Origin of the sequence: Okeania sp. SIO2C9 (assembly GCF_010672455.1) — a bacterium.
In the GTDB taxonomy this organism is placed as follows: domain Bacteria; phylum Cyanobacteriota; class Cyanobacteriia; order Cyanobacteriales; family Microcoleaceae; genus Okeania.
Window position 1 is genome coordinate 115,344 of sequence record NZ_JAAHGO010000015.1, and the last position, 57,671, is coordinate 173,014.

Genomic DNA, 57,671 nt, shown 5'->3' on the forward strand with positions numbered 1-57,671 from the left:
CATCGGGAATAGCGTTATCAATGATGATGGCTGTAGCTACTGGTGTCAACATTCCTAATAAGGTAGCTATGACTCCAGTGGTGGCAACTGTTAGCAAATCTTTAAATCGACCTTTAAAAGCTAATTTGAAGATGTCGAATGCTAAAATCTCTCTATGGGGAAAAGGGCGGTAAAAGGTGTAAGCTATTGATGCTAATTCTTGAGCTGTATCTTGGTTGAGTGGAATGCGGGTCAATTCTATGGGGTCAAAAATTTCATAGTTTGCTGTTTTTAGTAGGGCAACTGGTCGATTTTTGGCTTCGTTATATGCTAACAGAGGTCCACAGTCTTGTTGCCACCATTTGTTTGTGAGAGTGACGCGACGAGTACGAATGTGGGAAGCACTAGCGATCGCTTCTATGGGGTCTTCCCATCCTTCTTCTATTGCTTCGGTTTCTATTTTTGGTGTATAATTAACAGTTATGCCTAATGCTTTGGCGACTATACCGAAAGCAATTAATAGAGGTGTACCTGTTTGGGGTATTTGACTAAATTCTGGTTGCAGCACTGATGCTAATTCTATTAGTGCTTCTTGTGTCTTTTGTCGGTTTAGGTCTTGATTCATAGTATTGTAGGGAATAATAGTAGGGAATAGGGTAGACGAAGTCAAATTTTAGTCTTCCTATTTGATAATCTTGGATGAATGTTTCCATAGTCGTTATAATGTTTTTGAGCTTTTGCTTCCTTTTGCCGACGCCGATCTGCTGCTCTATAAAACTGATACAAAGCGTCACATGAAGTGACAACCTGATGTTTACTTCCTGCTTCCACTGAGGCCGTTGGCGGTTACTCATCCACAGGCATTCACGGTCGAACCGACCGCATCTCTCAAATTAATACTGGCGTTTAAATCTCTGTCTATTGACAAGCCACATTCAGGGCAGTCATAAGTCCTTACATTTAAGGGCATATCTTGAACATGACCACAGTTAGAACAAGTCTTTGATGATGGAAAAAATCTGTCAACTATAGCTAGTTCAGAGCCATACCACTGAGTTTTATATTCTAACTGCCTACGGAATTCATAAAACCACTATCTGCTAACTGATTTAGCTAGTTTATGGTTGGCTAACATACCAGACACATTGTCATACTTAAATCACAACAGTGCCGTGGTTTTTGGCGCTTATTGTTGTCAATTTATCAAGTGCGTCTTTACGGATGTTAGCTACTCGTCTATGTTGTTTGGCTACCTTGACTACAGCTTTGTACCAATTGTTTGAATGCTTAACTTTCTTGCTCAGTTTTCGTTGTAAATTAGCTAGTTTGTTTTGCGCTCTTTTGTAAGGCTTAACACTCTGGAATACTTCACCTGTACTTAGTGTTGCTAGCGTCTTAATTCCTAAGTCTACACCTACTACTTCTGTCGTTTTTTCAGTGGCAGTGGGAGTAAATTCAGAACTTAAGCTTATATACCAATCTCCTCCTTGCCTACTGATAGTTATTTTTTGAGTAGTTGCTTCACTCTTGTTCATAAGTTTTCACCATACCAAGAAAAGGTAATTTATGATTCCATCCGTTTAATTCTATTGGTTTTCCACTGGTTTTCTATTGTGAATGAATCAGACCTACCTTTTTTCTTAAATCTTGGATATTTACCCAACCCTTTAAAGAATCTTTTAAATGCTTCACCCAAGTTAATAAAAGCATATTGATAAACTTTAGATGATAAGTTTTTCATCCAAGGATAAAGTGGTTTAGTATGGTTAGTAAAAACTTCTCTGAGTTTACGAGTATTAGGCTTGTAACCGTCTTTGTAAGCAGCATTCCACAGACTTAAACCCCAGTTGTAGCACCACCGTGAATAGCCAGCGTGTTGAGCGCATAGCGTTTTCTGTTTATTATTAAGTTTCAGTTTTGTTCTAATGGATTTCATCATCTGGGTGAGTAGAGCCTGTGTAAAAGTATGCTCTTTGACGTATTATATCGTTATTCTCTGATTAAGTCAATGCTCTCCCAGCTTCGTGTTTAAATTCATCAGGAACGTTATTTTTAATGCGGGATGGGGTCATCAGGTAGTCTGACGAACTGACTAGGTCGCGTTATCTCTTGGCAACTCGGATGCCCCAACTCTCTATTATCAGTTTGTACTGCTGATGTTGCTCTGGAGTCATTATCTGTGTTATACTCGCTTTCTCCTTGATATTCAGTGGGAGCCTCGGCCTGTGGAGTTGATTTTTCTTCTTGAGGCTCCGATTCTTCTTCTTTCGATAGTTTCTCTAAATACTCCTGGACCGAAATTCCTTCTCGATCGGCTTTTTTCTTAAATGCCTCCCAGACTTCAAATGGTAATTTTACCTGTTTAGTTTTTTTGTGGGCATCTGGGTCTAGTACTGACTCAATAAAGTGTGCAGTCATTGGTTTTTTCTCTGTAGCTGCGATGTCTATACATTTTTGCCAATCCGCTATAATATTTCCATCAGATTCTCCCTTACAAGAGTTGGTAAGCAATGCTGAAGCTTGGGCTACGCAGTTAGGCAACTTCTCAAATCCTTCACAGAGTAAGTGCCAACCTGTCATAGCTGCTTTCATTAGCTGTTTGCACTGCCAAGCCTTTTTTCCCACCTCTTTCAAACAGTAATCTTGAAAACTTTTGTATCCTAAGTCACGATAAAGTTTATAAATTTGGAATGCTCTCAGAATCATGCCCTCTTGAATATAAGCATGACGTGCTAATTTAGCATCAAAATTCAATACTTCAACAGCCTCTTTGCCTTCCCTCCATACTTCGTTCCCAAACAACTGCCAAAAGGTCTTGAGGCAATCATTCGCCCATGGCGGTAAGGGCAATTCGTCTTGGTCGGGTGGGTATACAAAATTATGGTCAGTCATGATGCTAGGGTTGAAGCTTTTGTCCTTTGGGTAAACAAGTAATTCAAGGCGATCGCTAAAAGTTCAATCAACAATCGCCGTTCAAAATCAGATACGATCGCTTTTTACGGTATAACTCACAAGTCCTTTTTGAGGCCGTTTATAAGCTCTGCTCAAATGGAGAACTTTTGGTCATGCTTATGTCAGCCAACTTTGAATTAAGCGGGCAAATCAGCTTAATCCATGGTGGTTTTTGGAATTAATCACAGGTTTAGCCAGTAAACCTAATAATTTGACGCTTCAAACAATCCTGTTCCGTTAGGCACTGCCCTCTTGAATATTTATAGTAAATATCCTATAAGAATAATTTGCTTTTGTCAATATCCTTTGAGGATATTTGATAATTTAAACAGTAAAATCCTATAAGAATGTAGATATGAGTAAAGAAAAGGATGGGACACAAAGCAAATCACGCAGCTCACGGGGAAGTGAAGGCTACGGCAGGATTCAGTCTAACTCCAACGAGCATACAAGCGGTCAAGAAGCTAGCGAAGAACGAACAGATAAGTCAATCGGAGGTAGTGGAGAGACTGATTCGAGAGAACCTAGTATTGAGTCAATCAGGCAAACCTTCTTTGAATTCACTGGGAAAATCCTTAGAGGTCTTCTTGACAAATCTCAGAATGATAAGCGAGTCTGGGAAGATCGATTACAAGAGGCCAAAGACTGTATAGAGTGGTATCAAGATTTACTGGGAAAATGTGAAAAAGAGATATCTATAGCTGATGCTCAAATCTCAGAAGTTGAGGTGATGCTCACTCAGTTGGAACAAGAATAAACCAGTCAGGAATGCCGATCGCTACCTCAGCGGTCGGTATTTTATCGTCAACCCACACCAATATATATTTAGTATGTAGGGTCTGCTGAAAAAATTGGTTGGTGGGGGTAGGACACGGGGACGCAGGGACGGGGAGAAGGGGGTGAACAGGCAAGGGTTTCGGCCATTTTATCTGAAGAAATTTTCTGCTGAAATTCAAGAAAATTTCAGTAAATTGATGTAAATAAGAGCCAATAAGTAGAGATAAACTGAATATAAAAAGCTTCTAAGTCTTAGCGTTCCTGACTTTTAGCTTTATTCAGCAAGCCCTATGTAGAAGACTATGGACTCAACAGAAACCTTAGCCCAAATAACAATAGGCCAACTCAACTTGTGGCATCCCGGCATCATTGAGATACTAAAAATTTCCAATAGCTGGACTTGAGAGACTAATTTTTATGGGCTCATAAACATGAAACCTGATTTTTGGGCAGTCCACTCCGCTCTAGTTAATGGCCAATACCTTCCCCTACTTTAATTTTAGTAAACCATCAACCTTGGTAGCAGAAAAAATCTAGAATATGATGTTATTTACCTTAGCTTCTACAACCTCAATCATAGTTGGCAGTATTTTCTTATTGACTGGTATTGCCAAAATTATAGAACCTTGGAAATTTATCCAACATATTGCCAAACTAGATTTGATAAATCCTCAATTAATTATACCGACTTCCCTGGCATTTACTGCTATTGAATCAGCTTTAGGATTTGCTTTAATCTTAAGAGTTTTACCAACCGTAATTATGCCTGTAAGTATTTTATTATTACTTAGTTTATCAGTGCTTACTTACTGGAGTACATCAACTGGTAAAACTGAAGATTGTGGTTGTTATAACGGTTGGTTAGAAATTACTCCTACCCAAAGTTTAATTCTCAATGCTATTTATATTTTTCTGTTAATATTTGCTGAATTTTTTGGTCAATATCAACCTACTGTTTTGTGGCAATGGCTGATAGTATTAATGACTTTTATAATTAGCTATGCTTTAGCTGCTGGCTCCCTAGAATATATGCAAGAAAATGGTCGTCCGTATCTTGATTTTACTCCATTACAAGAAAACAGAAAATGGCAACTAGAATGGCTGGGAGAAGATTCAGAATCTCTAATGTCTGGGTCTGTAATTGTGGTATTTATGAGTCCTGAATGTTCTCAATGTAAACATTGGTTAGGTGTGTTGAAGTTAGTGCAATGGCAAGATGATTTACCAGCAATAGTTGGATTAATTGATACTGAAAATATTCAAGAAGGTCAAGATTTTGTAGATAGTTATTTTTTGAATTTTCCCGTTGTTGCAGTAGATAAAAGGTTTTATAAAAAATTGAAGATAGAGGTAGTACCGACAGCGGTTGTTTTGCAAGATGGAGTTATTCAAGAAAAATGGATCGGGTTAATGCCCATGTGGTTTATTAATAAAATTAATCAGGGGGGCTAGTAACTGTTGTCTATAATCTGGTATTATCTATAATAATCTCTGATTATCTATATTTCATTTTATGCTATTAGGATTCAAAACTGAGTTATGCCCAAATAATCAGCAAAAAACATTGCTGGCTAAACACGCTGGTGTAGCCCCTGACTGCTTATAATTGGGGACTATGGTTGACTAGGAACATCCTTAATTCCCTATTCCAATAATCCTTCAGGTAAACTTAAATTTCCTACTGCAATTGACCTGCATAAACTTTTAGTAGCAATGGTTAAACCTAATAATTATTGGTATTATGAAGTGTCAAAAACAGCACCTCAATATGCTTTGAGATATTTATCATCAGCCTGGAAACGCTGCTTTACCAAAATGTCTGGTCAACCTAAATTCAAGAAAAAAGGTAGGGATGATAGTTTTCCTGCGGAATGCTACGCAAACACTCTAGATGGTTCAATATCAGTAGGTTTTGATCGCATAAAACTACCGAGAATTGGATGGATTAAAACTTATGAAATCTTGCCAGATAATGTCACTCCTAAATCTGTAACTTAAGCCAGGAAAGCTGATAGATGGTTTGTCAGTTTCAAAGTAGAAAGAGAATATGAAATTACTGAGAAATCAGTAGATATAGTTGGTGTTGATTTAGGTATAAAATCCCTAGCTACGTTATCTACTGGTGAAGTTTTTGTTGGTGCTAAATCTTACAAAAAGTTAGAGTCTAAACTATCACGACTGCAATACCGCTCGCAGGCATAAGACTAAGTTTTCCAATAACTGGAAAAAAGCACAGCTAAAAATAGCGAGACTACACAGTAAAATAGCTAACATCAGGAAAGATACATTACATAAACTAACCACCTATTTGGCTAAAAACCACAGTCAAATAGTAATAGAAGACTTAAATGTATCAGGCATGATGTCAAATCACAAGTAGGGGCGATTCGCGAATCGCCCCTACAAAGGCTGTTGGGTCCATGGGTTTTTATGAGTTTCGTAGACAGTTAGAGTACAAGTGTGAGTTATACAGTTCTGAGTTAATCGTTGTTGATAGATGGTTTCCTAGCTCTAAGACTTGCAGTAGGTGTCGTGAGGTGAAACAGTCTCTGTCTTTATCGGAGCGTGTATTCAATTGTGAGCATTGCGGTTTCAGTTGCGATTGCTCCGCAACGCTAGCGCGTTTCGCGTCAGCGTTGCAAAGCAAACGACCGTGACAGCCTGTGGACTGGATAACGCCGACGTTGCCAGATAGAAACAGGAATAGAACAGACTATCTAGAGATAATCATAGATTTATATAGATAATTGTAGGTTTCTAAGAACCGAGAATAGTTATAATTGAGTTTAGTAATTTATAGCAGATTGAAGGTAAATGAGATACAAATATGAATGGTAAAGTGAATGCAAGTGCGGGCATCTTGCCCACGACTGGTGTACCTCACTAATATGGAATACGCTGTATAGCAGTCGAAGCAAAGGTTAGGACAGATAAAAAGCTTAAAACTCAGATAACGTAATACTTTTCCTTCTTCCTTCTTCCCTCTTCCTTCTTTCTTCTGCTATAAAAGCTATGATGAGTATCTATAGCGTTTTCAAATGATATATCAAGCAAAAGTTGGTTATTTACTAATATTAACAAAATCCGGCAAACCTTCTTACCAAAAAATGAGGGTATGTGCCTCCCCTTTTAAGGGGATGAAAAAAATATTTAGTTCAGTATTTCAAGCCTCCGACTTCAGTCGGAGGTTCACTGATAACTGATAACTGATAACTGATAACTGAAATGACCTATTGCCTGTTGCCTGTTGCCTCTTTTGGAGGAGATGTCTAATTCTCTTCCTTCCGTGCCTCCTGACTTCTGACTCCTGACTCCTGACTCCTTCTTAACTACAGTGTTGCAGATAAGTTTGAGCAACGTAATCGTGGGGATTGTTCTGTAAACACTGATAGAAAAGGGATTTGGCTGACTCAGTTACTCCTTGATAGTATTGGAAAATAGCTGCTTCAAAAATCGGCTTAGTTGCCAATTTGGCCTGCTTTTGGTCATGAGGCTCGGCCTCAAATACCTCAAATACCCCTACTTTCCTAGATTTCCCTCTAACTTGCACTTGAGCGATCGCTCGCAGGGCATACTTCATTGGTTCTTCCAGACAAGCTAAAGTATGATGAGAAATTAGAAGCGGAGTATTATATACTTTCGTTAACTGCTGGAGACGGGAAGCGAGATTAACCGTATCGCCAATGGCAGTAGTATCAATACGAAAGTTACCGCCTACCGTTCCTAACATCAACATCCCTGTATTGATTCCAATGCCAATTTCGATGGGTTTGCGGTTTGGACGTTGTCGGGTTAAGTTATATTCAGCGAGAATTTTTAACATGGTCACTGCTGTATCCACTGCATAATCGGCACTTCTTTCAAACAGTGCCATGATTTCATCACCAATATATTTATCAATAAAACCACCATTTTCAATAATTGCAGGTTCCATACGTCGGAGATAGCCATTAATAAACTTAAATGTATCTTTTGGAGTCATCTGCTCTGAAAGTGTTGTGAAAGCACGAATATCGGAAAACAACACTGACATTTGTTTCTGGACGCACTCCCCTAGTTGAATCTCACTGATACTTTTGCGAGCAAGAGATTGGAGAAATTGACGGGGAACAAACCTGGATAAGGCTTCATTGAGTTCAAACAATTCTCTAGTGTACTTTTCTCGTTCGTCTTCCGCTTGTTTACGATCGCTAATATCTTGGAAAGCAGCGATCGCCTGAGAAATCCGGCCTGTTTCATCCCGAATAGGTGTAGTCGAAATTTCGATCGGGATAATCCGATCTGGGTGATGAATTTCTATGTCCTCACAATGAAGCGTTTCTCCCGCCAGCGAACGTACAATTGGCAGTTGCTCTGAAGGATACAATTGTTTAGTTTCTACTTGATAAATTTTAAAAGTATCCGAAAGCTTTTCAATTTGAGCATCGGGTAAAACGTCTAACTTGAGTAATTCCTTAGCTTTCTGATTAGCATAGGTAAGTTTTCCGGTCACATCGTGAACCGAGACACCAATTGGCATCGCCTCCAAAAACTGAGTCAGGCGACGTTCATTTTCCCGCAGTTGAGCATTTTGTCGTTCGAGTTGTTTCACCCGCAAGTACTTACTGAGTGCTTCCTTAATTGTCAGATTGAGATCCGTTGTATCCCAGGGTTTAGTAATATAACGGTAGAGATTAGCTGAATTCACAGCATTTCCCACTGCATCTACTCCAGCTTGACCCGTCAGCATAACCTTCAAGATATCTGGATATTGAAGATGAATCTGACTCAGAAGTTCATCTCCTTTGATACCAGGCATTAATTGATCGGAAATCACTACAGCAACTTCTATTCCTTCAGCCTGCAATTCCCCTAAAATTTCGAGCGCCTCTTCACCACTTTCAGCAGCTTCAATATCATAATTTTGACCAAAGTTTCGTTGTAACTCTTCAGAAAGACTTTCCAAAACCATCGGTTCATCATCTACTAAAAGAATTGCTAGTTCGTTCATACTGACTCAAGGGCTGTCGTGATAATTTTAATCAACTCTGCTTCCCGCCACGGTTTATAGATACAGGAGTAAAGATTAGCTTCTTCCTTGGCTCGTTGAATCGCCGACTCATCAGCTTGTCCAGTTAACATAATTGTTTTAATATCACCAAATCGCTGATGGACTTGAACTAAAAACTCATCCCCTCGCATTCCAGGCATTAGCCAGTCAGAGACAATCACCACAATTTTGACTCCTTCCTCATCTAGCTCTTCGAGAATTTCTAGGGCTTCCTCAGCACTTTCGGCTGCCTCGTACACAAATTCCTCGCCAAAGTAACGGCTAATTTGTTCTTGAAGGGTTTCCAGAATAACAGTTTCATCATCAACACACAGAATAGCTGCTTCAGTCATAACATTCTAGGAGTAAATGGCCAATTTTTAGGAGGTTAAATATTTTACATCTTTAATTTATAAATTATATAAGTAATAGGACTATAGAGAAGATTTTTACCTCAATTATTTGGTAAGTTCTGTTACTCTAAGCTTGATTGTATATGCCGTTGTCTGTTAACTCAATGGGAATAGTCACAGTAAAAGTAGTTTTACCAACAACAGATGTAAAATCAATCTTTCCTTGATGTTTGTCAATAATCTTTTTGACAATTTCCAACCCTAAACCACTACCTTCTCCAGCAGCTTTTGTCGTAAAGAAAGGTTGAAAGATTTTATCCTGAATGTCTAGGGGTATACCAGCTCCAGAATCTGTCACTTCCACTACAATATCTTGATTTTCTACCTGCACTTGGATTTCTATTTTTCCCTTTCCATCCATCGCTTGAATTGCATTATGAATCAAGTTTGTCCATACTTGCACTAATTCATCAGCATAGCAAAGAATCTCTGGAATATTTTGATAGTTGCGAACCACATCCACACCCTTTTTTAAATAGTTGTGATACAACTCCAACACAGTTTCAATACCGTCAGTAATCTGAACTAACTGTTTTTCTCCACTGTGGTCGTAACGGGCGTAACTCTTGAGAGCAAAGACAATTTTAGAAGCTCTTTCCACAGCGTTGTTAATATTTTTGCTGTTGGTGTGGAGGCGGGCAATATCGTAGGCTATTTGCACTATTTGGTGAACTTGCGGAGTTTGCAGTAAAGATATTTGAGATGCCAAACTATGATGTAATCCGGCTTCGGTTAGTAGGTGAGCTAGTTGTTTGGCATTGGTAATGTTGTTAGATTGAAGTTGTTGAGTGAGTGTGCGTTTAATTTGACGTTTCTCCCTGGTACTGAGACTGGTTTGGTTACTAACAGCAAGTTGTAGGAAACTGAAAAAGTCGGTTTGTTGTTGTGGGTTAAGCTGGGGCAATAGTTGAGGTAGTTGAGATAAGGATGCTTCTAGGGCTTTGTCAGTGTTACCAATGGCGGCACGAATGGCTCCCAGGGGTGTGTTAATTTCATGGGCAATTCCGGCGACCAGTTGTCCGAGGGCTGCCATTTTTTCTGATTGAATTAATTCATTTTGGGTGGTTTTGAGTTTGTTGAGGGTATTTTTTAATTCCTGGGTGCGCGAGGCCACTTGATTTTCTAACGTTTGGTTGTAGTCTTCCAGAATCTTCTGAGCTTGCTTGCGATCGCTAATATCTTGGAAAGCTGCAATAGCATAGGAAATCTTACCTGTCTCATCAAAAATTGGTGTGCTGGAAACTTCTAAGGGAATTATCTTATCTGATTGGTGAAGTTCTAAATCATCTGCTTTGGCAGTTTCACCAACCAGGGAACGCGATATCGGCAGTCGCTCGGTGGGGTATAAATCCTGGGAGTCGGCACGATAAACTTGATATGCTTCTGCAATTTGTTCGGTTGTAGCTTTGGGTGAAATGTTGATGCCTAATAACTTTTGTCCTGTCTGGTTGACATAGTGGAGTTGTCCAGTGGTCGTGTGGACAGCTACACCCACAGGCATGGCCTCTAGGTATTGAGTCAGCCGTCGTTCGCTTTCTTTAACCTCCGCATAGAGTTTGGCATTAGTAATCGCGATCGCAGCTTGTCCGGATAGTAGTTGCAGGACTTCAAATCTATCTGGTGTAAAAGCTCCTGTGGTAAGATTATTTTCCAGATAGACAATACCACTGAGTTGACCCTGATTAATTAATGGCGCACACAAAATAGATTTGGTTTGATTCGCTTTGATATAAGAGTCGTGAGTAAATTGGCCTTGGTTGACGGCATCGTTTTTAACAACGGTTTCTCGAGTACGGGTGACATAGTTAATAATTGATATGGGTAAATGTCGATCGATGGGAACTGACTGCAACAGTGCAATTTTATCAACATCCGCTTCGCCAGACGCTTCAATTTGCCATTGTTTTTGTCCTGTTCCATTCTCTGAAGGAGTCTGAGACGGTAGTACCAAAAATCCTCGTTGTGCCCCGGCGTTTTCAATCATAATTTTCATTAGATTGGCGAGTAATTTATCTAGGACAATTTCATGACTAATGGCTTGGGAAGCTTTGAGAACCGTGTTTAAATCCAGAGTATCAGTAGATTTTGTTGAGGCAATACTAATGGTTTTTAGATTCCGTTGAATATCTGTTTTTGGGAACAACAACTGAGGATATTGAGTCGTAAGCTGGTTGACTTTATCAGTTGCGCCCCATTGGAGATAGGTATACTGAGCTTCTTCTAAGTAAATATTGGCAATTTTTTCCTTACCTTTTGCCAAATAAAATCGGGCGGCCAGCTCATTAGCGAGTGCTTGGTTTTGGGTATAGCCATTCTCTCGAGCTGAGGCGATCGCTTCATCATAGAAATCAATTGCTTCATAGCCTTTTTCAGTAATTCGAGCGAGTTCTGCTTGAATCAATTTAAACTTATGGAGATAATTTTCCGGGCAATGTTCTGCCCATTTATCGAACTTATTCCGATTCGCTTGCAACACTTTCAGGTACTTTTCTTGCGTTTGAGTATCTGCCAACTCATAAGCACTTGCCAAAGCAATGCTTTGATGAAAATAGAAGACTGGATTTGTAAAGATACCCTCAGAACCTTCAATATACTTCTCTCCTTCTAGAGCATACTCGGCGGCTTTCGCGAATTTGCCATACCAGTTAGCTAAGGCTAATTTATAAAGATAGACGACAAATACTGTTAATAAATCATTAGACTTTAAGCCAAATTCCAGAACTTCCTTGTCAGAAATCCATTCACCAACAAACTGCTCTGGTTCCTCCGCTCCTTCTGTGAGATTAACAATTGCTTCTCTTGCAATAAGTTGATAATTGAGCATATTTTTGTCAACATTAGTCAAGGAAGGAATAAAGTCTTCGATAATTTGTGCAGTTCGCTCTAAGGATTCATCGCCAAAGAAGCATTGAAACATGAAATTAACTGCACAGTAACCAGACCATTGATAGGAACCCGTATCAATACCGCTATTAAACCCTTTTAATAAATGAGGTTTACACTTACTTATATGCTCTTTATAAAGTAGGATTAATCCTCCCCACATATTTAAAATATTTGCTTCCAATTCCTTGGTATGGAACAGCTCATGCAGCTTCAAAGACAACTGTCCCATTGCACAGCCTGATTCAACTTCCCCATAGCCAAACACTAAATTAAAGGCATACAGCATATAACCAAAAACGGAAATGGGAGAGTTCCCATACTGAATTGAAAGCTGGGTAATTTTCATCGTACAGACGTGCAATTCTTTAGAACCCAGGAAGTAGGCAATTGGCCAAATTTCCTTCAAAATTCGCTGTGTCATCAATTTTTCTGGGTCTTGCATTTGAGGCAAATTTACCAAGCTTTCTAGGGAAAATGCGGTCTGATTGTCTGGAGAAATTTTGGAATTAAGTACCTGGTTAATCATTGCTTTGGTACGATTCAGTTCATTTAAGAGATAGTCTTGATCTGAATAGGGAGGAAAGTCGATTTCTAACATTTTCAAGGTTTCTAAACCAACTTTATAAGCTGAGTCTAATTTATTTTCCATGCGATAACACATGATTTTATACTCATTGAGACGGCAGCGATCTAAAATATTTTTTACGTGAGAATCAGTTTGTTTTAAAATATCTAAACCAGCTTCATTATTTCCGTTTAGATATTCTGCTTCTCCTGTTTCTAAATAGAGATTTAGTGTTAATTCATAATGGTCTTGCCAACTAGTTTTAGGCAGAAATTTAATTACAGTTTTGAGTAGCTTTAATGCCGTTTCAAATGCGGAAGATAATTTAGCTTTCTGGGATGCTTGTAGATTTAATTGAGCCAGTCGATAGCGTTCATTAGAGTCAGTGATTAAAGATTCACCTCGATTAAGGTGATTAACTACATCAAATAAATTTTCTTCCAATTCATCTGCGTTTAAGTTTTTGAGGAGCAGTTGCCCGACTTGCAAGTGAACCTGTTGTCTATTTTTTTCTGCAATTAGAGAATAAGCTGCTTGCTGGATGCGATCATGTAGGAACCTGTAATCTTGAATTAAAAGCTCTGTATCTAACTCTGATGTAGGCAAAATCAATCCAGACTGAATTGCCGTTACTAAATCAGGAAAAACTGCCTCTTTGGATTTTTCACAAATAATAGAAATGGTAGTTAAATCAAAAGAAGCACCAATACAAGCTGCTAAGCGTAAAGCCTGCTGGGTGGATTCTGGTAGTTTCTTGAACTTGCCAATCATCAATTCTACTACGTTATCCGTAATATCTTGGCCTTCAATATTGGCAATATCCCACAGGAAGACATGACGCTGAAAATCAAACGTGATTAAATTTTCCGAGTGCAAGGTTTTGAGAAATTGATTAGCAAAGAAGGGATTGCCACCTGTTTTTTGTTTCACCAATAGTGCCAAAGGTTTAACTTCATCAGTGTCGCTATGTAATGTGTCAGCAATTAGCTGGCTAATAGACTCTAATGCTAATGGTGCTAAGGTAATCGAATTGACAATTGTACCCTGTTTTTTTAATCTATCCAGTGTCATCATCAAGGGATGAGTGGGGCTGACTTCGTTATCCCGATAGGCTCCAATTAGGAACAAATATTGTGTTTCCTTATCGGTCATCATCAGTTTGATTAACTTGAGGGTGGCGGAGTCTGCCCACTGTAAATCGTCCAGAAAGATAACCAAAGGATGTTCTTTTGTGCAAAATGCTCGGATGAACTGACCAAATACACGATTAAAGCGATTTTGCGATTCAGTTGGCCCCAACTCAGGAACGGGTGGCTGTTTGCCAACAATCAGTTCTACTTCCGGAATAACATCAATAATTACTTGCCCATTACTACCAACTGCAGCTAACAGTTTTTCTCGCCATTGAGTTAGTTGTGAAAAGCTTTCCGTTAACAGTTGTCGCATTAATCCCTTAAAAGCACTGACAATAGCTGAGTAGGGAATATTTCGCTGAAACTGGTCAAATTTTCCCTCTATGAAATAGCCACGCAGTCGAGTATTCGGTTTATGAATTTCGGCAACTAATGCTGATTTACCAATACCGGAATAACCCGCTACTAGCATCATCTCTATTTTGGATTGAGGATTATCTGCGACTCTCTCAAATGCTGCTAATAATGTTTCAACTTCCGCCTCACGTCCATAGAGTTTTTGGGGAATTTGAAATTTATCAGAAATATCTTTAGTCCCCAAAGAAAACTCGAAAATTTCTCCTTTTGTTTGTAATTGAAATAGACATTCCTGCAAATCTGCTACAATTCCCCAAGCACTTTGATAGCGTTCCTCCGCTGTTTTGGCCATCAGTTTGATCACAATATCTGATAAAGCTTGAGGAATTTCTTCCTTTGTGCCTCCTGTTTTGTGCTTTCTGAGTTCTTTGGGTGGTATGGGTTGTTTGGCAATATGACAATGGACTAATTCTAATGCATCTGTTGTTTCAAAAGGCAGTTTTCCGGTTAGCAATTCATAGAAAGTCACACCCAGGGAGTAAAAATCCGTGCGATAATCCAAAGCTCGATTCATCCGTCCTGTTTGTTCAGGGGACATATAAGCTAATGTGCCTTCTAAAACATTGGGATTTTTCAGCGTCGGATTTTCCCGGTTTAATTGGGTAGAAATGCCAAAATCAATAATTTTGACTTGTCCTGTTTCTGGGTTGAAGACGATATTGGCAGGGTTAATATCTTTGTGGATAATATTACTGCTGTGAACCTGTCCCAAAATATCAGTCGTTTTGATGGCAATTTTGAGAATTTCCGGCAGAGAAAAGTTAGTACTTGACTCTAGTAACCCTTGTTTTAATGATAATGCCCCAAAATCCTCAAGGATCATCACTAATGTTCTTTGATATGGTTCTAATCCATAAGCATTAACTACGCCATCTAGATCTAAGTTGCTAGTGATTTCATATTCCTGTTTGTATCGAGTCAGTTCGGCAGGTGTAGGATAGTCTTGTTTGAGTACCTTGAGGATAACTGCTTGATTATCCTGTTTTCGGATAGCTCGATAGACTACAGAATTAGCACTTTCGTAAGTTTGTGTCAGAATCTTGTATCCGGGAAATTTCATCATAAGTTGCTGTTATATTAAAAATACGAGTTTCGAGATAGGTTTGGTTTGTTTGTTATAGCAGGAAACAGGCAACAGTGGGAAAAATATTTCTCTGTCTAAGGTTCATCATTAATCTATGTCCTAACCAACTCGTTCCTTGCTATAGATAATCATTAAACATCATTATTAGCACAATAATCAGGTTAGTTCGCAGAAAAAGTTATATCATGTGCCTCCCCCGGAGGAGCTACCCTAGCTCTTTCCAGGGGAGTTGCGCTAACGGATGATTAGTTATTAAAAAAACCATACCTCTAGCTTCAAAGGCAAATATGCCGATTTTTCCTACTCCCTACTCCCTACTCCCTGCTTACTTAATCCTGACTTAATATTATAGCATTGGCAGAATTACCGTAAAAGTAGTGTGACCAACAACAGATGTAAAATCAATCTTTGGTAGTCCTGTATATGTAGTGATAATTACGGTGAAGCGATCGCTTCATTATAATGATGAATAAAATACGCGCGTAGCACCCAAATGATTTTCTAAAAAATTAGAAAAAGATCAAGTTTTTCTAACTAACCGAGAAATTCGTTGACGTAAAGTATTATTTAATCTTTCTATATAACCCATATTCCGCACTTCAAAATGTAGTACAAAAATAGCGTAACAGAGCGATATAGATGTCTCTAGGCTCCGCCAACGCGATTAATTGAGTATTAATACTGGGAGCAAAGAAAAATTGCCGTGAAAGCGATCGCGATTAGTTAAGTATTAATAGTGGGAGTCAAGAAAAATTGCCGTGACTAGGACACATGAGAGAAAAACCAGTTTGCAGATGGCCAATTAAAATCCCTCGAAGCCAAAATTTGACTGAAAAATCGGCTCTGAGAAGAAAAAACCTATCTATTAAAAATTTTAACTAGCGAGAAAACATTTAGGTTTTCTATTATTTTTGATTAAACTAGAATTTACGCAAAATCAGAGCGTTATACGCACTTCTGTGGTATAATACGCGTTGCCAAAAACCCTGCAGGTATGTCTATCCGTAAGTCCTGATGATATCATATCTCTAATTACCCTTCAGAACTAATCAACCCCCCATATACTCCCTCTTCCTGCAACATTTCCTCATGGGTGCCGCGTTGCACGACCTCGCCATTTTCCAAGACAATAATCTCATCGCAATCACGAATAGTACTCAAGCGATGCGCTACAATAATACAACTACACCCCCGACTCTGCAAATTATCAACAATTATTTTCTCTGTTTCCGCATCCAATGCACTCGTTGCCTCGTCCATTACTAATATTGTGGGATTATTTACCAAAGCACGAGCAATTTCTAACCTTTGTCTTTGACCCCCACTTAAGTTTCCACCCCCCTCCAATAACTCACCATCGTATCCACCAGGAAGTGCCATAACTGCTTCATGGATAACGGCATCTTGACAAGCTTTCATCAGTTGAGTTGTTGATATTGTCGGGTTCCACAAAGTTAAATTATCCCGCACCGTGCCTCCAAATAAAAATATTTCTTGTTCCACCATCGACAGAGAATTAGTTAATACTGTGGGCGAAATATCTTCTCTGGGAACACCATCAAACAAAATTTCTCCCTCCCACGGTTGATACAAACCACAAATTAATTTGGCGATCGTCGATTTTCCCGAACCACTACCACCAACTAATGCTATCTTTTGCCCTGGTTGCAACGACAAATTCAAATCTATGACTAAAGGTGGATCTACCTGCGAATAGCCAAATGTAATATTCCTTAACTCTACATACCCTTTGAGTTTTGATTCTTCAAATACTTGCTCTTTTTCCCCTTCAGCTTTTTCCCCTTCAGCTTCTTCCTGGGTCTCATTACTCAATACATCATCAAGTCGATTCAAATCTCCCTCTAATTCCTGGAGAGTGCTGCCAAAACCAACCAAAGTATTTACAGGTTGCTGAAAACTTAACATCAAGCTCTGAAATGCTACCAACATTCCAATACTGAGTTCCCCTTCCATAACTCGCAAACCACCTACGACTAATACCAATACTGATGTGAGGGATGATAAAAATGTTGGTAAAATCTCTAAAACTTGGTTTGTCACTTCCAACTGTTGTTGAGTATTCACGGTTTTCGCATAATATCCAGACCACCGAGAAAAAAAGTCAGACTCCAGCGCCGATGCTTTTAGGGTTTCCATACTTTGCAACCCCGCAATACTTGCCCCTGCTAGTTTACCTTCGTCTTGTACTAACCGCATATTGGCATCTACCCGTTGCCGAGATACCAACTGTAAAGCTAAGATATTCACCGCAGCAAAGCTAATTGCGATTAAAGTTAGTACGCGGTCGTAGGCAAACATCACCAACCCATAAAATACTATCATTACTGTATCAATAACTGTAGTCGCTAACTGTCCGGAAAGCACCTGGGCAACTTCATTATTTATACTGACGCGATCGCTAATTTCTCCAGCATATCTTTGGGCATAAAATCCTACTGGTAGTCGCAGAATATGCCACATAAACTGACTAGACATCCCTACAGATAATTTAATCATTAATTTTCTTAGGTAGCGTAGTCGTAATAAAGTCAGTAAAGTTTGTAATATCGTGGCGATCGTCATTCCCAATACTAGGGGTCGCAACCAGTTGGTACGATTTTCTACAAGAATATTATCAACAAATATTTGGCTAAATACTGGTACTGTCAAACCTGGAATTACTAGCAGAAAACCGGCGATGATACAATAAATTATTGCGCCTAAAGATGGTCGGAGTCTTTGATATAATAATGGGATGATGCTTGGTTTACGACCACTTTTTTCAAAGTCTTCTCCGGGTTCGATAGTGAGGATAACTCCGGTAAAGCTTTCATCAAATTCATCCCAGGAAACTTTGCGAGGTCCGGTAGCAGGGTCGTTGAGGAAAACTTGATGTTTGTTAAATCCTTCTACGACTAAGAAATGATTAAATTCCCAAAATACAATATAGGGAGGAGATATTTCGTCAAGTTGATCGAGGGTTTCTGCTTTGAAACCGTTTGCTTCCATTCCGTAATTTCTGGCAGCACCAACTATTTTAGATGCTTTGCTGCCATCGCGGGAAACTCCACATTCTTGTCGGAGTTTGGCAAGAGGTATAATGCGACCATAGTAACTTAGGATGATACATAGGGCCGCAGCACCACATTCAACGGCTTCCATCTGAATAACAGTCGGGGTTTTGACTCTTTTTTTTTCATTTGATTTAGATAGGGTTTGCACTCAAAAGTCTTTTTACTAAGGCAGGGAGTAGGGAGTAGGGAGTAGTGAAGAGTCAAGAGGAGTCAGGAGTTGTAGAGGATGTACAAAGGAAAAATTATCTCTATCCTTGGGTGTCTCTATCTGGCCCAAAATCCGCTCATTTTTGAACCTCAATTACCTAAAAGCTGGTACTTTATTAGCATTTGCAAGGGCTGAAATCTTTGCCAGGGAATACTTTGAGCTTTATGGGTGCAAGCCCTAGATATAGCAATGTGCGCTGGCATATTTACAAATTGCAGGAGATGTCCAATAGCTAAAAGTCTTATATTATCGGTTTTTTATTCCCCCTGTTGCCAGATGAGCTGTTGCCTGTTGCCTGCGCACAGCGCTATAGTATCTGGATAATTTAGGACTCAGAGTTCAGGTGTCAGGAGTGGGTCCCCATCTGCTTACAAGGGTAAGTTTTTACAGCAGTTTTCATTTGGGTAGACCACAGTAGACATCTCCTCCATGCATAGGCAGTAGGCAGTCGGGAACCCACCCCTAACCCCTCCGGTGGAGGGGAAGAATTGATAATTTCAGATCGATATAGATATTGATTTTTTATTATTACCAGATGTCTAGTAGGGACGCTCCATGGAACGTCCCTACAAGGTTTGATGTGTGAAGATGTGGTTCATCAATTTGAAAAGCGCTGTAAGATTTGACACGGTGACGCGGTGACAAGGGGACGCGGAGATTGGATAATTGAGTAATTAATTCTACTCGCTCTATTCATTACAGAAAATCCCTGCGTCCATCTATCTAGGCATCTTCCCATCTCCCCATCTCCCCATCTCCCCATCTCCCCATCTCCCCATCTCCCCATCTCCCCACACTCCCTACTCCCTACTCCCTACTCCCTACTCCCTACTCCCTCAGTTAATACAGATTTTAACTGGTCAATTTTCACGGGTTTAGAAATATAATTATTCATTCCTGAATTTAAACAAGTTTGGCGATCTTCTTCCATTGCATTTGCAGTCATGGCGATAATATAAGGTTTTTGGCTATCTGGAAAATGTTGACGAATCCAACAAGTAGCTTCTACCCCACTCATTTCTGGCATTTCCATATCCATTAAGATAATATCATAGGATTTACGTTGTACTGCTGCAATTACTTCTAAGCCATTAATTACTACATCGGCACTATAACCCAAGCTTTTTAACATTAATAAAGTAAGTTTTTGATTAACTTGATTATCTTCTGCAACCAGAATAGAAAGAAGAGAATTTTTAATAGGTTCAATCATTTTCAGAGGATTTGATTGTACTATGGTTTTTGGTTTTTCTAATCTAAAAACACGATCTAATGTTTCATAAAGTTGAGATTGTTTAATCGGTTTTTTTAATACAGCATAAAAATTGATTTTACTAACTATTTCTCGTTCGGGAAATTCTAAGGAAGTTACTATAATTAAAGGTAATTCTCGACAAAATCGTAACTTTCTAATTTCTTTAGCTAAAGTTAAACCATCCATATTTAGCATTTCCCAATCTAAGATAATAGCATCAAAATCTCTCTCTTGCCTTAACCATTCTAAAGCTTGATTTTGTTCTTGTGTAGCTACAGGTAACATATTCCAGTCTTGTATTTGTTGGGTTAAAATTTGACAATTAGTAGCATGATCATCAACAATTAAAATTCTTTTTCCCGACAAACTAGCAGGAATAGTTTTTGGTACATCACCTGTGATTTTGGCGGTAACAGTAAAATAGAAAGTTGAACCTTTACCTAGCTGACTTTCTACCCAAATTTTACCTCCCATCATTTCTACTAAACGCTTACAAATAACCAGGCCTAGACCTGTTCCTCCATATTTACGAGTTGTGGAACTATCAACTTGACTAAAAGGTTTAAATAAACTATTTTGTTGTTCTAGAGAAATACCAATTCCTGTATCTTTTACAGCAAATTCAAATTGGTAATAAGGTTTTTTTTCTGCTTGGCTAATAACTTGACTAGATACTGATACAGTCACTGCACCATTTTCTGTAAATTTTAAAGCATTACTCAGAATATTTACTAAAATTTGACGCACTCTTCGGGAATCTAAAATAATATTTTTAGGAGTGGAAGGATACCAATAGTAAGCTAATTCTATTTTTTGATCGAATGCTTTAGGAGCAAATAAATCAAGAATAAATTCAAGACATTCTTGTAAATTAAAAGCTTCGTAGTATAATTCTAGTTTTCCTGATTCAATTTTTGAAAGGTCGAGAAGATCGTTAATAATATTTAAAAGAGCATCTCCACTATCACAAATTGTTTCAATAAAATCACGTTGTTGTGAAGTTAAATTTGTATTTAATAGTAATTCTGTCATTCCTAAAACTCCATTCATCGGAGTCCTAATTTCATGACTCATCATTGCAATAAACTCACTTTTAGCACGATTAGCAGATTCAGCTTCAATTTGTTTGATTTCTAACTCTTTTTGAGTATTTTTTAGGTTTTCAAGAGTTTCAGAAAGTTGACTAATAGTTTTTTCTAAGCGGTCTGATTGTTTGATAGTAGAGCGTTCTGAAACCTCAAGTAATTGGGTCAAAGTAGCAATTTTTGAATTTAATTCTTCAACCTTTGGTACAGCAGAAATTAGATGACAATAACTATTAAAAACTCTGCGGCCGACAAAAGGTAAAATAGCTGTTTTAATACTTAAAGCTAAAGTGCTAAACATTTCTGCTGTAGCACGAGGAATTTTCACTTTAGAAAATATAATTACTGCAAACAGATTACCGTCAGGTAACAAGCCTCCAAAAGCTAAAACAGATTTAATCCCAAAAGGAATTACAAAGTTTTCTTTTGCTGGAATGTATTCACTAGAAATTGCGTCAGGAACATAAAAAACATTATAGTTTTTTTGTTCTAATTCAATTAACTGTTGAGGTTCCGGTTTGAGTAGTAAATTAATATCTAAACCAAGCTGATAAATTAATTGAAAAATCATTGGGATTTTTTCTACTACTTTCCGACAAGAGAGAGGAATGGCTTGATGACCTTTAGATTTAAGGCGATTATTCCATTCTTCCCGCTCACCAACAGTTGCTAAAAGTGTTAAACATTTTAACTTTTCAGTACTATAATTATCTTCTAATATTTGTTGAGCAAATTGTTGTATATGTGGCTCTAAATCGTCAAAATCATGGGTTTTAAAAAAGCGAATTAAAGCACAATATTTTTCCTTTGTTTGGTCATTAGCTAAATTATTATAAAGGTAATTAACAATTCTACTGCTTATTTCCTCCATACTGGCTGCTTCATTCCCTAGTTGACGTAGTTTAAAACTACATTCAATCATATCTCTGAGAGTAAATTTAACTAAATCATGCATTTGATATTATTCTGGTTATTGATAATAATTAATAGATAGCAATCCTAAATGATTTACTGTTAATATCTTATTATATATGATGGTAAATTTTTTAGTGCCTACTTGATTACTTACCCTGAAAATTTATAGGTATTATAGACTATTTAGAGTGATGTAATCTCAAACAAAAAAAATCAGGAAATTATGAGTATTAATAACTATGCTAAAGACTAAAAAGGGGGAAAGAATACTTCTTTTGATTAGAGAATAGCAAAAAATAAATTATTCAATTCTTGGACTCTCCCTACTCCCTTAAATTCAGTGCAATGAAATATTTTTTGACTCGGAAGTCCCTTACTTATTAAACTAACATAATAGTAATTAATCTACTCAAATTGAAAACGCAAAGCAAGCGATCGCCAATTAAATCTGAATAATAGTAAACTTCTATCTAGGGTTTGCTGAAAAAGTCTTTTTCTAGGGGGTAGGAGGACTGAGTCAGGAGGAATAATTGTCTGATATTTGTCTCTCTAGGTTTGCTGAAAATGTGATAATTTTCAGCTTTTTGGAACGAAAAACTTGCATTTTTTTCGTAAAAAGGCTAAATTATTTACAAATAAAGTCTTTTTAGAGTTATATCATGTCCTCTTGAATACTTATACTTTGATGGAAAGAAGGCAAAAGGCCTTTATGTTCAAGGGTTTCTTCCAATTATGACTTAATTCTATACACAAACGATGCTACCGGACATGATATTAATCAGCAAATCCTATCTATTCTATAATTACTTATTATCTCCGCTTAATTAGGGATAGAACTCCGTTCTGTGCTCCGCGTTACATGTCGCATTTGCGTTTTGCTGGCGCACAACTGCCTTAACGCTGCGCGAAATTTTTGCCCAGCATGACCTAGGAAAAAGCATTCCGGACTGAAAGCATTAACCTTTGCGCTAGCATGACCTTAGCGCAGCTCCGACCCAGGAGATAGGATGCGTTGTGCGCCAGCTAAACAAAAAACTTTCTCCAATCTTTCTTTGTCTTCTTTCCTTCTCGTTCCCTGTTTTGAACCCAATTTTTCTTTCTTCCTTCTTCCTTCTTCCCTCTTCCTTCTTCTATAATTTTCCTAATCCTAATAATGTACGCTAATATAACAAAAAGTTAACATTATATATATGTCCAAACAAAATGGACTCACAACTTAAATATGGCAGTTAAAGTAGGAGATCGAGCACCCAATTTTACCTTACCATCCCAAGACGAAACCCCAGTTTCTCTATCTAACTTCCATGGTAAGAAAAATGTTGTCGTTTATTTTTATCCCAAAGACGAAACACCTGGATGCATTAAAGAAGCTTGTGCATTTCGAGATAAATATCAAGTTTTTACAGATGCTGGTGCTGAAGTAATTGGTATTAGTGGAGACTCTCAACAGTCTCACAAACAATTTGCTAGCAAGTATAATTTACCCTTTACTCTTTTAAGCGATACTAGCAACAAAGTCAGAGAATTATATGGTGTTCCTGCTACACTTTGGATACTGCCGGGTAGAGTTACTTACGTCATAGACAAAGAAGGAATTATCCGTCATATCTTTGACTCTATGCTCAATTTTGAAGCTCACGTTGAAGAAGCTTTAAAAACATTAAAAGCAATACCTGCCTCCAGAAGCTAGAAGGCTTTCATCAGAGACTTACGCAAAATTCTCTATTATCCCATAACCGCAGTGTAGGGCACATTACAACGCACCCTGCAATTAGAATTTTTGCGTAAGCTCTAATTGTTAAAATGAATCACTCAGATATTAGTTAATATACCAAGGAACAAGTTGCTTAGGAAATAGACTGATGATGAACCTCAGATAGGGAAATTTTTTCCCCTATTCCCTATTCCCTATTCCCTGCTATAACCCCAATTCTGATATCATTCTAAACCTGAGCAGATTCAATACCTGCTACTTCATCATTATGAGTTGCCTTCCCATTGCTACTATGACCATTAGTAGGTCGTGGTTGAATTAAACCATAACCACCATGATGGTAACGTTTGTAGATCACATTAATTTCGCCTGTTGCAGCATTGGAAAACATATAGAAATCATGATCGATAAATTGTAGCTGCTCTAGTGCTTCTTCTACCGTCATCGGAGACATAGCAAAATATTTCGTCCGTACGACTTCACTAGGTAGCTCCGGTTGGCGATCGCCAATCAAATCCTGCTCTACTGGTTGTGATTCAATCATCTCAACAGTTTTAGCTTTACTCACCTTGGATTGACGCTTTTCTTTATACTTTCTTAATTGGCGTGCAATTTTATCTGCTACTAAGTCAATACTAGCATACAAATTCTCGCTACTTTCTTGGGCACGAATGACTGTACCGTTAGCGTAGATAGTTACTTCTGCTGTCTGCTTAGGATTTATCCGTGGGTTTCGAGCTACTGACAGATGTACATCTACCTCTGTAGTGAGTTGTTGAAAATGGCTAACTGCTTTTTCAATTTTTTGATTAACATACTCGTGAATGGAATCGGTTATTTCTATATTCTTACCCTGGATAACAAGCTTCATAAGCTCCCTCCGCTAATGTTTGGGATTTACTATTTAGAGTAGCACTTTGTATTCTCCCTAACATCCTATCTTTAAAATCCTTTGCATCCCTTGACATTTCTTGATTTTTTGGGCTTGAATTTAGCTAAATTTACCCTTGATTTTTTGGATAATTCACAGTAACCGAACTGACCCCTAAATACTCTAGCTACATAACTCAATATAACTCAACTTTAGATCTTGGTATTTCATCACATTGTCCACTTCAAAACTCTCTAACATGGTTGATCAAAATAGTCCCTGTTTACCAAGCACTTGCCATTTAATTTGTCCAGGATTAATTAGTTACTCAGTGGCCTGGGAATGGCAACAATCACTTGTCCAACAACGTCGCAATTGTCCAGAATTGACTGATGTCCTAATATTATTAGAACATCCACCAGTTTATACTTTAGGACAAGGGGCCACATTGGATTTTCTCAAATTCGATCCCAGTCAAAATGAATATGAACTTTACCGAGTGGAGCGAGGTGGGGAAGTTACATATCATTGCCCCGGCCAACTGGTGGGTTATCCTATTCTTAATCTACGACGTTATCAGCAGGACTTACATTGGTATCTACGACAACTAGAAGAAGTATTGTTACAAGTTTTAGATGTCTATGGTCTCGATGGTGAAAGATATCCAGGTTTAACAGGGGTTTGGTTAGAGGGAAGAAAAATAGCAGCTATGGGGATTAAAGTTAGTCGTTGGATAACTATGCACGGTTTTGCTCTAAATGTTTGTCCAGATTTAGTTGGTTTTCACAGAATTGTACCTTGTGGTATTTCTGATAAATCTGTGGGTAGTCTTGCAGAGTTTATTCCTGGTATTACTATAGATGAAGTCCTTCCTCAAGTAGTTACTGCTTTTACTAAAGTATTTGGAGTAGAGTTAATTTGCTATTAATGTTAAAAAGTGTTTCGGTCTATAATGCGGAGCAAACAGCTTATCGACAAGGGGATGCGCGGCCTCTCCTCAAATTAAGCGATAAGCTAGTGCCGCTACGCGGAAGTCATAAGTCATAAGTCATAAGTCATAAGTCATAAGTCATAAGTATTGATTGGTAAGGCTTTTAGGATTTTGTAACTGGTCAGTTATTTCCGCCATTCTGCACTAGAAGTCGGGGATTTAAACCCAAGCTTTCGTACTCAAAGCTGAGTGCTGTTTGCAGAGCATTCCGGTACAGAAAATGCTCATAGCTAGTTAAAAAGGTATAGGATCGGAATCGTCTGGTGGTGATTTCTCTTCTGGTATATTTGGTTTTGATTCTTCTTTGAAAGTAGAGCTACGACGAGACTTTAAATCTACAACATTATTATAGTTTTGCTCTTGTGGTTGTGTCTGAGTTACGGTTCTTTTACTAGGTTGATTTTTGGATGTTTGACTATCATCTTGAGTCATAGCTTCAGGACTAACAGGATATATTCTGGAAGCTGTTAATTCAGCTCGTTTTTCTTTAAAACCTTCTGGTCGTTCAATAGTATTCATATTCAAGCGACCTTCCACAATTACAACATCTCCTTCGTGGTATTGTTGACTAACTTGTTGAGCTAAGTCTCTCCATGCTACTACTTTTAGTACAGCAGGTTTTTTTTCTACTCCTAAATTAGAAAATTCCACCATCATTTCTGCTACTGGTAATTGAGCATCTGCTGTGTAGCGAAGTTCTGGATCTTGGATAATTTGTACCATCAATATACAGCTATTCATTTTGATTTCTAACTATGACTAATGTAAATAAATTATAGGGGCTGGTTTAACGAAAAGCTTTGACTTAAGTGCAATGAGTTCTAAAAACCTGCCCTCTAATATTGAGTTTATTTCTGCTCACCTATCTTAACTTATAATCCCCTTCAAATATTGAGTTTATTTCTGTTCACCTATCTTAATTATAACCCCCTTCAAATTAGCAAAAAAAAAGGAAAACAAAAACAAGATAATTATAGCAATCTTATTTGAGTTTAGAGATATTGTAGATTTTAGGAAACAGGGAACAGATATGGGAGAAACGCTGAAGTAATAAAACTATCACAAACGATTTAGGATTGCTATAGTAATCGAAGGAAAGGTGAGGATATATCAAAAGCTGAAAACTCAGAAAATGCCAGATTTTCCCTTCTCCTTTCTTCCTTATAATTAATTATAGTAATCGAAGGAAAGGTGAGAATATATCAAAAGCTTAAAGTTCAGACAACGCAATATTTTTCCTTCTGCATTCTGCCTTCTTCCTTCTTACCGAAAAATTAAGGTATAAAGCCTCTCTATTCATGGAGAAAAAAGAAAAAAATTCCTTTTAACCCAATCCTCTTCTTTTCAAGGGGAGGTAATTCTAAATTCGCGCATTCTAAATTCGCGCATTCTAAATTCTTGAATTCTTCCTTCTGCTATACTATCAATCATTTAGCTTCTTCCCAGTCATAAATAAATTCACAAAATCATGGATTGTATTGCGGTAATCCCTCAAAGTTTTATCAACCCAATCTCGATCATTACTATCTGCATAAATATGTACTAAGGGTTCTCCAGCATCCGGTAAAACTAATACCCAATTATCATTTTGATGATTAATAATCTTTACTCCATCAGTTAATTCTAATTTTTCTGGAGAATTAGTTTCTACTAAATACCGCATTAACGCTCCTTTTACTTTCCAAGGACAACGTACTTTATAGGAACGATGAGTAACAGCAGGAATATCCGCACTGATTTGTCCTAAAGAGCGCTCTTGAATAGTCAACATTTCTATTACTTTAGCGATACAAAACATGGCATCAAAACCAGGATGCAATTTAGGAAAAATAAATCCCATATCACCACTCCCACCTAATACCACATTATGATGAATTTGACAAGCCTCCATTAATGCCGTAGGATTTGCTTTGGTCCGAATCACATGACTATCATGACGACGAGCAATTTGTTCTACCGCCGCAGAAGCATTTATTGGTACTACTACCGAAGTGCGCGGATGAGCAGTTAACATCAAATTGACCATTAGTGCAGTTAACATTTCACCACGAATCGCAGAACCAGTTTCATCTACTAATATTAATTGTTCTCCATTTGCTGTTACTTGAACTCCTACATTTGCTTGTAAAGCTTCTACCACCCGACCTAATTGATCTAATAAACTTTCTTTTTCTTCTTTTCCTAAAGAATTCTCTTTTAAGCTAGCATTTAAAACTACAGCATCACAACCAAATTTAGCTAATAATTGTGGTAATATTGCTCCAGAAACACCATAACAATAATCAATTACAACTTTAGATTTACTATAGCGAATTGCCTCAGAATTAAGCAGATTTTCAAAGCCTTTACTATAAGCATCTAATACTTCATGGCGATAAACCATTTTGCCAATTTCAGGAATTTGTACTCGGCGTAAATCTTCTTTAAAATATGCTCCTTCTATCTTTTTTTCCTTCGCTTTAGAAAGATTAATTCCTTGAGAATCAAAGATTTCAATTAATATTTGGTCTGAGCGGTTAGGAGAAAGACGTACATGAACACCACCTACAACATTCATAGTTGGTAAAATTTTTCTGGCAATAGGAATTGCAGTAGATTCTAAATTTATTACGTTCACTCCTACTGACATTAAACCCGCAATTAAAGACCGAGAAACCATCCGAGATATACTGCGTTGGTCGCGAGAAGCTGATATTGTTGAACCAGGTTTTAAAATAGAACCATAAGCTGCTCCTAACTTCACCGCAAATTCTGGAGTAATATCTATATTTGCTAATCCCTGCACCCCTCGTTGTCCAAACAAATTTCTCTTAGCAGTTGTCCCCCAAATCAAATTAATATTCAGGGTAGCTCCAGATTCTACTTTTTTACTAGGCCATACTCTAACATTGGGACTAATTTGAGCCTCTTCTCCTACAGTAGATAATGAACCAACTACAGCACCTTCTAATACTTGAGCGCGACGGTCTATCCGCGCACCTCGACAAATTACACAAGCTCTCAAATTTGCATCCTCTCCCACCAGTGCCCCATTCCAAATAATTGGGCGCTTCACATCAGCATCTGCACCAATTGTCACATTATCTCCAATCACACTACCTGCTTCAATCTGGACTCTTGGGCCAATTCTACAGTTATCTCCGATTAAAGCTGGTGTCTCAATTTTAGCTGTCCGGTCAATATAAGTATTTTCTCCTGTCCAAAGTCCAGGCGATCGCTCTTGATAAGCAACATCAAGTTTTACTGTATGTTGAAGTGCGTCATATTGAGCTTCTCGATAAGCATCTAAATGTCCGACATCACACCAATAACCTTCTGCTATATAGCCATACATTGGCTCGTTTTTATCTAACAATAAAGGAAATAATTCTTTGGAGAAATCACTTTCTTGATTATCTGGTAGATAGTTTAAAATTTCTGGTTCTAAAATGTAGGTTCCTGTATTGACGGTATCAGAAAATATTTCGCTGGTAGAAGGTTTTTCTAGAAACCTTTTTATCCTCTGTTTTTCATCTGTAATTACTACTCCAAATTCTATAGGATTAGGTACGCGAGTTAGTACTAAAGTGGCTTTTGAATTATTTTTTTTATGAAATTCTATGGCTGTAGTTAAATCAAAGTCTGTAATTGTATCTCCACTAATTACTAAGAAAGTTTCATCGAGAAGTTCAGCAATATTTTTCACACAACCAGCAGTTCCTAAAGGTTGTTCTTCTTCTACAGCATAAGTCATTTCTACTCCAAATTGACTGCCATCTTGGAAATATTCACGCATTACATCAGGCAAATAATGTAAAGTAGCAATAATTTCTCTAATTTGATGTTTTTTTAATAAATTAATAATATGTTCGGCTATTGGGCGATTTAAAATTGGTACCATTGGTTTGGGAAGATCGCAGGTCAGTGGTCTGAGTCGCGTTCCTGAACCTCCCGCCATTAAGACTGCACGCATAATTCCTCCTTTGTGATTAATTTTATCTTCATATCTATATAGCAATCCTATGTTATTTCTGTATAAAAATCTTATTGTTTTTAGGGAATAGGGAACAGGGAATAGGGAACAGGTAAGAGTTTCAGTTTTTTTACCTACTTTTTGATTTGTTACAACCTATTTAGGATTGCTATATCCATAAGATTTGAGTTGTGAGATATTGAAAACTTTTAGGGAATAGAAAATAAGAAAAAAATGTATCATCTGAATATAATAATTGCTATATTCTATACTTTTAAGGAACATTTCAATTCTCACAACTGATTCCTGATTGCTATATTAATTCATTAATACTAATTGGCACTTTTTTGATATGATTGTGTCATGACGCAAATAATTAGTCAAAATTCATTGCTTCTTATTACCTTTTAAATACTATAGTTAATATTTTTTTATTGACTTTGAGCAAATTTTTGGTAAGTATTTTCTGCGCAATGCTTACAGAATAGCTAGCTACTAATAGACATCTCCATAAAAGAGGGAACAGGGAAGAAAAATTGATAATTTATGGATAATAATTGATTGTATTTTTGATTTTTGGAGATGTCTAATAGCAGAATACTTACAATTTTTACTCGAAGCTGTTCTTCAATTTCCCCATTCACAATCAATCAAAATACAGGGATTTTAATAAACTTTATAAATCGCAAAAATCATCAAAAATTAATTTTTTTATTGATTTTTTACCGAGTAATTAACTAATTAATAATTAAATAATTCGCGCCTTGAAGCCTCCCCTTTTATAGTCATTCTGGTTTAGATTGAGACAAGGTTTTCTTGCTGTGAAAGGGTTTTGGCTGAAAAAGTGTTCCATTCTTATTCGGAATGACTATAAGGGGAAAAAAGCGGTCTCCGGATGGCGAGGAAACCTGCGCTGTCGGACCATCAACCAAGAGAAGAAATAATATTTCCTTATATTCAATTCCCTAGCGGTTAAAACCCGAGGAAATTATCAATTATCCATTAATGAACACCTTTTTATTCTCTGTTCCTGATTTGCTAGTAGCTGTAGAGAAGTTTTGTTCAAATATCATCTAATTTTAATTCCATAATCATTAAGTATATAAGTAAACTTAATATAGAAAATGATTGTTTATAAAAAATATAAGTTAGGCAATTTTTTCTACCTTGCCTGACACCTTGTATCCTGGTTTTATATTTTTTTACCGAGAGATTGTGGGTATGCGCCTCCCATTTTAAGGCGATAAAAAAAAAGATAATTCTGTATTTTAAGCCTCCTGATTGTAGAGGTACTGATAACTGATAACTGAAATGACACTCACCTACTTACCTATATTAACTATATTGGTTATAATAGTTTGAGGAATCTTAAACCTAAAGTCCAATTAAAATTAATTAAATAATTATTATATTGGGCAAAACCTGAAAAATTAACCTTTTAAGAGTTTTTGTACCATGAGTACGTTAATTGGCCTGTTATTACTGGTTGTATATGGAGGTGGAATCTGGAAGTTCTGGAATGGGTTTAAACAGACAAACTTTTCTCAGAATTTTCAGAATCGTTTAGTATTATCTATATTTTGGCCTGTTTTATTAATTGGTAACAAATCTTACCGTAAGAACTTTACAAAAGCTCTCAAAGGTTCTAGACGATAGAAAAATAAATGTCCAAAAAAAAGTCTGCCTTGTCCTCGGATGGGGACCAATCTTCCTGGTTCGCTCAAAAAAATTTAGATAATTGGCATACTCAAATCGTCGCAGTACAGAGTCGCTTCGATCGAGATTATCGAGGAGAATCTTTTGAGTTACCCTCGGAAATTGAAGCAATGCCAATATTTCATGATTATGCCTCTGGTAATCTCACAGCAAAAATAGTTTCACCTTTTTGGGAAATAGCTAAACCTAAGAAAAATCAAAAATGTTTGGATATTGGCTGTGGAGTGAGTTTTTTGATTTACCCTTGGCGTGATTGGGAAGCTTTTTTTTATGGTCAAGAAATTAGTACGATTGCCAGAGATAATCTAAACCATCGAGGCTCTCTACTAAATTATAAACTGTTTAAAGGAGTAGAGTTAGGACCTGCTCACCAATTAAATTATCAAGCAAATGAGTTTGACTTGGCGATCGCTACAGGTTTTAGTTGTTATTATCCCATAGATTATTGGGAAGAAGTACTTAAGGAAGTAAAACGCATTCTTAAACCTGAAAATAACTTTGTTTTTGATGTGCTTAACCCAGAACAACCATTAGCAGAAAATTGGGCAATTTTAGAAACTTATTTAGGAGCAGAAGTCTTTTTGGAACCTTTAGAAAATTGGGAAAAAATGATTAAAGTCATGGGTGGAAAAATAGTAAAGCGACAACCTGGAGAACTATTTCAAATGTATAAAATCAAATTTTAAGGGATATTGCTAGTTACAGAGTTTGGTCTTCAAAATACTTCTAAGCAGAAGGAAGAAGAAACAGGGAAGAAGTAAGAAGGAAAAATATTGCCTTGTCATAGTTTTAAGCTTTTGATTTATCCGCGCCCTTTCCTTCAATTAATATATATTATATTTGCTGAGGAACGTAAATTAAATAACATCGGAAATTTCTGTTTTAGGTCTGGGAAACCTCTTAAAAGTCAGGGCTATTTCATTCTCAACTGTGCCATTTTATGTATTGACAAAACGACGTTATTTCAAGCTATAGGAAATTTAATCTTTCCCTGTCTGAAAATCAATAAATTCATTGCCAAAATCTAGAATGAAATAACCATGCTTGAAAGTAATTAATTTTCTCTAGTTTTAATTGATTTTCATTCCTGAACTAATTAGGGTTTGCGCTTCACTAGTCTTTTAGCAGGGGTAGGAGACAGGAGACAGGAGACAGGAGACAGGAGAAATGGGAATTATAGAGGAGATAGTCGGAAAAATTGTAAGAGTGATTTTTCTGCCATAATCGTCCCAAAATACTAGCATGCATGAGCTTCTTGCGCTGAAAAGCTGGTACTTATTTAGACAAAAAAATGCTAAAACCAATATCAGTCAATGCTTTGATACTTAATCCGCAACCCCTAATTCACAAAAATTATCTCCCTAATTCTACAATATCCTCACTATTCCTCTATTCCCCCTCGTTTAGATATATAAGAAAAATTCAATTTTAACATTCATATTTCTGTTTTGAACGACACCACATATCTTCAGCAAATAATACCAATTTGAAAAAAGAATGTGTTTGAATAATAAGTGTAATTATAGTCATTTCAGTTTAGATTGAGACGATAGTTTCTTACTGTGAAAGAGTTTCAGCTAAAAAAGTGTCTCATCCTTAAGTATAAACAACTATAAAAGGCAACTGCAGGAAATATACCTTTGACAAAAACAGAGAATTTTTGACCGAAAAACTGGTATTGAAGCCATTCATTCTGACTCCTGACTCCTACGACATAACACATTAAATCCTTTTCAGTTACATTAACCTAAGCGTAAGCATTTCCTGCAGAATGCTGCACAAACAGCTCTTAGCAGTTAGCGCTTCCCTACGGGATGCTACGCAAACAGAAAATAATGAATAATTGCTTCTAAGGTTGAAGGAGTGTACCTTGTCAGTAACTTTTAATTCTCTCTCAAATTTTCAATTGCTTTTAACTTCTCCTCTTATCAATAGCTGATAGCTGAATGCTTACACCTAAGCAGGTTTTACCTGAGCTTTATTTTCCAACAGACTCCTAATTGAAGCTTTTTCAATTAACCCAACTAAAACACCATTTTCATCAATAACAGTTAATTCATTAACTTGCTTTTGCTCCAACAAAGAAACTACTTCTAAAAGAGAAGTTTTAGCTACTACAGTCTCCATATTTGTTACAGGTTTCGTTAATTCTTTTACCAGAACCAAAGGCCACTCAGAAGTATTAACTATTTTCAAATCATCAACGTTAATTACCCCTACTAACTGCTCTACTTCATTAATAACTAAAAACTGCTTTCTACTATCTTTCCCAATTACATATTCATTCACAAATTCTCGTAAAGAAAGACTAGCTGAAACAATTGGGCAATCAGGAATAATGGCATCTGCTGCAGTTAAGTCCGCAAGAGTACCTTGAATTTCTGCATATTGGGCAGAACGACCAGCATTTTGTAGTAAAAACGAACCAATTAGAATATTCCAAATATTAGGAAAACTACCAGATAAAAAAGTAGGAATCAAACTAGAAACTATTGCAAGCCAACCAAATGCTTGACCTACTCTACTAGCAAAAATAACTCCTTTGTAAGGGTTATTCGTGATTTTCCAAACAATAGATTTGAGAATATTCCCACCATCGAGAGGTAAGCCAGGAATTAAGTTGAATAATGCTAAAACTAAATTGATATAAGCTAAGAGTTGCAGAATTGCAGCTAGTGGTCCGTTGATGGCTGTAAATGTATTAATTATAGTAAATAAACCAAATAAAACTATACTTACTAACGGACCGGCAATTGCCACCCAAAATGCTTCTCCAGGAGTTTTTGATTCTCTATCTAAACTAGCTAAACCTCCAAACAAAAATAGGGTAATTGATTTTACTTCTATTCCTTGAGATAGAGCAACAAAACTATGACCTAACTCATGAGCTAAAACAGAAGAAAATAATAATAATGCTGCTATTAATCCTAATATCAATGGTAGTATCCCAGCTAATTCTGGAAATTGCTCTGCCAGACTGCTACTATAAGTTAAAGTGACAAGAACTAAGACAAGAAACCAGGATGAGTTAATATAAAATGGTATACCAAATAGGTTGCCGACACGAAAAGATCTATTCATAAATTTTTCCTCTAAGTTAATAATCTTTAAATTAAGGGATTTTTTTCCTCTTGAGAAATCTATATATTTACTGTAACAAAATGTAAATCAGCTTTGTAGTTTCTTAATATAGTGGTATCCCTCCCTCAATGTTCGGTCATAGAGAAATTAAGTAAATTATTTTCTGATATTAAATTTATGATGATTTTATCATAATATAGCCTGTTCCAATTCATTCAGATACAGGATTTGGGATTTCAGGGAACAAGCAAGAAATTAGATGTAACTTCACTGGATAATCCAAGCATTGTGGTAAATTTCACACTAAAATAACAATTATATGTGAATTAGAAATGAATTATAGATATAGCAATCCGGCATGATTTATGAGAATTTTATTACTTGGGTGTTCCCTATTATCTATTCCCTAAAATCTACAATATCTCACAACTCAAATAAGATTGCTATATTAATCATAAGTGACAGAATAAAATTAATTTTAAGTTGAATTATTGTAAATTGTAAATTCTAGATGTTATTTGTATAGAAGTATTTGAGATAGTTATAAAAAAATATATTGGAATTAGGAAAGAGGCATAATAATTTCATGTTTTTTATCTATTTTGGATTGTTTTACCAAGAATTTTTGATTGTTATAACAAGGTTTATTTGATAAAATGGAATAGCCATCCCAAAGCATGATAAAACTATATAAACATCAAACATTTGCCGATTAATTTATAAATCCTGTCTTAATTAATTTAGTTAAAAACAATCAGAATAATCTCAAATTCAGAAGTCAGTGTGGAAGATAAAAATTAGTTTTTTTTCAACATTTTCATTACTTAAATATAACTATTATTGGCTTAAACTAAATTTTGATCTAGTATTTTATTGAACAATAAGTAATTTATTTCAGTGCTAGATATTCTCACCTTAGTTAATTGCACAAGGAAGAAGGTTTTAGTGATCTAGGGGATTAGTTATCTAGAGGATTAGTTATCTAGAAGAGAAGGAAGAAGGAAAAAGGAAAAATTTTGCGTTGTCTGAGTTTTAAGCTTTTGATCTGTTCGCGCCCTTTACTTCAACTGCTATAAAATAAAAATTAGCAGTAAATACAATAGTTATTAATGAAAAATAAACCTTTATGGATAGGTTTGATGAGTGGAGGAATAACTGCGATAGCAACTGCTATTGTCACAATGGTTTATTCTCCAACTTTTCTAAGCAAAACTCACCGGAATTATGCGGTCGCCTGTACAGCAGGTATTACCAGTTTTATCACAACATTTAGCTTGGGTATTATAACAGCCCAAAAACTTCGTTTTTCAACTAATAGACTAGAGAATTGTCTAGAGGATATTTCTGAAGGAAAATATAATATTAGAATTCCTATTTATGCTAATGACGAACTACAAGATTTGACTAAAAAATTTAATTCTATGGCTGACGTGATTTGTAATCTTCTAATTAATCTAAAAATTAGAGCAGAAAGGAGCGAACAGGATAAAGAAAAAATCGCTAGTCAAGTGATAAAATTGTTAGATAAAGTAGATACTGCTGCTCATGGTCAACTTCACGTTAAAGTTAAAGTTAGATGCGAAGAATTAGGAATAATTTCTTATTGCATTAATATGACTCTCAACAACTTTCTGAAACTTGTTAAGAAGGTAGATTATGATAGCCAAGAAATTATTACTCTTATAACCACAGATAGTCAAACTATTTTTCAAAATTTATCCCTAGAAAGTCAGTGGCAAGCAGAAGAAATAGATTCTTTCCTCCAATCTTTAGAAGTGATAGTTGACTCCTTTTATCAAAGAGCATGTAAAGCCTGGGAAGCTGAACAAGTTTATCAAGAAATTAGTAATTATGCTTCCACAAGTTACCATTCAATAGGCAATATTTTTCAAGAAGTTATAACAGCATACACGTTGATTTCAGAAATTCATCACAAAGTCAAAAGATTGACCGAATATAATTATGATTTAAATCAAATCAAAACTTTAGTCGAACAAATGAATATTCATAATAGATTTTTGTTACTAAATACTACTATTTTTGCCTCTAGGAAAACGAGCAACGAAGAACTACTAAAAATAGCAATAAAATTGCAAGAAATGGCAAATAATTGGGAATTAATCAAGAAAAAATTGGAACACTTTCAACATAATGTTCAAAGCTTAAATCTGACTATTTCTGAGAATAATATCCCTGTCGAAGAATTCCCACAGCAAAAATTAGGAGAAGAAGTTAAGCAAGGACTAACTAAAATTGTTCAGAATATCTATAAATTTAATAACTATATAGATAACGTTGCCTCCTTAGGAGAAAATCATACCGATAATCTACAAAAAATCACAGAATTTTTACAAATTATCCACAAAAAAAATATCGAAAGAAGTCAAGTCACAAAACAATTATATGATTCTTCACAAAAAATTATTAATATTACAGAGAATTTAGCAGAATCAGTTAAGCATTTTACTTTAGAAAAAACAGAATAATTATTGACTTGGAGATAAATTGCAAAATCTAATAATAGAAAATGTTTAGGATAAATTAGAGAGTAGCCATTAAGTAAGCACTTTTTTTCACTAACCTGGCACTTATATCTAGATTTTATGTTTATTTATACTCACTTACTTAAGAGGCGATGGCTAGATAAATTTTATTTTAATTTTGAAGAATAAAAAAGGAAGAAGTTAATAGGAATGGGGATAAGGATAATGAAAAGTGGCTGCTCCGCGTCTACAAATCCTAACCAATTTTAGACACCGTGTAGACGGTAGAGTATTCAACCCATAAAGAAAAAGATAAAATTTTTTTTTAGTATCTGTGACAGTTAGACTCCATCAAAAAATAGTGGAAAATTGACACTCTTATTTAGATTGACATTAAGATTTTAATCAAACAAAACTGTAAAATATACATGAGTTATGTTAATCTCATAAATTATTGCAATATTCACTTTATAGGAATAGTGCAAATATCTTAAGAATTTTACAGACCATTTGACTATAACTATCTTTAGTTTTAATTTGCCATTCTTGATAAATTTTCTGACCTTATAGATAAAATTTTCTGAAACTATCTACTTTTTATCTTTTTATATTTTTCAACAAGCCAAAATACAGTTCTAAAAATATCAAAAAATTTACCTCAGCTCTGGAGGATATTTGTTTCCTGAAAGAAAATATTGACGAATTTGAAACATTGGTCGCCAAGCAATAGCATTATAATTAGTACGAGCTGATGCTAAATTATTTCCTTGAGCATCAAATACTTCAAGCCATCCATCAGCACCATCAGTAGTTGTGCGAATAATTAATGTATCTTGACCTTCAATAGTTATTCTCAATCCATAAGCTTTACCCCAGTTTCCTTCTTCAGCTTTATTATAAAATTTGTAGGATTCCCAAACACTATTTGGTAGTTGATTCACTGTTGCTTCAAAATCATTTTCTCCATCAACTGCCATACATTTTGACATCTCATCAAATTTCTGTAAATCACTTAGATGAAGTCCTCCATAAACACTTACAAGGTTTTCAAGACTAAAGGCAAATCTTAACTGATACTTATATTCATCAACAAATTCTTTTTGTAGAAGTTATTCTGCTTTTTCAATATTTAATCAGAAATTGCTATACCTATCTATATATTTATAGAGAAATTTTCACTGCCAGAAGTAAAGGAAAACCGACGATTTTTCCTCAGAGCAGAAATTCTCCACTCAGACAAAACATAAATAGAGAAAATTCATCATCTCCCACAGCCAAAAATCAGAAATTGCTCAACTTATATCCATATTTATAGAGAAATTTTCACTGCCAGAATTAAAGAAAAACCGAATATTTTTCCTCAGAGCAGAAATTCTCCACTCAGACAAAACATAAATAGAGAAAATTCATCATCTACCAAAACCAAAAATTTCACTTTCTATACCTATATCTATATTTATAGAGAAATTTTCATTGCCAGAATTAACAGAAAACTGAGCATTTTTCCTCCGGGCTAAAATTCCCCACTCAGACAAAACATAAATAGAGAAAATTCATCATCTCCCACAGCCAAAAATCAGACATTGCCAAACTTATATCCATATTTATAGAGAAATTTTCACTGCCAGAATTAAAGAAAAACCGAATATTTTTCCTCAGAGCAGAAATTCTCCACTCAGACAAAACATAAATAGAGAAAATTCATCATCTACCAAAACCAAAAATTTCACTTTCTATACCTATATCTATATTTATAGAGAAATTTTCATTGCCAGAATTAACAGAAAACTGAGCATTTTTCCTCCGGGCTAAAATTCCCCACTCAGACAAAACATAAATAGAGAAAATTCATCATCTCCCACAGCCAAAAATCAGACATTGCCAAACTTATATCCATATTTATAGAGAAATTTTCACTGCCAGAATTAAAGAAAAACCGAATATTTTTCCTCAGAGCAGAAATTCTCCACTCAGACAAAACATAAATAGAGAAAATTCATCATCTACCAAAACCAAAAATTTCACTTTCTATACCTATATCTATATTTATAGAGAAATTTTCATTGCCAGAATTAACAGAAAACTGAGCATTTTTCCTCCGGGCTAAAATTCCCCACTCAGACAAAACATAAATAGAGAAAATTCATCATCTCCCACAGCCAAAAATCAGACATTGCCAAACTTATATCCATATTTATAGAGAAATTTTCACTGCCAGAATTAAAGAAAAACCGAATATTTTTCCTCAGAGCAGAAATTCCCCACTCAGACAAAACATAAATAGAGAAAATTCATCATCTCCCACAGCCAAAAATCAGACATTGCCAGAATTATATCTATATTTATAGAGAAATTTTCACTGCCAGAGTAAACAAAAAACCGACGATTTTTCCTCAAGATTAAAATTCCCGATTCAGATCAAAGATAAATTCAGAAAATTCATCATCTACCACAGCCAAAAATCAGACATTGCCAGAATTATATCTATATTTATAGAGCAACTTTCACTGCCAGAGCCAACAGAAAACCGACTATTTTTTCCTCAAGATTAAAATTCCCAACTCAGACAAAAGATAAATGAAAAAAATCATCATCTTCCACAACCAAAAATCAGGCATTGCCAGAACTATATCCAGATTTATCAGAAATTTTCATTGCCAGAGTTAATAGAAAATCTACTATTTTTCCTATGGATAAAATCTAGAATCTCCCACAGCCAAAAATCAGACATTGCCAGAATTATATCTATATTTATAGAGAAATTTTCACTGCCAGAGTAAACAGAAAGCCGACTATTTTTCCTCAAGATGAAAATTCCCAACTCAGACAAAAGATAAATGAAAAAAATTCACCATCTCCCACAATCAAAAATCAGACATTGCCAAACTTATATCCATATCTATAGAGAAACTTTCACAACTACTTTTCCTCAAAGTAAAAATTCCAGATAGAGACAAGCGATCGCCCATCTCAATTCACAAAATTTCCCCAAATTCATCACACCATAAAATCCAGAGAAAAACTCATAATTTTCCAAGGTAAAACTTCACAACTTCCACTCTCAAAATCAACAGAAGATTCAGCAACATCTCGCTCCAACAGATCAACAACTTTTCCTAATGCCAAACCAGCATCACTTTCCAACTTCAAAATTGCCTCTCTTCCCAAACATTCATAACACCTTAAAACCCAATATTGATTATTCTCTGACCGCTTCAACCCCATCAAAATTAAATTATCAGTTTCCCAACCTAAAAAACGATAAATTTGTGGCAACCTTCCACCAGATTTTTCCGAATTAATCCACGGCATTACCTTAACAAGCAAAGGCAAATTTAACTCATAACCCCGTTGCACAGTACCAGCACTTTCCCAACTTCCCAAATGAGGATAAACAGCATAAGTAAATTCGTGAATTCCCACATCAGCCTCCTCATCAGGCCAAGTCGAACCCCTTAATAAACTTAAACGTAATTCATCCGACTTTGCATCATATCCATACTTACAATCATTCAGCAAACTTACCCCATAATTATCATCACTAATATCCGCCCAACGTAAAGCAGGAACCTCCCATTTTGCCTTATCTCTTTCTGTCTGAAACTTAGTCATTCTCTTAATAGCCCCACAAGGAATTTCATAAGTAACAAAATCCGTATCTATATTTATAGGAAAAGCCGCCTTAACTAAAGTATGAATTTCCTGCCAATTTACCCAACATTTAATTTTTAGCAGTGGAGAACCAAACTCCAGAATATAATCCTGACAAAACTCAGACTTTCCTATTCTTCTAATAACCCGCAGACAACTTCTTAAATCTCCCCGTTCCATCCACCCAATATCTATTAACTTTGCAGGAGCTAAAGGATATTCTTGATAATTTGGATCGATATTCCAAGCATCCCAATATTGACCCCCATCTTGAAAAACTTGCAATTCATTCCCCTTCCCTTTTCCCAAAACTTCCCGTTCATTAATCTTGTCAAAAATACTCTCCAAATTTCCCGTTTCCCCCTCCACCTTTACCCGTAATAAATCATTCTCTAAAAGCCATCTTTCACCATTTAAACTAACAGTATTGACAAACTCAATTTTTTTCGCTATCCTTTCTGTAAAATGGGCAATAGGTGTGCTCATATATAGTCTTTTGTCCAAATCAGAAAACCCGTAACATAACCAAAACACTCGATAACCAACCCCAGGTACATCAGAAGCAACAAACAACAAATCCTTATCCGACACCTGAGAACTAACTAATCTTCCCTCATGGTCATAAACTAGCCAGTCATTTCGATCATTTTGCATACCAGCAGAATAATTATCATTATCCATTTCCAAACCTTCACCCTGCTGCTTACTCCCCACACCCCAACAATCCTTTTTTTCCGGAGGCGCTGGCAAAGCAACCGAAACCAATTCCGAACGTTGCCAATTCAAAGAATTAAAAACAATAACCCGATAAAACATCCCACCCTCACCAGAATCAAACGAAAAAGGCAGACAAAAATCAATATGAGAAGCGATCGCCTCCATAGCCTCATCCAAAACTTCCAACCCCAACCGTTCAGACTCCCTCCAACTACCATTAGCATCCACATAAACATCAGAAATAGCCGAACCAGGCAAAATATCATGAAACTGATTAAACAAAACCCCCTTCCAAGCAACCTCCAAATCACCCCTCCGATAAAAAGCCCCAGTCACAACCGAAGCAAAAACAGCAAACAACTCAGCCTCATACAACAAACCCTCACAACAGCGGTTCCATCTCTTTTGATCAGCATGAGTCGTATAACAACCCCGATGAAACTCCAAATAAAGTTCATCCCGCCAAACAGGAAAATCATCAGAACCTTCCCCCACCAACTCCACCAAAAAATCCTCAGCAGTCGTAAACTCCAACAAAGGAAAAAAACCAGACTCCCGCCATCTTTTCCCCACCTCCAACATATCCCGACTCGGACCCCCACCATGGTCTCCCACCCCAGGCAACCACAAAACATTTTTCCTCCCAGTTTTCACCAACCATTCACAAGCAAACCTCGCCATTTTCACAACATCAATACCCTCCCCTATTGGCGGTAACATCAAACTAAAAATCCGACTTTTATCCAAACCTTCCCACCAAAAAACCTCAAAAGGAAACTCCATCAAATCATTCCAACGTAACTTTTGAGTCACAAAAAATTCCATACCCCCACCCTGCAAAATTTGCGGAAGTTGCCAACAAAAACCAAAACTATCCGGCAACCAAGCAACAAGAGAAAATCTGCCAAACTTTTCCCAAAAATAACCTTGACCATATAAAACCTGCCTAACAATTGATTCCCCACTCACCGTATTTAACTCTGGTTCTACCCACAAACCCCCAACAAATTCCCACTTTCCCAACTCAACTTGCCCTTTAATTCTATTAAATAAATCTGGTCTATTTATTTCTATCCATTCATATAGTGCCGGAGTCGAATGACAGAAAATAAGTTCAGGAAAATCATGTTGTAAACTCAATACAGACTCAAAAGTTCGTTGCGCCACTTCCCAAGTTTCTTTTACATCCCATAACCAAGCTAAATCTAAATGAGCATGACCCAATAATTTCAGTTTTAAACTATTAATATACTTCCCAGAAATTTTGACTATCTCAGCATTAGCTTTTATCAGACACTCTTCAAACTTTTCCCTCTCTCCAACTGAATGCCAATCTATCAAATTCACCGCATATTTTATTCTGTCTATATCTAAGCAATTCTCTGCCTCAAATTTTGTCAAATATTCAACCAAAATTTCTAACTCATCTGCCAGTAAACCAGGGTCTAGCTGATAATTATCCACATTTTCATACACGCACCAAGACTTTACCAAAGCTCCCCAGTCATGTACCGGACTTACCAACTTAATCCCAATTAAAAAAGTCTCCCCAATCATCGCCTTTGGAGTTAGTAAAATTCGACTCGAACAGTCAAATAAATCTCCTGTTTGTACTAATTTTCCATTCACATAAATTTCCGCAGATTCAGCCCACCAAGTTAAACCTAATCTTAAAGATAAATCAGCTAAAAAATAGTCGTTTAAGTGTGAGGGAATTATCAATTTTTGCCCTAACCATAAAATCTGTTTACCTTTTGCCCAGGCAATATGTTTTCTCTCATTTGTTACGGCTAATTCCCAAGTATCTAAATTTTCAAGTGCGGTTAAAGGTATATCTTTTTGTCGGTATCGCCATTGTGTTTGAATATCTACTTGGGTTAGTTTTCGTAGTTTCTCTATAGTTGTTGAAATTTCTCTAATAGAAAATTGCATAAAGTTTTGATTTCTTGATTATTGAATGTTTAGAAAGAGTATATAGCAGAAGAAAGAAGAAGGAAGAATAGAATAGATAGGATATAAGCGATCGCTCCACTCAACTGAGAAGAGCAAAATAAGCATTTTGTGAAGCTCAAAAAATCTGTCAGGTTTTTTCTCTTGCATTCCCCAAAAAGTTGTGAGACAATTTATATATTGGGGGTTATTCGCCCCTACGCATGACTTTTTATTCAACTAAAAACTCCACACTTTCTACGGGTAACTATATTAAAGATATAAGCGATCGCTCCACTCAATACTCAACTGAGAAGAGCAAAATAAGCATTTTGTGAAGCTCAAAAAAATCGGTCAGGTTTTGAGTCTTGCATTCCTCAAAAAATTGTGAGACAATTTATATATTAGGAGTTGTTCGCCCCTACGCATGACTTTTTATTCAACTAAAAATACCGCACTTTCTACTGATAACTATATATAGATATATAAGCGATCACTCCACTCAACTGAGAAAGTAGAAAAAGTTTTCCTGTCATCTCATCGAAAAGAAACATTTTGTGAAGCACTACTAAAAAAAGTCCGTCACGCCAAAGTTTTTTGCCTTGCATTCCTCAAAAAATTGTGAGACAATTTATGTATTAGGAGTTGCTCGCCCCTACGCATGACTTTTTATTCAACTAAAGACTCTACACTTTCTATTGATAACTATATATATAGAGATATATAAGTGATCGCTCCACTCAATTGAGAAGAGTCAAAGCAAGCATTTTGTGAAGCACAAAAAAAATCTGTCAGGTTTTGAGTCTTGCATTCTCCAAAAAATAGTGAGACAATTTATATATTAGGAGTTGTTCGCCCCTACACATGACTTTTTATTCAACTAAAAATATCCCACTTTCTACCGATAACTACTATGATTTTGTGCGACTCGTTGGCCACTAAACCAGGAAACTGGGTATAAACGGCCGTTCCAAGTCAATACATGAGGGAAACCTCGACTTGTGAATAACTCTTATATCCTTAGAGGTGAAATTCCTCCGCCTTGTTGTTAGGTAGAAAGCATAGGCCACGGAGTAGAGACTGAACATCAATCTCCGAAGCTGGCTTAAAAGCGGGAAAATACCAGTTACCAAGGAACGATACCGCAAGCAAAGGCTGACAAGTGGACGAACAGGAAGGTAATTAAACTCTCGTTACGTAGAACCATTCCAAAGGTAGCTATGGGATGTAGGACGAAAGTCAGGGGGTCTTTGGGTAGTCTTATGTTGTCGAGGCTATCAGCAACCATACCGAACCCTCCGGGAGAATTTACCCCACTAAATCAGCCGTAAAAAGGGATAAGGGAACGAGGAAACCTCCTTAAGACACCTAAGAATATAGGTCGAAATCTTAGGAAGCCATTCAAGGTCAATCTGCACTATGGTTGCAGGTCTTAGGGAAAGTAGGATTGGGTAAAAAGCATATCTATGCTGACGTACCCACTGTTAGACGTAATGTAGAGGAACGATTAGCTAATGAATAAAGCTAAAACCCTAAAAAGACGTTTGGGAAACCCAAAACCATTTTTAAGCGTGGCATGGGACACAAACGATATACCGGATGCCTGTAGTGTCAATCCAAATCTCAAATGGAAAGACATTAATTGGGAGAAGGTGGAAAAGTATGTGTTTAAGTTGCAAAAACTCATCTACAGAGCATCCAACCGTGGCGAAATCCGCAAGATGCGTAAATACCAAAGACTTCTGACCAAAAGTTATTACGCTAGGTTGCTAGCTGTTAGGCGCGTGACCCAAGATAACCAGGGCAAGAAAACTGCTGGTGTAGATGGTATTAAAAATCTACCTCCTATGCAGAGACTGAACCTGGTTGATTTACTAAACACGCGATATCTAAAAGCGAGTCCTACCCGTAGAGTCTGGATACCTAAACCAGGGAGAGATGAAAAACGTCCTTTAGGCATACCCACTATGTATGATAGAGCCTTACAAGCCTTGGTTAAGTTGGGTATGGAACCAGAGTGGGAAGCACGTTTTGAACCTAATAGCTATGGTTTTAGACCAGGGCGGTCAGCACATGATGCTATTGCAGCCATCTTTGACAGTATCAAGTTAAAACCTAAATTTGTCCTAGACGCTGACATATCCAAGTGTTTTGACCGAATTAACCATGATGCACTGTTGAGAAAAATAGCTCAATCACCTTATAGACGTTTAATCAAAGAATGGTTAAAATCTGGGGTCTTTGACAATAAACAACTCTCAAACACTGTCGAAGGTACACCACAGGGAGGGGTAATTAGTCCCCAAAAGCGCAAACATCGCCCTGCACGGTATGGAAGAAAGACTAAATGAATTTGCCAAAAATATAGACCTTAAGGACAAAAAAGGCAACCAAAAAGGTTGGCAAAATAAAATAAAAAGTCTCAATCTGATACGCTATGCTGATGATTTCGTAATCCTACACGAAGATATCAAAGTAGTGCTACAAGCAAAAACCGTAATACAGGAATGGTTAAACCAGGTAGGATTAGAACTAAAACCAGAAAAAACCAAAATTGCCCATACCTTGGAAAAATATGAGGGGAATAAACCTGGATTCGACTTTTTAGGTTTTACAATCAGGCAATGGAAAGTTAAGTCAACCAAACAAGGATTTAAAACGCTAATTAAACCATCCTCAAAGAGTATAAAAACTCACTATCAAAAACTGGCGGGTATATTTGACAAACACAAAACTGCTCCCACTAGAGCATTAATAGTCAAATTAAACCCAGTAATCAGAGGATGGTCTAACTATTTCTCAACCGTAGTCAGTAAAGAGGTATTCAGTAAAATGGATATGCTTTTATGGAAAAGATTATGGAGATGGGCAAGTAGAAGGCATCCAAATAAGTCGGCCAAATGGGTGAAGAAGAAGTATTTCCCCAACATAAAAGGAACCCGAAACTGGGTACTTAACGATGGCGAATATATACTAAGCCAGCACCTAGATGTGCCTATTGTACGACACATCAAAGTTAGAGGTAATAAATCCCCTTATGACGGCGACTGGACTTATTGGAGCAGCAGAATCGGCAAACACCCAGGCGTAAGGAAAGAAGTCACAACACTGTTAAAACGGCAAAAGAATAAATGCGCATTTTGTGGACTAACTTTTAGTCCGACTGACCTTATGGAAGTTGACCATATAAAACCAAGGTCTAAAGGTGGTGACAACACACTTAAAAACAAACAGTTGTTGCACCGACATTGCCACGATACTAAAACTGCTTTAGATAATAAAACATATCCAAAATTTAAGCCACAGGACTTACCTGAGAACTATATATGGATTGACGATATGTTAATTCTGAAGCAGGATGTACCCATGAAAAGGGACGTTTAAGAGAGGAGCCGGATGAGATGAAAGTCTCAAGTCCGGTTTTGAAGACGAGTCGGGTAGGGTAACTTACCTGGCTTAGTTTAACTAATAGAGAATCTGAAGTGATCGCTCCATTCAGTTTAGAAAGGAGAAAAAGTCTTCCTCTCAGTGGAGTCCCCAAAATCATTGTGTGAAGCACCAAAAAAAAACTGTCAGGTTTTGAGTCTTGCATTCTCCAAAAAATAGTGAGATAATTTATGTATTGGGAGTTGTTCGCCCCTACGCATGACTTTTTATTCAACTAAAACCACCGCACTTTCTACCGATAACTATAGATAGGATATAAGCGATGTAGCTACCGCACTTGTTCCGCCAAGGCTCCATTCAGTTTAGAAAGGAGAAAAAGTTTTCCTCCTGTCATTAAAAATAATCATTTTGTGAAGCACAAAAAAAATCTGTCAGGTTTTGAGCCTTGCATTCCCCAAAAAATAGTGAGACAATTTGTATATCATGAGTCATTCGCCCCTACGCATGACTTTTTATTCAACCAAAAAATCAGATCACCCTCTCATAAAAATACTCAAAAAACCCTATATTTCTTCTCCTTGAGATAGAGATGTAAAAGCAGATTCTGATTTTTTTTCTAACAACAACTTTTTTGTAACTAACTTGAGTTTTTGATGAGGTTTTCTCATGCAAAAATTTCTTTCATCAAAACCTTAGCTATTTTATAAATAAGTAAAGCCAAATCATATTTCATATTTCAATTCACTCAGAATAGAAAATTAATAAACCTATCAAAACATCTAAAATAAAAATGACATCAAGTCCTTATAAAAGTAGAATATTAAACTTTATATCTGAAAAATATCGCCAAATATTAGACCAAAGCGATCACGCCCTCAATCAAATAAAAATTGCAACAACCAACACAATTCAATTGTTACTTTATCCAATATATGTGTTGCTGCAAACCTCTCGCCTAGCAGTCAAACAACTAGAAAAAAATAGAACCGTAGAAATACCACAAATCAAAAATAAAGTCAATAATCAAAATACTAAAAATCATCAAAATACTAACCAACCCATTCACCAAGCATCACTAACAACAATACAAACTGCCACCACACCAGCATCTCAACTCTCACTAAACACCTCAACCTCCTCCCTAATAAAACCCCAATCTAAACTTTTCCCAAGACTAGATATTAAATTAGAAAATCAAGACATCCTGGCAGATAATCATCAAAAACCTGAACTTTTGACCAAAGAACAACAAAAACAACAACTTATCCTAACAGCTTACTTAGAAAACAAAACCCAATTGCAACTTCAACCATGCGCCGAAATTACACCAAACTCCCGATATATGGGAATGTTCTGGCAAATTATGGCTTGGGTACAAACCAGTAAAATAGCCTTGTGGTTCAATCTATTTGAAGAATTGAAATTACCCCTGGAGAAAAATGAACTAATTCAGCAAAAGAAGCATTACCAAACACTGCCATTATTGTCAAGTTCCAATCTAACATTCCATAACTTTATTAGCAATGTAGCTAAAAATTACCTACACCCAATTACTAGAAATCTAGGTTTAAATGGTTTGCTACCACCCTTTAATATAGAAGAATTACCCTTTGAATCATTGTTAGAAGTAAAACAAGAGGAAGACCAGGTACAGAATTCTTCTCAAAAGACCATTTTCACTTCTAATAATTCTGCCAACATAGAAACTATCAGATTTAGAGAAAATCGAGGCAGAAGCATCAAAGCTTTAACAAAGACAAATGAACAAAACTTTTCCCAGACCACAAAAAATGCCAAAGTTTCGATTCAATATTATAGTAGAGAAGATAGTAGGCCAGATTACCAGCAAGAACAAGACTGCTTAGAAGTAGCCTCAGTTTCAATAGGATATATCAAACATCCTCTAGAAGAAATATTGGCATGGGTGGATGTGGTTATGACCTGGATAGAAAAAGTATTTGCACAAGTCTGGCAATGGAGCCAAAAGAAGTTGAAAAATATTTGACACATATATTGTAGTCAAATGAGACAGTATTTAGATATGATAAGAAAGTTGTAGATTTTTCATAATCAATATCAATTTTTCACATCCTGGGAGAAAACTAATAGATGCTAACTCTAAAAATAGTCGTTAATATTGTCGTCCTCTTCTTTGTTGCATTATTCATTTTTGGATTCTTGTCCAACGATCCTGCTCGTAACCCTAGTGGTCGAGATATGGAGTAATAAAATCTCTATATTTTTAGAGACTGAGTAAAAACTTGCACCAAGATTTCAGTCAGCCTGGAAGTCCACTAATCTGATTAAGTGTTATATTCCAGGCTAGTTTTTGACATAATTTATAAAATATGATATGTAAAATCAAATTCAGTGAGTAACTGAATAATATATCTATTACCCTAAAGAGTAGAAAAAAGTAATCTCCAGGCCAAGCTAATTAGATTTTTACTCTTGAATTGATAAATATTCTGTAAAAGTTCTAACTCTTAAGTTTATGATCGACTCCGATCTTTAACCTTTGAGCTTAATGTTTCTATCTGAAATATGTCCTATCCTCTGCCCCCACCAGAACTACCTCCAATAGTCGAAACCCTCCCTTCACAAACAGTAACCCAATCTGTTATACAATCACGACAGGAAGTATATAGCCCAGTGCCAAAATCAAACCAGGGGACTGAGGAAATCATACTGTCTGTAAAAAGCACCTTCTCAGGACAAGAATTCAGACAAACCGTATTGTACAAAATTCCTAAAATTAAATCCACCTTTGACCCTGTTAGTCTAGTAAGTCCAATTCATACCACCTCAGCAAGTCTTGGACCACCTGTAGAAATAGACATATCATCAGCAGAGAAAATTTCTACTATCGAAAACCAAATTAATTTAGATAGAAAACTAACATTCTCCTCTACCTCCTTCTCAAATTTCTCCGAATATACAACCAGAAAACAAGAAGAACAAACAAGCAAACAAGCAAACTTATATAACCCCAACAGTAGAGAAATATTACAAAGTTTCAGTGAAAATACCGCAAGTACCAGAAAAAAAATAACCACCTCAGAATTTTTCAGTCAACCAGAGCAACTAGAAACACAAACACAAAAACAAACACTTAAAATAGGCCAAACAATAGAAGATAGCTCCCCAGAATTACCCAATCTTCCCCAAGAGCAACAACCTATAGACCAGCCAGATGTCCCAGAATCAAAAGAAGAAGAAACACCCATTCCCATAGCAGATCCAGAATCTCAAACCCAAGAGTCAAACGAAGAAACAGAAAATAAACAACCTATTACAGTACCCTTGCCAGCAGATGTAGTAGAAGTAACAGCAGAGCGTCAAGAATATGACGACCAACGGCGACTAATTACAGCAGAAGGTAAAGTAATAGTGCGATTTAGTCAAGGACTCGTTAACGCAGACAAAGTACAAATTAACTTAACAACTCGTCAACTCCTAGCTACAGGAAATGCTGTTTTTACTCAGGGACAACAAGTATTGCTAGGAGAACGCATGGAATATAACTTTACCCTAGACAAAGGAGTAATAGAACAAGCAAGTGGAATTATATTCGTCGGTAACGCCGAAGAAATATCCTCATCATCCCTACCCACCACAGAAGGAGTAGGAGCATTACAAGCAACATCATTAAGCGATCGCATCAGTGCTACTCAACCACCAACAAATGTAAAAGCAACTGAAGGCACAAAAGTTACATTTGAACCCAAACTAGAAGCACCCGAACAAGCGGGAACAGTTAATAGACTGCGCTTTGAAGCAGACCGCCTCAACTTATTAGGTGCAGGCACTTGGGAAGCAACAAATCTCCGACTCACCAACGATCCATTCTCACCCCCAGAAGTAGAATTAAGAAGCGAGCGTGCAACACTCAAACCCCTATCACCCTTTCAAGATGAACTAATCACCAAAAAAGCACGGTTAGTATTCGACAACCGCTTTAGTTTACCACTATTTCGCGAACGAACAATCATTGACCGTAACCAAAGAGACCCCCTACCAATTCAAATTGGTTATGACCAAGATGATAGAGGAGGATTATTTGTAGAAACCACATTTGAACCCCCACTTCAAATACCATTTCAAGTCAGACTAACTCCCCAATATTACTTAGAAAGAGCATTTTTAGGAGATGAAGGCGACTCCCCCATAGATGATAACGTCTTTGGTCTCAAAGCTTCAATCAACGGCTCCATAACCCCCACAACTCAACTAGAAGGACGAGCCACATTTCTCACCTTCAAAGACTTTCCCGACCTAGAAGAAGACGACTTTCGGGGAAGCATTAGACTAAGACAGTTATACCAAGGTTACAACTTAACAGGAGAATATAGTTATCGCGATCGCCTATTCAATGGCAGCTTAGGATTTCAAACAGTTCACAGCAGCGCAGGTGTAGTCCTTACCTCCCCCCTAATACCAGTAGGAGAAACCGGTGCCCAACTAAGTTTTCAGACAGGTTATCAAACTGTCAATGCTAGAACAGACCGTCGGGAATTATTAACAGACCTCCAACCATTTGAACCCCTACCCGATGAAAATGATGAAAATGATGACGACGATGCTAAAGCACGAGCTGACCTTGGTCGTTTCCAGAGCGTAGTCTCTCTAAGATACCCACTAACTATCTGGAGTGGAGAAGCATTGCCAGCTACCCCCACCGAAGGCTTGAGATATACCAGCAAACCAGTAGTTCCATTTGTACAAATGGTCTTAGGACTTACTGGTGCTACTAGCCTTTATAGTAACGATGACGACCAATCTTATCTTCGTGGCAGTCTTGGGTTTACTGGTCAGTTTGGACATTTTTCCAGAGACTTTTTTGATTATACTGGGTTCAACTTAACTTATAGCCAGACAGGTCTGAGTGGTCAGTCTCCTTTCTTCTTTGACCGCGTTGAAGATACAAATGTTCTCTTATTTGGTCTTGTCCAACAGATTTATAAAGGCTTTCGGGTTGGCTATCAAAGTGGAATCAACATAGAAAATGGTGATATTCTCGACGATCGTATCACATTAGAATATAGTCGTCGTACTTATGGAGTCGTATTAACTTTTAGTCCCAGACGACAAACTGGTACATTTAGCCTCCGGATCAGTGACTTCAACTGGCAAGGTGGTACAACTCCTTTCTCAGGAGAAGATATTCGACCCGTAGGTGGGGGTGTGGTTCGCTAATTATGAGGAGTCAGGAGTCATTTCAGTTATCAGTTAGCCTCCTCCGGAGGAACTGCGTTAACAGTACCTCTGCGTGTTTGCGCAGCATTCCGCAGGAAAGTATTGGGATTGAAATATTGAACTTTAATTGTCTTGGTCGATTGGATATGGCGAGGAAACTTCGCCATCCCTCGACCGCTTTTTCATACCCTTAAAAGGGCAGACTTGAGACCTGATTTTTTGGTCAGGAGGAGATAGAATCACAAAGATTTATATCATGTCCGGTAGCATCGTTTGTGTATAAAATCATTGAAGCCATTCATTCTGACTCCTGACTCCTGAATCCTAAGAAATATCCTAGCTATTTGTAGCAAATATTTATCAATTTGGTATAAATCATCAATTATTTCCCCCTACTCCCTACTCCCCACTCCCTCTTTTCCGGAGAGGTCTAATAAATTTCTCCCTGTTCCCTATTCAAAGTTTGAGCCTAGAAGTCAGCAGTTAGGTTAGTAGATGGCATAACACCACTAAAAACTAACTAATATAATGTTCGGATAATTACTTATAATAAAATTTTTGTTTGTAGTTGGGCTTTAGCCCAGAAAATACTTACTATTAGGGCTAAAGTCACACTACGAGCCTAATTATAACTGTTCTACCGAACATGATATAACTGCCAAGAACAAGTTTGGGTATGGATAGATAGAAAACAAAAATATGATACTATTTATTTAAGGATAAAAACTTAACTGAGGTAATCCCAGAGTTTCTTCCCAACCCATCATCAGATTCATACACTGAATACCCTGACCAGCTTGACCTTTAATCAAATTATCAATAGCTGACATAATAATCACTCTATCAGTACGGTGATCCACCTCAATACCAAGATAACAGAGATTAGTGCCACAAGCCCATTTAGTTTTAGGATAAGTACCACTAGGTAATACTTTCACCCAAGGGCAATTACGATAAAAAGCATTATAAATAGTCAGCAAATCTTCTCGCACTAACCCAGGGTCTCGCAGAGTACCATAAACTGTAGCTAATATTCCCCGCACCATTGGCATCAAATGGGGAGTAAATTGCACCTTCACATCATAACCAGCCAAATTACCACAAATCTGTTCAATCTCTGGAGTATGTCGATGACTAGCTACTCCATAAGCACCAATAGAATTATCCGCCTCAGCAAGTAACATATTAATAGCTGCTTTGCGACCACCTCCAGAAGTCCCCGACTTCGCATCAATAATAGCAGTGTCCGGTACTATCAAACCCTGTTTAAATAGTGGAGAAAGTGCTAAAAGACTAGCCGTGACATAGCAACCAGGACAACCTATAAGTTGAGCATTAGCAATGCGATCGCGATACAATTCTGGTAAACCGTAGACAGCCGTAGCAGCTATTTTTTTGTCTGTACGTTCTCCACCATACCAAGATTGATAAGTTTCTAGATTAGAAAATCGATAGTCAGCCGATAAGTCCAAGACTTTACACCCCTTCTCCAATAAAGTTGGTGCCATCTTCCAAGCTAAACCATTGGGAAGAGAAAGGAAGACTACCTGACATTTACTAGCTATCTTGTCCAAATCTATTGGCTCTACAATTAAATCTACAGAATGCTCCAAGTGAGGGTAGATAGAAAAAAAAGGTTTCCCCGCACTGCTGTCACCCCCCAAGTAAACAACCTCAGCCTTTGGATGATCCTCAAGCAGCTTAACAAGTTGCACCCCGCCATAGCCGGAAGCACCTACAATTCCTATTGGCACAGGTGCCGATTCATTCATAATATTAACTCCTAAGTAATTTTAGTAGCAAAAATTTTAACTTTTGCTGCATTTTAGTACTAAATTTTAATTTTGGTGATATTTAACGTTTTGTTTTATAGTTCTTGTTTTTTTGAGCATTGGGAAGATAGGTTGTAAAAAATTTTGAATTATATCAAATTTTATTAATTAGTGATGTGATTAGGATCAATTGGCCATACTAAATATAAAGAATTGTTATTTGAGTATTAAATTTTAGATCGAGATACCATAAACTTTTTCTTAGTAAATAATAAAGAATATGTTTCCAGTACATCGCCCTCCTCGTCTTCGTAACCATCCCCAGCTACGTCGTATGGTATGAGAAAACATTGTTAACACTAACGATCTAATCTATCCTCTTTTTGCTGTACCAGGAGAAAGTGTAGCCAACGAAGTGAAATCAATGCCTGGCATCTATCAACTATCAATAGACAAAATAGTTGAAGAAGCTAAGGAAGTATATGATTTAGGGATTCCCGCGATCATATTGTTTGGCATTCCTGATGATAAAGATATTTAAGCGACAGGAGCTTGGCATGACTGTGGTATCGTCCAAAAAGCTACAACGGCAGTCAAAGAAGTAGTGCCAGATTTATTAGTAGTTGTAGATACTTGTTTGTGTGAATATACTAACCATGGCCACTGTGGTTATTTAGAAGTAGGAGATTCGACAGGTCGTGTATTAAACGACCCTACCTTAGAATTGCTGAAAAAAACAGCCGTTTCTCAAGCTCAAGCAGGTATGGTTTTGTACAAGCAATTAGAACGGGTTTAGACCAAGCAGGATTTAAAAACATTCCAATTTTATCTTATGCTGCTAAATACGCTTCCTCCTACTATAGACCGTTTCGAGATGCTGCTGAGTCTGCTCCTCAATTTGGCGATCGCCGAACCCGAACCTATCAAATAGACCCAGAAAACGGTAGAGAAGCTCTCAAAGAGATTCAGCTTGATATTGCTGAAGGAGCAGATATGTTGATGGTGAAACCTGCTTTAGCTTATATGGATATTATTTGGCGAGTTAAGGAAGCAACTAATTTGCCGAATTATTAATAATTAATAATTAATAATTAAATAATTATGGTTTAAAGCCTCCCCTTGGATAGGGGAAAAAAGCGGTCGAGGGATGGCGCGATTCGGAGCGGCTCTGTCAAGAGCTAGTCCCCTCGCCATATCCAATCGACCAAGACAGCGGTCGTTTGCTTCGCAACGCTGACGCGAAACGCGACAGCGGAACGGAGTTCTCTCTTCGCAGCTTCCCCGTTGGGTGGGATGGCGCGATTCGGAGCGGCTCTGATAAGAGCGGGTCTCGGAGCTGGCCGACCATCGACCAAGAAAAGAAATAATATCTCCTTATATTCAATTCCGTAACGGTTAAAACCCGAGGTAATTATCAATTATCCATGATCAATTATCAATTAATGAACAGTAGCAGCTTACAACCTCTCTGGAGAATATTCTATGATTAAAGCTGCTGCACTAAATGGCTGGATCGATGAACAAAAAGTAGTGATGGAAACTATGACAAGTTTTAAACGTGCTGGTAGCGATTTAATCTTAACCTACCACGCCAAAGATCTTGCTAGATGGCTTCAATAGGTAAAGAATGGTTATCTATAAGATCAAGCTGTGATTAATACTCAATTTTGTCAATACTCTATAAAACCCATTTGGTATCTTTGCACGCGGTATGTGCTTTTAGCTGCGGTCTTCAGGTAGAGTCGTCGTTGGTAGGACAAGTTATAGGACTTGTGAAGTCAGGAGATTCAGAAATAGAATGGGGGAAAAAGGTAGAAAAATGCTCCCATCTCCCATCTCCCCATAAATAGATAGATCTCAAATGGGTTCTATGGAACCCATTTGGTATCATATCATGTCCGCTGATATCGTTTGTGTAAAAGTTAGCGTGAATATCTACAGGAAATTTAAGTTTTTTTCTTGCTCTTAAGCCTTCCTGCCTATTGCCTGTTGCCTACCTTTGCTATATAATACCGATGCTACCGGACATGATATCATGTCCGTTTAATAGCGATCAGGAAAAAACGGCTTCTCTATCTTCGACGGCAAATATCTTTAATTATCACTACTGCTTAAATCTCTACTACCTTATTTATAAATATTCAATCGTAAATTATACGATATCTATATCATTACCATTAGCAAGTCTTTTAAGTATTAGTTTTGATGAAAAAATCAGCCATCAAATTTAATTTTCTCATATTGCCCAACTCAAATCTCCCTTACTCCAGACTTTGATTAAAAAAAACTTAATATTGACAAAAATACCAATGAGTTCTATAAGAAAATCACTACATCCACCAATTAACACGATCGCCTAACTGCTACCTATTAAAATTGTTATCAATAAATACAATTTTAGCAAATATTTTAAATTACTATTTAAAGTTAGGCCATAACTTTGTAGAGAAAATTCCAGATATCCAGATACCTAGAATGACAGATTCATTTTCAAAAAATCCGGCTGGTAATTTAAACAAACTGATTAGATAACTTACCTTATATCTGTTTATATCCGTAACATTTTTTTTTCCTCCTCCCTCCTGAAATAATTTTGTACAAAAATAATCCTAATAGAACCTAATAGAACCTAATAAAATAAGAACTCTTGAAAATTAGGAGAGAATTTCAGAGTAACAAGAACACTTAAGTTCCACAGTATGGAAATCTAGATGATCTACTCAAATATTAGTGGCCTTAAGGCTTAGTAAAATTTTTTTTTGCACAATTGATAAATTTCAGGATATATTTTTAATAAGCCTAACAATTTTCAGTAAAATTGATTTACTATATTACAAAGAGAAGGAGAATTATTAAGAACTATGGTTGAAAATCCAGAAACTCCATTAACGGGAAAAACTTTACTTCAAAAGGTAAAAGAATTTGCTCACTTACCACGAAGGGAAACTGCTAAACGTTGTGGATATTACACAGTTACAAAAAATGAAGAAACTCGTGTTAATCTCACAGATTTTTATGATGCAGTTCTAGCAGCAAAAGGAGTTGATTTAGATCCTGACGGTAGTAAAGATGGGCGTGGTAGAGAACCAACTTATCGAGTTAGCGTTCATAGAAATGGCCAAATTGTCATAGGAGCAACTTATACTACATCTATGGGATTAAAACCAGGAGATGAATTTGAAATAAAGCTAGGATACAAACACATTCATTTAATTCAAGTAGAAGATGAGAAGGTCGATGAGACTAATGGTAATGGCTCACAGATAGAAGAATAAATGGAATGGAGAAGCCGAGGAATTGTAATTGACTAGGATTTGGAGATTAATTTTACCTCTAAAATAATTACCTAGTTAATATATAAATATTGTCATAATTCCCGGATTCTCCCTAATTTATTCTTTCTCTAGAGGTAAAAATTGAAATAAAAAATGTATATTTTTAGTTGACTCTGCAAATAACCTGACTAATTGGGAGCAATAATAGTTTCCCAAAAACCTTGTCAAACCTTTCTATAAGTGCTAATATATAGTCAGTAAAGTTTGATAAGGTATGAAAAAATATGTCACGCCATGCATAGGCGGCAGGGTATTATGGTGTCAACATCAGCACCCTTAGGCGATGGGATAATGAAGGAAAGCTTGATAGCATCAGAACTCCAGGAAACCAGCGACGATTCTGCATTGATGAAGAAAATCCCAAAAGTAAGCCAGTTATCGCTTATGCAAGAGTCTCTAGTCATAGCCAACGAGATGACCTTGACCGACAAATTGAGTTTCTACGCGCAAAGTACCCAAACGCTGAACTTGTTTGTGAAATTGGAAGTGGGCTCAATTTTAAACGGCGTAAATTCCTCAAAATATTGGAACGAATATGTGCAAGTGATATCTCAACACTTGTCGTCGCTTACGCCGATAGAGCAGTTCGATTTGGATTCCCACTTATTGAATGGTTATGTCAGCAAAATGGGGTCAAGCTCCTGGTTCTCAACCAGAGAAACTTATCTCCAGAGGCAGAACTCGTTGAAGATATCTTGTCCATCCTCCATTGCTTTAGTGCAAGGCTTTACGGACTCAGAAAATACCAAAAGCAAGTCAGTAAAGCGATTCAAGACAAAACCTCGGAACCAGACCCGGAAGTTGACACCAAACAGTGTCAGGAAGCTCAGGGTATTTCCATCTAACAAACTGCATAAAGTCTGGAAACGTTGGATTAGTGCTTATCGTTGGATATACAATTGGACGATTGCCCAACTCAGAGACGGCAGCAAAGCAAGTGCTTACGATTTGCAAAAGTTAGCTCGCGATGCAGAACGTCCAGATTGGGTTAAAGAATTGCCTGGACATCAATTACAAGAAGCGGTCGCTGATGCTGTAGATGCTCACAAACAAGCTATGGCTAATGGTGGTATAGCAAACTTTAAATCTTGCCGTCAACCCTCT

The 57,671-nt window shown here is 36.9% G+C and carries 33 protein-coding genes and 6 pseudogenes (2 of these 39 cut by a window edge); 20 read left to right on the forward strand and 19 right to left on the reverse strand.

Annotated features, from left to right (window positions below):
• From F6K23_RS14820 to F6K23_RS14830, 3 genes and pseudogenes are all read right to left on the reverse strand, one after another.
• On the reverse strand, nucleotides 1-649 hold the beginning of the coding sequence (locus F6K23_RS14820) for an NHLP bacteriocin export ABC transporter permease/ATPase subunit (protein ID WP_293156625.1). The gene continues 1,559 nt to the left of window position 1, outside the view; 649 of the gene's 2,208 nt are visible here — the first part of the coding sequence; it begins with the start codon at nucleotides 647-649; the stop codon falls past the left edge of the window.
• 180 nt (nucleotides 650-829) lie between these two features.
• A pseudogene (locus tag F6K23_RS14825) lies at nucleotides 830-1,918 on the reverse strand (RNA-guided endonuclease InsQ/TnpB family protein).
• 113 nt (nucleotides 1,919-2,031) lie between these two features.
• A complete protein-coding gene (locus F6K23_RS14830) occupies nucleotides 2,032-2,871 on the reverse strand; it encodes a hypothetical protein (RefSeq protein ID WP_293156627.1) in 840 nt (279 codons plus the stop codon).
• 415 nt (nucleotides 2,872-3,286) lie between these two features.
• On the opposite strand from F6K23_RS14830, the gene F6K23_RS14835 reads away from it, so the two are divergent.
• From F6K23_RS14835 to F6K23_RS14860, 6 genes and pseudogenes are all read left to right on the forward strand, one after another.
• Entirely contained in the window at nucleotides 3,287-3,688 is a 402-nt protein-coding gene (locus F6K23_RS14835; RefSeq protein WP_293156630.1) for a hypothetical protein, read from the forward strand.
• Nucleotides 3,689-4,248: 560 nt separating this feature from the next.
• Entirely contained in the window at nucleotides 4,249-5,160 is a 912-nt protein-coding gene (locus tag F6K23_RS14840) for a MauE/DoxX family redox-associated membrane protein (RefSeq protein WP_293156633.1), read from the forward strand.
• A 61-nt stretch (nucleotides 5,161-5,221) separates the two neighbouring features.
• Nucleotides 5,222-5,314, forward strand: coding sequence for a helix-turn-helix domain-containing protein (locus F6K23_RS14845; RefSeq protein ID WP_293156636.1), 93 nt, complete (start codon nucleotides 5,222-5,224; stop codon nucleotides 5,312-5,314).
• A gap of 107 nt (nucleotides 5,315-5,421) precedes the next feature.
• A complete protein-coding gene (locus F6K23_RS14850) occupies nucleotides 5,422-5,706 on the forward strand; it encodes a hypothetical protein (protein WP_293156639.1) in 285 nt (94 codons plus the stop codon).
• A gap of 232 nt (nucleotides 5,707-5,938) precedes the next feature.
• Nucleotides 5,939-6,088 (forward strand): annotated as a pseudogene (locus tag F6K23_RS14855) (transposase); the annotation flags it as partial.
• A 40-nt stretch (nucleotides 6,089-6,128) separates the two neighbouring features.
• Nucleotides 6,129-6,365, forward strand: a complete 237-nt coding sequence (locus F6K23_RS14860) for a transposase (protein ID WP_293156642.1) — start codon at nucleotides 6,129-6,131, stop codon at nucleotides 6,363-6,365.
• A 668-nt stretch (nucleotides 6,366-7,033) separates the two neighbouring features.
• On the opposite strand, the gene F6K23_RS14865 is transcribed toward F6K23_RS14860, so the two are convergent.
• The 7 genes and pseudogenes from F6K23_RS14865 to F6K23_RS14895 all read right to left on the reverse strand — a co-directional run bounded on the left by F6K23_RS14865 (nucleotide 7,034) and on the right by F6K23_RS14895 (nucleotide 21,812).
• Nucleotides 7,034-8,698, reverse strand: coding sequence for an adenylate/guanylate cyclase domain-containing protein (locus F6K23_RS14865; protein ID WP_293156645.1), 1,665 nt, complete (start codon nucleotides 8,696-8,698; stop codon nucleotides 7,034-7,036).
• On the reverse strand, nucleotides 8,695-9,090 hold the full coding sequence (locus F6K23_RS14870) for a response regulator (RefSeq protein WP_293156648.1): 396 nt from the start codon (nucleotides 9,088-9,090) through the stop codon (nucleotides 8,695-8,697). The genes F6K23_RS14865 and F6K23_RS14870 overlap by 4 nt, the downstream gene beginning before the upstream one ends.
• A 127-nt stretch (nucleotides 9,091-9,217) precedes the next feature.
• A complete protein-coding gene (locus tag F6K23_RS14875) occupies nucleotides 9,218-15,214 on the reverse strand; it encodes an ATP-binding sensor histidine kinase (RefSeq protein WP_293156651.1) in 5,997 nt (1,998 codons plus the stop codon).
• Between the two features lie 456 nt (nucleotides 15,215-15,670).
• Nucleotides 15,671-15,818, reverse strand: a pseudogene (locus tag F6K23_RS14880) (IS1 family transposase); the annotation flags it as partial.
• Nucleotides 15,819-16,267: 449 nt separating this feature from the next.
• Nucleotides 16,268-18,457 carry an NHLP family bacteriocin export ABC transporter peptidase/permease/ATPase subunit gene (locus F6K23_RS14885; protein WP_293156654.1) on the reverse strand — a complete coding sequence of 730 codons (2,190 nt, stop codon included), beginning with the start codon at nucleotides 18,455-18,457 and terminating at the stop codon, nucleotides 16,268-16,270.
• Nucleotides 18,458-19,115: 658 nt separating this feature from the next.
• Nucleotides 19,116-19,304: a hypothetical protein gene (locus tag F6K23_RS14890; protein ID WP_293156657.1), complete on the reverse strand. Its 189-nt coding sequence runs from the start codon at nucleotides 19,302-19,304 to the stop codon at nucleotides 19,116-19,118.
• 27 nt (nucleotides 19,305-19,331) lie between these two features.
• A complete protein-coding gene (locus F6K23_RS14895; protein WP_293156660.1) occupies nucleotides 19,332-21,812 on the reverse strand; it encodes a response regulator in 2,481 nt (826 codons plus the stop codon).
• A 1,182-nt stretch (nucleotides 21,813-22,994) separates the two neighbouring features.
• On the opposite strand from F6K23_RS14895, the gene F6K23_RS14900 reads away from it, so the two are divergent.
• On the forward strand, nucleotides 22,995-23,462 hold the full coding sequence (locus tag F6K23_RS14900) for a peroxiredoxin (protein ID WP_293156663.1): 468 nt from the start codon (nucleotides 22,995-22,997) through the stop codon (nucleotides 23,460-23,462).
• A 253-nt stretch (nucleotides 23,463-23,715) separates the two neighbouring features.
• On the opposite strand, the gene hpf is transcribed toward F6K23_RS14900, so the two are convergent.
• On the reverse strand, nucleotides 23,716-24,357 hold the full coding sequence (hpf, locus tag F6K23_RS14905; protein ID WP_293156666.1) for a ribosome hibernation-promoting factor, HPF/YfiA family: 642 nt from the start codon (nucleotides 24,355-24,357) through the stop codon (nucleotides 23,716-23,718).
• A 259-nt stretch (nucleotides 24,358-24,616) separates the two neighbouring features.
• Between hpf and lipB the strand changes: the two genes are divergently transcribed.
• Nucleotides 24,617-25,285: a lipoyl(octanoyl) transferase LipB gene (gene lipB, locus F6K23_RS14910; protein WP_293156669.1), complete on the forward strand. Its 669-nt coding sequence runs from the start codon at nucleotides 24,617-24,619 to the stop codon at nucleotides 25,283-25,285.
• Nucleotides 25,286-25,582: 297 nt separating this feature from the next.
• Here lipB and F6K23_RS14915 read toward each other — a convergent pair whose 3' ends face one another.
• A complete protein-coding gene (locus F6K23_RS14915) occupies nucleotides 25,583-26,089 on the reverse strand; it encodes a single-stranded DNA-binding protein (RefSeq protein WP_293156672.1) in 507 nt (168 codons plus the stop codon).
• Nucleotides 26,090-26,771: 682 nt separating this feature from the next.
• Entirely contained in the window at nucleotides 26,772-29,300 is a 2,529-nt protein-coding gene (locus F6K23_RS14920; RefSeq protein ID WP_293156675.1) for a mannose-1-phosphate guanyltransferase, read from the reverse strand.
• Between the two features lie 1,455 nt (nucleotides 29,301-30,755).
• Here F6K23_RS14920 and F6K23_RS14925 point away from each other — a divergent pair.
• Nucleotides 30,756-30,956, forward strand: a complete 201-nt coding sequence (locus F6K23_RS14925) for a hypothetical protein (protein ID WP_293156678.1) — start codon at nucleotides 30,756-30,758, stop codon at nucleotides 30,954-30,956.
• 8 nt (nucleotides 30,957-30,964) lie between these two features.
• Nucleotides 30,965-31,702 (forward strand): class I SAM-dependent methyltransferase, encoded by a 738-nt coding sequence (locus tag F6K23_RS14930; RefSeq protein ID WP_293156681.1) that lies wholly within the window; start codon nucleotides 30,965-30,967, stop codon nucleotides 31,700-31,702.
• A 1,270-nt stretch (nucleotides 31,703-32,972) separates the two neighbouring features.
• Here the strand turns inward: F6K23_RS14930 and F6K23_RS14935 are convergent.
• Nucleotides 32,973-34,097, reverse strand: coding sequence for a site-2 protease family protein (locus F6K23_RS14935; RefSeq protein WP_293156683.1), 1,125 nt, complete (start codon nucleotides 34,095-34,097; stop codon nucleotides 32,973-32,975).
• A gap of 1,109 nt (nucleotides 34,098-35,206) precedes the next feature.
• Between F6K23_RS14935 and F6K23_RS14940 the strand changes: the two genes are divergently transcribed.
• Nucleotides 35,207-36,583, forward strand: a complete 1,377-nt coding sequence (locus F6K23_RS14940; RefSeq protein WP_293156685.1) for a methyl-accepting chemotaxis protein — start codon at nucleotides 35,207-35,209, stop codon at nucleotides 36,581-36,583.
• 650 nt (nucleotides 36,584-37,233) lie between these two features.
• On the opposite strand, the gene F6K23_RS14945 is transcribed toward F6K23_RS14940, so the two are convergent.
• From F6K23_RS14945 to F6K23_RS14955, 3 genes are all read right to left on the reverse strand, one after another.
• On the reverse strand, nucleotides 37,234-37,569 hold the full coding sequence (locus F6K23_RS14945) for a hypothetical protein (RefSeq protein ID WP_293156688.1): 336 nt from the start codon (nucleotides 37,567-37,569) through the stop codon (nucleotides 37,234-37,236).
• Between the two features lie 1,128 nt (nucleotides 37,570-38,697).
• A complete protein-coding gene (locus F6K23_RS14950; RefSeq protein WP_293156691.1) occupies nucleotides 38,698-38,853 on the reverse strand; it encodes a hypothetical protein in 156 nt (51 codons plus the stop codon).
• 724 nt (nucleotides 38,854-39,577) lie between these two features.
• Nucleotides 39,578-42,880 (reverse strand): alpha-mannosidase, encoded by a 3,303-nt coding sequence (locus F6K23_RS14955; protein WP_293156693.1) that lies wholly within the window; start codon nucleotides 42,878-42,880, stop codon nucleotides 39,578-39,580.
• A 1,511-nt stretch (nucleotides 42,881-44,391) separates the two neighbouring features.
• Here F6K23_RS14955 and ltrA point away from each other — a divergent pair.
• The 4 genes and pseudogenes from ltrA (at nucleotide 44,392) to F6K23_RS14975 (ending at nucleotide 51,460) form a co-directional block, all read left to right on the forward strand.
• Nucleotides 44,392-46,323: pseudogene (gene ltrA / locus F6K23_RS42870) on the forward strand (group II intron reverse transcriptase/maturase).
• A gap of 731 nt (nucleotides 46,324-47,054) precedes the next feature.
• Entirely contained in the window at nucleotides 47,055-48,269 is a 1,215-nt protein-coding gene (locus F6K23_RS14965; protein WP_293156695.1) for a hypothetical protein, read from the forward strand.
• A gap of 104 nt (nucleotides 48,270-48,373) precedes the next feature.
• Complete coding sequence (locus F6K23_RS14970; RefSeq protein WP_124145587.1) at nucleotides 48,374-48,490, forward strand: photosystem II reaction center protein I; 117 nt, start codon at nucleotides 48,374-48,376, stop codon at nucleotides 48,488-48,490.
• Between the two features lie 318 nt (nucleotides 48,491-48,808).
• The gene (locus F6K23_RS14975; protein ID WP_293156700.1) at nucleotides 48,809-51,460 is read left to right on the forward strand and encodes a DUF3769 domain-containing protein; all 2,652 of its coding nucleotides are present in this window, start codon (nucleotides 48,809-48,811) and stop codon (nucleotides 51,458-51,460) included.
• Between the two features lie 713 nt (nucleotides 51,461-52,173).
• Here the strand turns inward: F6K23_RS14975 and argC are convergent.
• The gene (gene argC, locus F6K23_RS14980; protein ID WP_293156703.1) at nucleotides 52,174-53,232 is read right to left on the reverse strand and encodes an N-acetyl-gamma-glutamyl-phosphate reductase; all 1,059 of its coding nucleotides are present in this window, start codon (nucleotides 53,230-53,232) and stop codon (nucleotides 52,174-52,176) included.
• Between the two features lie 349 nt (nucleotides 53,233-53,581).
• Here argC and hemB point away from each other — a divergent pair.
• Both hemB and F6K23_RS14990 read left to right on the forward strand, forming a co-directional pair.
• Nucleotides 53,582-54,297 (forward strand): annotated as a pseudogene (hemB, locus tag F6K23_RS14985) (porphobilinogen synthase); the annotation flags it as partial.
• Nucleotides 54,298-54,693: 396 nt separating this feature from the next.
• A pseudogene (locus tag F6K23_RS14990) lies at nucleotides 54,694-54,852 on the forward strand (porphobilinogen synthase); the annotation flags it as partial.
• Nucleotides 54,853-54,964: 112 nt separating this feature from the next.
• Here F6K23_RS14990 and F6K23_RS14995 read toward each other — a convergent pair.
• Nucleotides 54,965-55,093, reverse strand: a complete 129-nt coding sequence (locus F6K23_RS14995; protein ID WP_293156706.1) for a hypothetical protein — start codon at nucleotides 55,091-55,093, stop codon at nucleotides 54,965-54,967.
• A gap of 1,000 nt (nucleotides 55,094-56,093) precedes the next feature.
• Between F6K23_RS14995 and F6K23_RS15000 the strand changes: the two genes are divergently transcribed.
• From F6K23_RS15000 to F6K23_RS15010, 3 genes are all read left to right on the forward strand, one after another.
• Nucleotides 56,094-56,507: an AbrB family transcriptional regulator gene (locus F6K23_RS15000; protein WP_293156708.1), complete on the forward strand. Its 414-nt coding sequence runs from the start codon at nucleotides 56,094-56,096 to the stop codon at nucleotides 56,505-56,507.
• 326 nt (nucleotides 56,508-56,833) lie between these two features.
• Nucleotides 56,834-57,412 carry an IS607 family transposase gene (locus tag F6K23_RS15005; protein WP_293156771.1) on the forward strand — a complete coding sequence of 193 codons (579 nt, stop codon included), beginning with the start codon at nucleotides 56,834-56,836 and terminating at the stop codon, nucleotides 57,410-57,412.
• Nucleotides 57,369-57,671: the 5' portion of a transposase gene (locus F6K23_RS15010; protein WP_293156711.1), read on the forward strand. The gene runs 777 nt beyond the window's last position; 303 of the gene's 1,080 nt are visible here — the first part of the coding sequence; its start codon is at nucleotides 57,369-57,371; the stop codon falls past the right edge of the window. The genes F6K23_RS15005 and F6K23_RS15010 overlap by 44 nt, the downstream gene beginning before the upstream one ends.

What these genes read in the sequence shown, in the direction of transcription:
- F6K23_RS14920 (WP_293156675.1), bottom strand. Translation starts at nt 29,300, where the DNA reads ATGCGTGCAGTCTTAATGGCGGGAGGTTCAGGAACGCGACTCAGACCA.
- F6K23_RS14945 (WP_293156688.1), bottom strand. Translation starts at nt 37,569, where the DNA reads ATGTCAAAATGTATGGCAGTTGATGGAGAAAATGATTTTGAAGCAACA.
- lipB (WP_293156669.1), top strand. Translation starts at nt 24,617, where the DNA reads ATGGTTGATCAAAATAGTCCCTGTTTACCAAGCACTTGCCATTTAATT.
- F6K23_RS14840 (WP_293156633.1), top strand. Translation starts at nt 4,249, where the DNA reads ATGATGTTATTTACCTTAGCTTCTACAACCTCAATCATAGTTGGCAGT.
- F6K23_RS14860 (WP_293156642.1), top strand. Translation starts at nt 6,129, where the DNA reads ATGGGTTTTTATGAGTTTCGTAGACAGTTAGAGTACAAGTGTGAGTTA.
- F6K23_RS14935 (WP_293156683.1), bottom strand. Translation starts at nt 34,097, where the DNA reads ATGAATAGATCTTTTCGTGTCGGCAACCTATTTGGTATACCATTTTAT.
- hpf (WP_293156666.1), bottom strand. Translation starts at nt 24,357, where the DNA reads ATGAAGCTTGTTATCCAGGGTAAGAATATAGAAATAACCGATTCCATT.
- F6K23_RS14930 (WP_293156681.1), top strand. Translation starts at nt 30,965, where the DNA reads ATGTCCAAAAAAAAGTCTGCCTTGTCCTCGGATGGGGACCAATCTTCC.
- F6K23_RS14915 (WP_293156672.1), bottom strand. Translation starts at nt 26,089, where the DNA reads ATGAATAGCTGTATATTGATGGTACAAATTATCCAAGATCCAGAACTT.
- F6K23_RS14975 (WP_293156700.1), top strand. Translation starts at nt 48,809, where the DNA reads ATGTCCTATCCTCTGCCCCCACCAGAACTACCTCCAATAGTCGAAACC.
- F6K23_RS14835 (WP_293156630.1), top strand. Translation starts at nt 3,287, where the DNA reads ATGAGTAAAGAAAAGGATGGGACACAAAGCAAATCACGCAGCTCACGG.
- F6K23_RS14865 (WP_293156645.1), bottom strand. Translation starts at nt 8,698, where the DNA reads ATGAACGAACTAGCAATTCTTTTAGTAGATGATGAACCGATGGTTTTG.
- argC (WP_293156703.1), bottom strand. Translation starts at nt 53,232, where the DNA reads ATGAATGAATCGGCACCTGTGCCAATAGGAATTGTAGGTGCTTCCGGC.
- F6K23_RS15000 (WP_293156708.1), top strand. Translation starts at nt 56,094, where the DNA reads ATGGTTGAAAATCCAGAAACTCCATTAACGGGAAAAACTTTACTTCAA.
- F6K23_RS14940 (WP_293156685.1), top strand. Translation starts at nt 35,207, where the DNA reads ATGAAAAATAAACCTTTATGGATAGGTTTGATGAGTGGAGGAATAACT.
- F6K23_RS14895 (WP_293156660.1), bottom strand. Translation starts at nt 21,812, where the DNA reads ATGCATGATTTAGTTAAATTTACTCTCAGAGATATGATTGAATGTAGT.
- F6K23_RS14890 (WP_293156657.1), bottom strand. Translation starts at nt 19,304, where the DNA reads ATGGGGAGATGGGGAGATGGGGAGATGGGGAGATGGGGAGATGGGGAG.
- F6K23_RS14830 (WP_293156627.1), bottom strand. Translation starts at nt 2,871, where the DNA reads ATGACTGACCATAATTTTGTATACCCACCCGACCAAGACGAATTGCCC.
- F6K23_RS14965 (WP_293156695.1), top strand. Translation starts at nt 47,055, where the DNA reads ATGACATCAAGTCCTTATAAAAGTAGAATATTAAACTTTATATCTGAA.
- F6K23_RS14850 (WP_293156639.1), top strand. Translation starts at nt 5,422, where the DNA reads ATGGTTAAACCTAATAATTATTGGTATTATGAAGTGTCAAAAACAGCA.
- F6K23_RS14925 (WP_293156678.1), top strand. Translation starts at nt 30,756, where the DNA reads ATGAGTACGTTAATTGGCCTGTTATTACTGGTTGTATATGGAGGTGGA.
- F6K23_RS14955 (WP_293156693.1), bottom strand. Translation starts at nt 42,880, where the DNA reads ATGCAATTTTCTATTAGAGAAATTTCAACAACTATAGAGAAACTACGA.
- F6K23_RS14845 (WP_293156636.1), top strand. Translation starts at nt 5,222, where the DNA reads ATGCTATTAGGATTCAAAACTGAGTTATGCCCAAATAATCAGCAAAAA.
- F6K23_RS14875 (WP_293156651.1), bottom strand. Translation starts at nt 15,214, where the DNA reads ATGATGAAATTTCCCGGATACAAGATTCTGACACAAACTTACGAAAGT.
- F6K23_RS14870 (WP_293156648.1), bottom strand. Translation starts at nt 9,090, where the DNA reads ATGACTGAAGCAGCTATTCTGTGTGTTGATGATGAAACTGTTATTCTG.
- F6K23_RS14970 (WP_124145587.1), top strand. Translation starts at nt 48,374, where the DNA reads ATGCTAACTCTAAAAATAGTCGTTAATATTGTCGTCCTCTTCTTTGTT.
- F6K23_RS14900 (WP_293156663.1), top strand. Translation starts at nt 22,995, where the DNA reads ATGGCAGTTAAAGTAGGAGATCGAGCACCCAATTTTACCTTACCATCC.